The following is a 57,671-nucleotide window of genomic DNA, read 5'->3' as shown; positions in this document are numbered from 1 at the left end:
TCTGCTAATTCGGTGATGTGGTCAAACATCTTTCTTTCTACTTCCGTTTTCTGGATTGTTTCTTTCATGACCTCCTGTGCTGTTCTCAGGGGTACATGATTCAGAATGTCGCAATAATCAGCCCAGGCTTGTTCGGTGATGTCCGGATGATGAATATAGTTAGTATCTGCAAAGTTGACATTATCCCAATAATGGCGTACCAGAAAATCAGCCCTTAATTCCGGAGTATTCAGCATAGCGGGGATAGCGGGTAAGGTGAATGTTTTAATACTGTCTTGTGGGATATCAGTAGCCTGACTAGTTGCATTTCCACTTTTGCAGGAACAGAGACAAAGCATAAGAGCAATTGGAAGATACTTTATATATTTCATTTTCCAGAATTTTTATTGTGCTACAAATTTACATGATTATTCTTTCGGGGCAATAAAAAAGCCCGGGAAAGTCCTTTACTTTATTATATGATAACTAAATATTCCTTTTTAGTTAATTCGAAGGCTTTTTATCAACTATCCTATTTTTGTGTACTAAAAGTACGTATTTAACGCAGTGTTAAAATAGTATTTATTATACCCTTAATTACCTAATTAACATAGTATTAATTACCTATTCTTTAATGGCAAAGAATCCATACCGATGGAGAAACGAAATAAAATTATCAAAAATGTTTTGTTGTTTCATTTATCCGTTTTACCTTTGTCCCCGTCTAAAAAAGAACGTTCAGTAAAGTTATATCTCTGTCCGTTTGCTGTCTGAAACAGTTTTTTTAATTCTTTCGGTTTGAATGAGTAAGATGTCTCGTCCAAGCCGCGTAGCGTACCTGAAGGTTACTAAATCACTCCAATTTTAAAATCATAAATGTCTGAACAACAGGAATATTGGTTTGCTGCCCGAACCCGTAAGGATCAGGAGTTTGCGATCCGTAATTCTTTGGAGAAACTGAATGTCGAGTGCTTTATGCCCACTCAGTTTGTGATTCGTCAGTTGAAGTATCGCAAACGTCGTGTGGAAGTACCTGTTATCAGGAATCTGATATTTGTTCGTGCTACCAAAGATCGTGCCTGGTCTATAACGAAAGATTATAATGTTCAGTTATTCTATATGAAGGATCTCCGGACAAATAGCCTGCTCATTATTCCCGATAAGCAAATGCGTGATTTCATGTTCGTTATGGATCTCTCTCCCGAAAGTGTAATATTGAATGATGAATCTTTTGCTGTTGGAGTTAAGGTCCAGGTTGTCAAAGGAGACCTTTGCGGTGTTGAGGGCGAACTTGTCAGTATTGCCAATCGCACACATGTGATGATCCGGATTAATGGCATTCTCACTGCCAGTATTAAAGTCCCCAAAAGTTATCTGCACATCCTTTCATAAATAATAGTAATTGCTTACTACTGATTTCTAACTACGAAGTAAATGGATAAATTAATGAACCAGGTTCGGGAGTTGCAAAGCATCTCTCACGAATTATTGTATCTGGGTATTGATGGTACCCCCATCTATACAGATCGTTTTTGCCAACTTAACACAGAAGTTTTTCGCTTGTCCGAATCTCTTTTTGACAGAAAAGGAGAGACGGACGAGGAAGAGGCTTCGCTTTGCCTTGCGTTGTTGATGGGGTATAGAGCCACAGCGTACTCAGATAGTAATAAAGAAGCAAAAATACAGGGAATATTAGATCGTGCTTTTATTGTCTTGGATCACTTGGACGATTCTGTATTGAAATGCCGTTTGTTACTCTCTTGTTATGATGAAGTGTTTGATGAAGAATTGATAGAAGAGATTCGGCGTATTGTTGATGGTTGGGGAGGTGGACGGCAGTTGTCTTCGGAGGAAGGAACGGTAGTGGAAGCTTTGAAAGAATTAGAAGATGGTAGGTTATAATATTTCGTATTCATTTAGTATTTCAATAAACTATTTTGTTATATAATAATGGTGGAAAATATATACAATGTTGATTTGTTGTAACGATTTGATTATTAAATAGTTATGTTTTACTAATTTTTCTCTACGAGGAACAGAGAGAAACTCTACGGAGATCGGGTCGATTCTCGTAGAGAAATGAGGCGTTTATCGTAGAGAAAAGAATAAGAGTTTTCTGAATTTGACAGAGTTTATATTGAGAAGTTAATAGAACTACTTTTTTCTGTAAATTTTATTTTCCAATAATCTTAATTTTCAATCGATGGTTTTATGAAAGGAATTGTATTAGCCGGCGGTTCAGGCACCCGTCTATATCCTATCACCAAAGGGGTAAGTAAACAGCTGTTGCCTATCTTCGACAAGCCCATGATTTACTATCCGATATCCGTATTAATGCTTGCCGGTATCCGCGAAATATTAATCATCTCCACGCCTTATGATCTGCCGGGTTTCCAGCGCCTATTAGGAGACGGTTCGGACTTTGGTGTTCGTTTTGAATATGCAGAGCAACCTTCGCCCGATGGGTTGGCACAAGCATTTATCATCGGTGAGGAATTCATCGGTAATGATTCTGTCTGTCTGGTATTGGGAGATAATATTTTCTATGGGCAAAGCTTTACCCGGATGTTGAAAGAGTCTGTTCGTCTGGCCGAAGAAGAACAGAAAGCAACCGTGTTTGGTTACTGGGTCAGTGATCCGGAGCGTTACGGAGTTGCCGAGTTCGATAAGGAGGGGAATGTATTGAGCATTGAAGAAAAACCGGTTCATCCCAAAAGTAACTATGCCGTAGTCGGACTCTATTTTTATCCCAATAAAGTGGTTGAGGTGGCCAAAAATATCAAACCATCTGCCCGTGGAGAGTTAGAAATAACCACCGTGAATCAGGAATTTCTGAATGATGAAGAGCTGAAAGTCCAGTTGTTAGGTCGTGGTTTTGCATGGCTGGATACAGGTACACATGATTCCCTTTCGGAAGCCAGTACCTTTATCGAAGTGATAGAGAAGCGCCAGGGATTGAAGGTTGCCTGTCTGGAAGGTATTGCATTACGTCAAGGCTGGATAACGGCAGATAAAATGCAGGAACTGGCAAAGCCGATGCTGAAGAATCAGTACGGGCAATATTTACTGAAAGTAATAGACGAGTTAAAGCATTGAATATCAACTGTTATAAGAATGTACATTTTTGTATAACAAGAGTGTACACTTTTGCAGTGTAATAATGTACATTCTTGTCACACAAAAATGTACACCTTTATATTTCTCTTTTAAATCGTATACTTTTCCTATCAAATTATGAATATAATAAAGACTTCCATAGAAGGCGTAGTCATTATTGAGCCACGTCTTTTTAAAGATGAGCGTGGTTACTTTTTCGAATCTTTCAATCAGAGAGAGTTTGAAGAAAAGGTCTGTAAAACGACGTTTGTTCAGGATAATGAATCCAAATCCGGTTATGGTGTAATTCGTGGGTTGCATTATCAGAAACCTCCTTTTGCACAGAGCAAACTGGTACGTGTGATAAAAGGTGCAGTACTGGATGTTGCCGTAGATATCCGCAAAGGTTCCCCTACTTTCGGACAGCATGTGGCTGTGGAATTGACGGAGGGAAACCATCGCCAGTTTTTTATACCCCGTGGATTTGCACATGGGTTTAGTGTATTGAGCGAAGAGGTTATTTTCCAATATAAATGTGATGAGTTTTATCATCCGGAAGCGGAAGGAGCAATAGCCTGGAATGATGCGGAGCTGGGGATTGATTGGAAGATACCTTTAGAGAAAGTTTTAGTAAGTGAGAAAGATAGTAAACATCTGAGATTGAAAAACATTAATGATTTATATTGATGAAACAGAGAATCTTATCTGTTGATTTTGTGAAATTTATATCAATATTTTTGGTAGTATGGTGTCATGTAATAGAAGGGATTGATACAGATGGTTTTTGGCAAAATTCTGTTCATCATGTGATTTATTCTTTTCATATGCCTTTGTTTATGTTGTTAAGTGGTTATTTTTCTTATTCATCATTAAATAAAAATTGGAAAGAAATATTTGTTTCTAAATTCTGTCAATTAATATTGCTGACTTTTTTATTTTACATAATACAAGAGTTTATATTGTATTCTTTATCATTTACGTTACATATATCTCATACCTATGAACCACCATTTAACGCTTTTTGGTTTCTTAAATGTTTATTTTTGTGTTACATAATACTTTATTTATCTTTGAAATTTAAGATTTTGTTGGTAAGTGTTATTGTATTGACTCTATTTCCTTATATTCCTTGGTTAGTATCTTTTATGTATCCTTATTTTGTTCTAGGATATTTGACACATAAAATAGAAAGTAAATATCATTTTCTGAAAAAGTATGTATGGATTTCGATACCATTCTTTGCATTTTGTTTATACTTTTGGGATAGTGAGTATACAATCTATAACACTCCAATAAAAATTATTGATTATAGAACAGGGACATTTGATATAAATAATTTATATGTTACTTTTTATCGATTTTTCATTGGTCTTTTAGGTAGTCTTTCTGTCTACTTTGTTATTGTTAAAATCTATTCTTCTATAAAGAACTTACACATCGTTCATTGGATGACGAGTTATGGAATGTATACAATGGGAATATATTTGATTCATGTTATATTAGTAAAAGTACTAAAACTTATATTTAATTTTTCGAGGATGGATGAAATTTATATTGATTTGATAAGCCTAATACTTTCAATTTTCTTTGTTTTTATAGTGGTGAAAATCTTGAATATAGTAAATAAGAATAAAGTTAGTCGATTACTTCTATTGGGTAAAAAATAGTTCTATTATGACAAAAGAAAAACTATTAAAAATAAAAAGAATTTTTCTTGATTTTAGAAAATATTCTTTGTTTAATACAATCTATTTCAATTTTCATTATTTACCTTTTAAGCAAGCTATATTTTTACCTGTTTGGATTACATACCGAAACTATTGTTTATTTAAAGGTAGGTTAGTTATTGAATCGGATAAAATTTATCCTGGTATGATAAAAATGGGAGCCATGCATCTTGCTTATAACCGTCCAAGAGGGATAGCGTTTATTAATAGTGGTGGAATTTTAAAATTTAAGGGGAGCTGTTTTATTGGAAATGATAGTATTATTGATATTGGTGACAATGCAATATTAGAGCTTGGAAATCGGTTTGGTATGACATCTTCAGAATTGAAATGTCGTAAAAGTATAAAAATAGGGAGTAATTGTTCTGTTGGTACATTATCTCGGATAACGGATACTGATAGCCATCTTTTTAAAAACGTTAAAACAGGTAAGGTTTCTAAAGCTAATCAAGAAATTGTAATAGGAAATAATAATTGGTTTGGTTACCGGACTTTAGTTTTAAAAGGTACTCATAGTTGCGATGATGTTATAGTTTCAGGTTGCTCGGTTGTAACGAAAAGAACTGAATTTGTCAACAAATGTATTGTTTCTGGTAATCCTGCAACTATTGTAGGCGTTGGTTATTATAGAGACCCGTTTGATGAGGATCCTAAAGATCACGAGGATTAATTTTTTCTTACTACAGTATGGGGAATAAAGGACGTATACTAAAAAATACTTTCTTTTTATATATAAGATTAGTTGTAGTATTACTGGTCGGAATCTATACTACAAAAATTATTTTATCAGCTTTAGGTTTTGATGATTTTGGTATATATAATGTTGTAGGTGGACTTGTAACGACATTTACAATTTTAACATCTTCTCTTTCTAACGCTTGTAGTCGATTTATTACATATGAGATGGGGAAACAATCTGGAAACAGATTAAATTTAATGTTTTCCACATCTCTAATGATTATGGCTATTTTATCATTAATACTTGTAGTGTTTGTAGAAACTATAGGGTTGTGGTATTTAAATACATATATGAACATTACGCCTGATCGTTTATATGCGGCAAACTGGTGTTTACAATTTAGTCTGTTTACTCTGATCGCTCAATTGTTCGCTGTTCCTTATAATGCTTCTATTATAGCTCACGAAAAGATGGGAATTTTTGCATATATAAGTATAGTTGATGTATTATTAAAACTCATAATCGTTTATTTATTACAAGTATCTACTTTTGATAAGTTGATTTTTTATTCGTTTCTTTTATTTTTAGTATCTTTATTGATGTTGGGCATTTACATGCTGTATTGTACTCGAAATTTTTATGAAACGCATTTTCGGTTGATTTATGATAAAGCCGTAATAAAAGATATGTTTGGCTATGCGAGTTGGAATTTTTTAGGTGATTCTTCAATTCTAGCGAGGACGCAAGGGATTGATTTAGTGATGAATTATTTTTATGGTTCTGTTATAAATGCTTCAAGAGGAATTTCTGTTAAAATATCCACGATGGCTACTGGATTCGTTAGTAACTTTCTTTTGGCAATCAGACCTCAAATATTACAAAATTTAGCTCAAAAAAAATATGACGAATTATATGATTTAATTTTTTATGGTACCAGGTTTTCTTACTATTTAGTATTAATAATATCTATACCTATTATATTGGAAGCTCCTTTGGTTTTAAAGCTATGGTTGAATGAATATCCTCCGTATACTGTTGAGTTTGTGCGTTTAACTTTTGTAGGTACATTGTTGGAAAGTCTTACAGGTACTGTAGTCATAGCTATAGTGGGATGTCGTAATATAAAAAAATATATGATAGCAATTTTTTTTGTTAGTATTTGTACCGCGTTACCTTTCTGCCTTTTATTTTCTTCGTTAGGTTTATCTCCTGTATTTGCTTTTATTTCTTCTTTGTTTCCTGTGCTATTTGGAATAGGGATTAAGGTTATATATGCTAAGAAAATGTTTAATTTTCCTATAGGTTATTTTTTGAGAAAGGTAGTAATAAGATTATTAGTTGTTACATTTCTTAGTCTACTTTTACCACTTCTTTTATATGTTACATTATTTCATAATAGTTATCGACTTGTAGCAGTTCTTTTTTTAGGGATGCCTTATGTTGCTTTTATAATTTATTTGTTGGGGTTAACTGGCAATGAAAAAAAACAATTATACCATCGTTTTTTCCATAAAAGAAAGATATGAAATTAATAAAGCGTTATGGATGTAGTAGTCATATTTAATGGTTTAGGTAATCAGTTATCTCAGTATAGCTTTTATTTGGCTAAACAGAAATACTGTAAAAATTGTACCTGTATTTTTGATTCGCGGGGCGTTAATAACCATAATGGTTTCGAATTGAATCGTCTCTTTGGCATTGAAATCCCCAATACTATAAAAAATAGAATTCTATATTGGCTATTTCAACTCAAAAAGAGAAAAATCGTATCTTCACTTTTATCATTACTGAAAATTAGAATAATAAAAGAAGACAACAAATATCTTTTTAATGAAGATTTGCTCGTTAAGAGTCCTTTGGGTATTAATTTTTATTGGGGAGGATGGCCTAGCGAGAAGCATTTTAAGGCAATAGAAAAAGAGGTGAAGGGAACTTTCTCATTCCCAAATTCTGAAGAAGATGAGGTGTTTAATAAAATGAAAACTGAAATAGAAAAGAATCCAACTTCTGTTTCGTTGCATATAAGAAGAGGAGATTATCTGAAGAAAACAAATAGCATTTATCAATTTGGAGGAGTTGCTACAGATGATTACTTTAAAAAGGCTATTCAATACACAATTAAGCATATAAATAATCCTTCTTTTTATGTATTTTCAGATGACATAAATTGGTGCCGAGAACATTTTATCGGTAATGAATATCACTTTGTTGATTGCAATAATGGTTTAAATTCATGGCGTGATTTATATCTTATGTCTCTTTGTCGTCATCATATTAATTCTAATAGTACTTTCTCATGGTGGGGTGCTTGGCTTTGTGAATATGATGATAAAATCGTAATTACTCCGAAGGAGTATATAAAAGATCTATCCACTCCTGATGTTTATCCGGCAGAATGGATTAAATTATAATTTTATATTTATGAAAAATTGTGTATTTACTATAGTTGCCACCAACTACGTTGGACTGGCGCAAGCTTTGCAGAAATCCATTGAAAAATATAATAAGGATGTTGATTTCTATATTGTTGTTGCAGATGAACCTGCTGATGAAGTGAAATCAAAATTACCATGTAACGTATTTGTAGCTAAAGAAATATTGTCATATTCCGATTCGAAATGGTATGAAATGGCATTTAAGTATAATCTAACAGAGTTTTGTACTGCTATCAAGCCTGCTTCTATACAATATTTCTTTGCTAAAGGTTACAATAAAGTTATATATTTCGATCCTGACATTCTTACTTTTGACAGTTTGGATTTCGTTTGGAACAAGTTGAATGATTACAGTGCTGTTGTTACTCCTCACATATTAACGGCAGAAGTTGAATATTCGGGGAATTTAAAGGAACAGAGATTACTCTATTCTGGAGTATTCAATATGGGTTTTGGAGCTTTTAAACAGACTCGTGATGTTACCAATTTCTTAAAATGGTGGAAAAATCGTCTTGAAGACTATTGTTTTGCCGATTCTAATCTGAATTTGTTTACAGACCAGAAGTGGGTTGATATGCTTCCTTGTTTTTTAGGTACACAGCTATATGTGTCAAGAAATAAAGGGATGAATGTTGCTCCTTGGAATTTTCATGAAAGAAAGGTCATTCAAGGTACAGAAAAACTAAAAATAGAATCAAGACTGCTGGATGAAGAATTAGATAATTTGATTTTTGTGCATTACTCTGGATATAATTATAAATCACTCATATCGGGTGAAGTGATTCAACAGAATATATCGGACATCAAACAGTACGAAGATATCATTGTGCTTTTCAATGAGTATGGATCTGCACTTAAGCAAGCTAACATTGCAGCTTTTATAGACCAAAAATATACCTATAATTATTTTTCTAATCATGCATATACCATTAGTCTGGCTGTTAGAAGATTATTTAGAGGGTTGGTTGAAAATGGTAATGATATAGAAAATCCATTTGATTGTAATTCAGATTTCTTTAACCGTTTAAGTAGTAAAGGATTTGTAAGAAAGAATCAAGAGTTTAAGTCAGTAGTTTATAATGAACAATCGCAAAATACTCAAAAAACGATATCTCGAATTAATACTTTATTCGGTTTGGTATTTAAAATTATTGGTGCAGATCGATATTATAATTTGACAAGGGCATTGCGCAAATATGGAATTTGGGAAAATCATTCGTTTTTAATAACCAAAGGAACTGAAAGTTATAAATTCAGAAGACTTTAATTGTAGCATGTTTATTAAGGAATTTATTCGTAAAGGCAGCCATAAATTGCAGATTGTGTGATTTATATACATTGATAGTCGTTAGTTGAATGTATTACATTACTTTTCTGTTTTTAGCGTTGTGCGCGTATATAGAGATAACAAAGGGGTGGACAAAAAGGTCCATAGGTACTTTATTAATCTTATGTATAGTATGGTTTATATTGCATGATGGTTTAAGGTGGGGGATAGGATCTGACTGGACACCTTATTATAGGTATTTTCAAAATTGTCTGATGTCAGATAATCGAACTGGATTTGAGCTTGGTTATGCTTTGATGAATAAGTTTGTTAGGAGCTTTACAGACAGCTATACTGTATATTTACTATTGCATGCAATTGTTGTATATTCAGTATTCTATTGGTTTACTAAAAAGTATTCACCCTATCCGCTAATGAGTCTTTTGGTATTATACTACTCGATGATAGGTTATTTGGGAATGAATAGGCAATACTTGGCATTAGTTATATGTTTATTGTCTGTTCCTTTTATACTAAGACATAAGTATATGGTAAGTATTGTTATTATTGCTTTTGCGTGCTTATTTCATATCAGTGCCTTAATGTTTGTACCTTTGTTATTCTTTACAAGACGAATTCCATCTCAAATTATATGGTTTTCTTTGTTAATAATTTCTTTGGTATCTATTTCGGGAGTAATCAACAAGTTGCCTTTTGAAATGTTATTTGTGGCAAGTGATGATTTGGATCATAAGATGTCTTTTTATATAGAAAATACTTCTGATTTCACTTCTTCAATTCCCTCAAAACTATTAGGTATCGCTCGTCGTGGCATAATAGTGTTCTCGGTTTTATTACTGCGGAATCGAATACCTTCTGTTGATAAGAGTTTTGATTTTGTTTTTAACGTAAGTCTTTTATCCTTACTCTTATATATATTTTTTAGTGGAACGGTTTTGCAAATATTAGTATCGCGTGGGGTATTATTTTACTCTATTTTTGAAGTGTTGCTCATCCCTTATTTATTTCGAATACTTAATAGTGTAAAAGCAAAACAAATTGCTTTTTGCTTTTTGATTATTTGGGGGTTATATTCTATGAATAAAAGTATGGATGCATATAGTTATCTCGGAGTTGATATATTTAGGCCATATAATGCTGTTTATATTGATTCTGAATATGTTGCATTACATTAATAATTGGAGTTGTATAATGAAACCTATTTTGTTCTTTCACAGAAATATCAAATGTGGCTTTAGTATAAATAAAGTATCACAGACTTTTATTCGAAAAATAGATGATTACCAAGAGTTTTATGCTCCTTTTAATCGTGCTGATGTAATAAGTCTGCTGAGGAATTTATTATTTGTTCTGCGGCATCGTAATAAACATGCAATAAACCATATAACAGGTGATATTCATTATTGCATTATGGCTTTATTAGGTTGCAAATCGGTTCTGACTATTCACGACACGAATATGTATGATTTCTGCAGGAACCCGCTGAAGCGATGGGTGTTTCGTTTGTTTTGGTTTAAGTTACCAATTAGATTTGCTGGGAAAGTGGTATGTATCTCTACTGAAACAAAACGTAGGGTACTGCAATTTTCTAAACGAAAGGATATAGAGGTGATCTACAATGCAGTAGATGATTCATTTCTTCGACAAAAACCTCAGCCTGTTCCATACCATAAGAAGCCCCATATTCTTTTGATTGGAACCAATGTTAATAAGAATGTGGTCCGCACAATTGAAGCATTGAGTGGCATTGAATGTCAGTTAATTATAATCGGCCATCTAAATGACGAAATATCTAATGCGCTCAAAAAGCATCAAATGGATTACATTATAAAAACAAAATTGAGAGATGCGGAGATTATCGAAGAATATCGGGCTTGTGACATCGTAAGCTTTTGCTCAATTTATGAAGGTTTTGGAATGCCTATTATTGAAGGGAACGCTATGGGGCGTCCTGTGATAACTTCTTGTATCGAACCGCTTATCGAAATTGCAGGTGATGCAGCCCTTCTTGTATCTCCTTACGATGTTGAAGATATGCGTCGAGGATTTTTGAACTTAATAAATGATTCCACACTGAGATTGCGTCTCGTTGAAAATGGATTAAAGAACATCATGCGTTTCCAAAGTCAGGAAATCGCTAAACAATACATGAATTTATATAAGTCGCTTTAAGTATAAACGAATTTATGAAAAAAATCATAGTAGTTTCTGCTGTGAATTTAGTAGAAGGTGGTACCTTAACAATTTTCAAAAATGCACTTACAGAGTTGAACGAACATTTTGCGGAAAGATATCGTATTATTGCCTTGGTACATGATAAAAAATTGGCTTATTTCCCCAATATCGAATATCTTGAGTATCCATGGGTGAAGAAGAGATGGATTAATCGTGTATATTTTGAATATTTCTTTTGTCGTTCACTCTCTAAAAAGCTTAACGCATATCTATGGTTAGCCATTCATGATATGACACCGGACGTAACTGCAACATTACGAGTTGTTTACTGTCATAATTCCACTCCTTTCTACCATCCAAAGCTATCTTCGATTAAGTATAGTTATAAAGAGTATCTCTTCTCCCAGTTTTATAAATACCTTTATCGAATAAATATCAAAAAAAATAATGCTGTAATAGTGCAGCAAAATTGGTTGAAAAAGGCTTTTATGGGGTTGTATAATTTGGAAGATAAGAAAATAATTGTGGCTAAGCCTTTTGAAAATCCTTCTCCTGAGGTAGAGATCTCATTGAGACCTGATAACAATAGTATTACTACTTTTTTCTATCCGTCTTTACCACGAACTTTTAAGAATTTTGAGATAATCTGTGAAGCTTCTAAGTTGTTGCTCCAAAAGGGGGTGAATAGTTTTAAAGTGGTGCTGACGATTGATGGAAGTGAAAACCGCTATACACGTGACATTTTAAAAGCTTATGGAAATATCAAGCAAATCAAATTTGCAGGATTAATGTCTAAAGAGAAGGTTTCGGAGATGTATGTCAAGTCATCTTGTTTGATATTCCCTTCGAAACTTGAAACATGGGGATTGCCTATTTCGGAATTCATTCCTTTTAATAAGCCAATGATTGTAGCCGACTTACCTTATGCATACGAAACTGCTATGGGAGCTAAACAAACCGCTTTCTTCAATACAGAATCGGCTGAAGATTTGATGACTCGAATGAGTGAGGTTATTGAAGGGAACTTGAGTCATTTCAAATTAGTTCCTAAAGAGGCTGAATCTGATGATGTCGTGTATACATGGACAAATTTGTTTAATAAACTATTGAAATAGATCTTATATACCATGTTGGAGATAACAAATAATGATCAAGATGTTAACAAATCATTAATTGGAGGCAAAAGAAAGAAATGGGTAGATTTCGGCAAGGGAATTTCAATGTTTTTAGTAGTACTCTACCATAGTGAAGTCTATTACCCTATCACAAATTATAATTTTAGCTATCTGTTTGCATACTTTAGGATGCCGTTTTTCTTTTTTCTTTCAGGCTATTTATTTACATCTAACTACCTGCAATTTTCGCTGAAACGTAAGATGCTTCAAATTTTACGAGGAATCGTTTGGACATATCTGATATTTACTCTTATATTATTTGTTCCTAAATCTATCAGTCATAATATTCCTTTATCTGTTGGATTACAAGAAATTGTATTAGGTTGGGCTTCTTGGTTTGTGGTAGCTTTAGGTGTAGCACAGGTGATGTTCGGATGGGTATTAAGCAAGACTAAGAACCATAAAGCAATTTCTACCTTTAGTTTAGTGTGCCTGATATTGGGCTATTGTATTTCTATTTGGTATCCTGAGCGTTTGCCTTACTATTTCGATTGAGCATTATTAATTGTGCCATTCTTTGGATTGGGATTTTTTTATCGTATCTATGAAAATATAGTTGATCGATACGTGCCAGTGAAATGGTGGGTGTTATTGCTTTTAGTAGTTTGTTATTTTGGTTTCTATATCTATGATTCGATGCATTGGCATACCATGACTTCGGCCTTCGGAGCCAAGGATTATCATAATTTCATGCTATATCTTTGTTATGCTGTTTTAGGTATTATGATGATGGTAAGGCTTGTGAAGCTGGTACCCCCTATACCATGGATTTGTTTTATAGGAGTTAATAGCTTGGTATTTTATTACTTGAATGGTGGAGCTATTACGATTATAGTTGCCATCTGTAATAGATTGAATTTACATCTGCCGATTGCTATTCAACAACAATTTGGATATATAGAAATACTATTTATGGCAGTTATCACCTCATTAATGATAACTGTTGTCGTAAAATTTATTCGCCGTTATTGTCCCGTGATGATTGGAGATAAGAATGCTTTTAATCATTGGGCAAAGATTTTAAGACTAAAAATTAAGTTCTGAGAAACAATCATAACTTGATTATTAAATTGAACATTAATAGCCATAGACATTATATTCCATTAAACTACGATATCGTCAGAAATGGTGGTAAAAGTAGTAAGAAAATGAGTGTAACCTATCAATAACCTTAAGGAATGAACCTTACGAAAGCTGACCACTCAGTGTAACAATATGCTTCATTTCGGTAGTGACGAAGGGGTGAATATAGTAGCAGCTTATCATAGTGCTATAAGTACAGTGAAGTTCCATGGCCGATCGGCTTGGAATATTTGTGTAATTTTTTTAAGATTTTTTTTAATGGGTACAGAGGTTATGTTAATCTCACTCCTCGAAACATCGGTTTGACAGTAATTAACCGCTAATAAATCGTTTAAATTTTAATTATATACGTTTTTAGGCACTGAAAAGTGCCTAAAATAGCGGAATGATCTAAATTGAGTATTAACTAAAACTTAGAATAAAGTGTATGAAATAACAGCTACTATTGTCACATATAGGAATCTTGATTCCATTTTGTTGAAAACTATCAAAAGCTTTTTGAATACAAAAGTTGAGGTGCGGTTATATATTATAGATAATTCTCCAACAGATAGATTAAGGAATATTTGTAATGATCCTCGTGTAGAATATATATTTATGAACTCTAATAATGGCTTTGGAGCAGGGCATAATGTGATTTTACGTAATGCATCCAAAATGGGGAAATATCATTTAGTTTTAAACCCTGATGTGTTTTTTGAAAAGGGAACATTGGAAAAATTGTATGATTATATGGAAAACAATCTGGATGTTGGAAATGTAATGCCTAAAGTTATTTTTCCAAATGGTGAACTTCAATATTTATGTAAACTATTACCTACTCCTCAAGACTGGATTGTTAGAATGTTTATTCCTATAAAAAAGATAAAAGAAAGAATCGATTATAATTTAGAAATGCATTTCGCGGACTATGATAGCGAGATGAATGTACCATATTTATCAGGTTGTTTTATGTTTTTACGTAAAACTGTCATAAAAGAAATCGGTGTGTTCGATGAGGGTATTTTTATGTATGGTGAAGATACTGATTTGAATAGACGAATTTATAAGAAATATAAAACGATGTATTATCCTAAAGCAGTCATAACCCATAATTTTGAGAAGGAGTCTCATAAAAATTTTAGATTATTGTGGATTCATATTAAGGCTGCTATATATTATTTGAATAAGTGGGGATGGTTTTTTGATAAGGAACGTACTTTAATAAATAGAAAAACAAAAACTATTTATTCAGTAAAATAATCACTTCTATGAATCTTCTATTTACAGGAGCTTCCGGCTTCCTGGGCAATAACATTTATCCTCTATTAAAAGATAATTATTCTATTGCTACTATCGGATTGGCTTTACAAGATAATTATTCCGCCAATTTAGCTATAGAAATACCTAATCTAACAGAAAAGTATGATATTGTTCTTCATGCTGCCGGTAAAGCCCATTCAATTCCTAAAACAGAGGAGGAGAAACAGGCTTTTTTTGATATCAATTTACAAGGTACTAAACATTTATGTACTGTCTTAGAAAATAGTGGTGTACCCAAATCTTTCATTTTTGTCAGTACTGTTGCTGTTTATGGCTGTGATTATGGTGAGAATATAACAGAGGAACATCCTCTAAATGGAATGACACCTTATGCCTTAAGTAAAATACAAGCAGAGCAATATTTACAGGAATGGTGTAATAAACATCATGTGACTTTAGGAATTATTCGCCCTTCATTGATTGCAGGACCTAATCCTCCGGGAAATTTAGGTGCTATGATCAATGGGATACGTAATGGTAAATATTTCAGCATAGCTGGTGGCAGAGCCCGGAAAAGTGTTTTGATGGTGCAAGATATTGCGAATCTGATCCCATTATTAGCAGAGCAGGGTGGTATCTATAATGTTTGTGATACCTATCAGCCTACATTCCGGGAATTAGAATCCGTGATATGTAGGCAACTTGGTAAGTCAATGCCGCTTTCCATTCCGTATTGGTTGGCAAAAAGTATGGCTGTTGTCGGTGACTGTTTGGGAAGCAAAGCGCCTATTAACTCTTTAAAACTGAATAAAATAACCAAATCTTTGACTTTTAGTAATGAGAAAGCAGTGCGTGAATTGGGGTGGAAACCAATGAATGTATTGGAGAATTTTAAAATTGAATAACTATGCTTTGGGGAGTTATAGGAGGTTTATTAGGTCTGGTTATTTTAATCTTTAGTGGCCTCCAACTGTGGTTTTATCTGATTAATAAAAACGAATAATGTATTATTTAATAGTCTTAGTTCTGCTCTTCCTGGCAGAACTTTTTTATTTCCGTATTGCTGATAAATGTAATATCATTGACAAACCCAATGAGCGCAGTTCGCATACCCGGATCACTTTGCGGGGTGGGGGAATCATCTTCTATTTTGGAGTATTAGCCTATTTCTTCACGAATCATTTCGAATATCCCTGGTTCATGCTTGCCTTGACATTGATCACCTTAATCAGTTTTATAGATGATATCCGTTCTACTTCTCAGGCATTGCGATTAGTGTTTCATTTCTCTGCTATATCTTTGATGTTCTATCAGTGGGGACTGTTCTCTCTTCCTTGGTGGACAATCCTTGTAGCGCTAATAATATGTACCGGTATTATCAATGCTTATAACTTTATGGATGGTATTAATGGTATCACAGGCGGATACTCTCTGATTATTTTAGTAGCTCTTGCCTATATAAACAGAGAGATTGTTTCTTTTGTGGAACAAGAATTGATTGTTACTGTTCTTTGTTCCGTACTGGTTTTTAATTTCTTTAATTTCCGAAAGCATGCAAAATGCTTTGCCGGTGATGTAGGTTCGGTGAGTATAGCATTTATCGTTTTGTTTCTTATCGGTAAGCTGATAATCAAGACGGAGGATTTCAGTTGGATTATACTATTGGTTGTTTATGGGGTAGATAGTGTACTTACCATTATTCATCGTCTGATGCTTCATGAAAATATAGGATTGCCGCATCGGAAACATCTGTATCAGATTATGGCAAATGAACTGAAGGTACCTCATGTGGTAGTTTCTTCTGTTTATATGATAGTACAGGCATTGGTAATAGCAGGATATTTCTATTTTCAGGAATATAGCTATTGGTATTTGTTAGGGAGCATACTTATCCTAAGTGGAACGTACATCTTGTTTATGAGGAAATATTTCCGTTTACATTTCTTGATATAATATAATTCTTCCAATTACCTCTTATTATCTAAATTATAATTATTATATTTGCAATAATTGTAAATGTAATAATCGTATAATATGCATATAGCTAATCCTTTTGTTGTTGGGGGATACATTTCTCCTCATTACTTCTGTGATAGAGAAGTAGAGACAGAACTATTAATTCGTAATATTACAAATGGTAGGAATGTGGCTCTTATTTCTACTCGCAGAATGGGAAAGACAGGGCTGATACGGCATTGTTTCTATCAAAAGGAGGTAAAAGAGCATTATAATACCTTTTTTATAGACATCTATGCCACTTCAAGTTTACGTGAATTTGTATTTGCTTTGGGGAAAGAGATTTTTGAGAAATTGAAACCTAAAGGAAGGAGGTTTATAGATAATTTCTTTTCTGTTATTTCTTCTCTGCGTGCAGGATTCAAGTTGGACAGTGTGACGGGAGAGCCTGTTTTTGATATAGGTTTGGGGGATATTCATGCAGCAGAGACTACTTTGGAAGAGATTTTCACTTATCTGGAACAAGCGGATAAACCCTGTATTGTAGCTATTGACGAGTTTCAGCAGATAGGTACCTATGCTGAAAGAAATGTGGAAGCGGTATTGAGGACAAAGGTGCAGCATTGTCGGAACTCTTTTTTCATTTTTGCCGGAAGTCAAAGACATATCATGATGAATATATTCAATAGCCCAGCCCGACCTTTTTATCAAAGTGTAAGCATGATGCATCTGGATGCTATTCCTTTGGTGGCATACAAACCTTTCGTAAAGGAGTTGTTTACCGAAAACGGGAAATATATAACAGACGAATTGGTTGAAGAGGTTTATGAGTTTTTTGAAGGGCATACCTGGTATGTACAATTAGCTATGAATGAATTGTATATACTGACTGCTAAAGAAGAAACGTGTGATAAACCAATGCTCAAAACTGCTTTGGACAATATTATAGCCATGCAGGATTTTACTTATCAGGAAATATTCTCCCGTTTGCCGGACAAACAGAAGGAGGTGATTGTTGCCATCGCAAAAGAAAAAAAGGCGGAGGGAGTTACTTCTGCCCGATTTATAAAACAATATCGTCTAAGCTCTTCCAGTTCGGTGCAATCCGGTTTGAAAGGATTGATGGAAAAAGATATGGTGACGCAAGAACAAGGAGTTTATCAGGTTTATGACAAACTATTGGGTGTTTGGCTAAGACGAAATTATTAAAATACTTTTTCGGGAGAAGGATCGATTCAAAGGTGCATATATTAGGAACCACGCAATTCTTTCTTATCTCTCTTTTGCCAATGTAAACACAAATTCCAGTCCTCCGCCCTGATTGTTTTTCGCTGAAATACTTCCTCCGTGAATAATCACTGCATTCTTCACAATAGCAAGTCCTAACCCTGTTCCGCCTAATTTGCGTGAGCGTCCTTTGTCAACCCGGTAGAAGCGTTCGAACAAACGGTTCAGGTGCTCGGGAGAGACACCTACACCGGTATCTGCAAAGCTGAAATAGTAGAAGTTCTCGTCTTCACGGAAACAGTTGATATGGATATGAATATCACTCCCTGCATAAGCAATGGCGTTATCCATCAGATTACGGAAGATAGAGTAGAGTAGGGAGTAATTGCCGCGTACCTGAATGTCTTTTTTCAAAGAGTTGACTACTGTGATGTGTTTCTCTTCTAATTCCAACGATACTTCATTGACGATGTTGGTCACCAATATACTGATATTTACCTTTTCCATATCTATCATATTGGCTGCTTCATCCATGCGGGTCAGTACTGAGATGTCACGTAGCAGTCGGCTGAGGCGGTTACTTTGAGCATAACATCTCTCTAAGAACACGTTCATCTTGTCACGCGGGATATTGTCATTGCTGACAATTGTTTCCAGATATCCCTGAATACTACTGACAGGTGTCTTTAATTCATGAGCAATGTTCTGAGTGAGTTGACGTTTCAAACGTACCTGTTCCTCTTCCAAAGTGACATCATTAATACTTATTTCAAAACTCATATCCTGGAAGATAATGCATTCTACGATAAAGTTTTTACCGTTTTTGTTAATGGTGATGGACATTCGTTTCTCTTCCTTACCGGATGGGCGTTTGGGAGCTTTATTGATGAAGTCTGTGATTTCTTTCAGCTCACTGATAGTAAATACCTCCTCAGCCGTCTCAAGATTAGAGTCCGAAATAAGGTTGCTGTATTGTGTAAACAGGTTATTTACTAATATCTCTTTCTTGTCTTTATTAAATACACCCAGTCCTTCATGGGAAATCTGAAGGTGAGTGATTAGCTTCTCACGCTCAATGTAAAGAGCCTCTTTGGTCTCGTGCAGACGTTTGTATATCTGAATGATGTGTTGGGATATTTCTCCCAGTTCGTTATGGGGGAAGGCCGATTGCATAGCCATTTCAATAGGTTCATTCCGGTCTGCCCGCATGGCAAATTCTCTCAGTTGGCTGATAGAGGTTCCTAACTTATTGGTGAATTTATAGAAGATAATAACCAGCAATAAAGTTACAATAGCAGTAAACCATATATAATGTGAATCCGCTTTCAGGTTGTTTATCAGACTGACATTATAAGGTAAGGCAGATCGTATAATATAATCTTTGTAGAGAGTGGCGGAATAAAAATAAGGTGTACCTGTAGTTTCGGAGGTACGCCGTACATCAAAACCATTGCCTGCCGTTAGAGATTTTACCACTTCCGGACGATTAATATGGTTTTCAAACCGGGAGTTGTTTTTTTCATAGCTGTCATAAAGCACATTTCCATCCAAATCAATAACTGTCACACGAAGATCTTTTAAAGCATGACTACTGATATAGTTATTCAACTCCTTCTGTATGGAGGAAGAAGTAGGGATCTTCTCATGTAGACGGGCATTATAGTCCTGTAACTGTGAATGCAGGAGATCTACCTTATACTCTTTTTCACGTTGATACTGGTAGGCTATAAAGCAGGCTGCAAAGACCAGAAACAAAGAGATGACTGAAAGAAAAAGCTTTCGGCTGAAAGAGAGAAAATGTTTTTGATTGACAGGTAGATTCATGATAAATAATTATTATTTTATTCTGTTTCAAAGCAGTACCCATATCCTAAGCGGGTTACAATCCGCTTGCCATAGATACCTATTTTTTTACGCAGCCGGGTGATATTGACATCAATAGTTCGATCGAGTACATATACCTCATCACTCCATATCCGGGCTAAGATATCCTCGCGGGAGAATACGCGACCTTTGTTTTGTAATAACAGAAAGAGAATTTCAAATTCTTTTTTTGTTAATGCTACTTCTTCATCATCTATACTTACTTTCTTTTTGGTGATGTCGATAGTTAGGGTTTGGTAAGTGATCTGTTCCGGTGCTTTTTCTGTTTCTACAGTAGCAGTACGGCGTAATACAGCTTTGACGCGGGCTATCACTTCACGCAAAGAGAAAGGCTTGGAGATATAATCGTCTGCTCCGAGATTGAATCCGGTAACCGTATCGTTCTCTGTATCTTTGGCTGTGATAAAGATAATAGGCACGTGGGCTGTTTTCTTATCTTTTTTCAGCATATTAGCCATCTTGAATCCTGAAATTTCTCCCATCATCACATCCAATAGTAGCAGGTTATAACTGCTGATGTCCATTTTCAGAGCTTCTTCGGCAGAATTGGCCGTGTCTACTTCGTATCCTTCATTTTCAAGATTGAATTTCAGAATCTCACAGAGATCTTCTTCGTCGTCGACAACTAAAATGCGGTAATCGTTCATAATTTAATAATTATTTAATGTGCCAATATGATAGTATGCCAATTAAAAGAAGGTAACGCAACCGACAGGCATATTATTCATATTACAAATATAATCTTTATTTTATTTCGTTGCAAAGGTGAGGCCTTTTTGTTACGACGGAGTGAAACACGTATTACAATTGCGTTACGACTTTCTGTTTTCCAACAAAAAAGAACTATCTTTGTTATATCTAAACAAACGGAAGACAAAATGATGAAAATAGATTTGAAACAGCGGAAACGGGAGGTGCTGGGTGTTATTGCCATATTGCTTATCATTGTGAGCGGTATGTCTATATACAAATGTACTTCTTTTCATTCCGGCTTTGAAATAATGGATGATTTGGGTGGGAATATTTTCCCTTCTGCCATCTTGTCCGTAGCTACGACGGATGCACAGGTGATTGAACCGTCTGATTCTCTTTATATAGGCAATCCGAAATCGTGTATTGCTATAAGAGTAAAATCTCGCTCGGCTTATAGCCGGGTGCGCATTGAAGTGGCCGAGACTCCTTTCTTTTCACGTTCGGTGTCTGAATTCATTCTTGAGAAACCACGAAAAGAGTACACGATCTATCCTGATATTATCTGGAATTATGAAGCACTGAAAAATAATGTGCAGGCAGAACCGGTCAGTGTGGCTATTACGGTAGAGATGAATGGTGAAGATATGGGACAACGGGTACGAACGTTTTCGGTACGTAGCGTCAATGAGTGCCTGTTGGGGTATGTCACTAACGGAACAAAATTTCATGATACCGGTATCTTTTTTGCAGCTTATGTCAATGAAGAAAATCCGATGATTGATAAACTGTTGCGTGAGGCACTGAATACCCGTATTGTAAATCGCTTTTTAGGGTATCAGAATACAACAGCCGGTGCGGTAGACAAGCAGGTATATGCTCTTTGGAATGTGCTTCAGAAGCGTAATTTTCGTTACAGTTCGGTTTCTAATACCAGCCTTTCGAGCAATGTGGTCTTTTCGCAACGGGTACGCACGTTTGATGATGCATTGGAGTCTTCGCAGATAAACTGTGTGGATGGGAGTGTATTGTTTGCTTCTTTACTTCGTGCCATTAATATTGATCCTATTCTGGTACGTACGCCGGGGCATATGTTTGTGGGCTATTATACAGATAACTCTCATAAAGAGATGAATTTTCTGGAGACTACAATGATTGGTGATGTTGATTTGGATGATTTCTTCCCGGATGAACAACTGGATTCTACCATGGTAGGCAAGTCACAGAATCAAATGTCGTTGCTTACTTTTGAGAAGTCGAAGCAGTATGCGAATAAGAAGTACAAGGAGAATGAAAAAGGAATTCACTCCGGCAGGCTGAATTATATGTTTCTTGAAATATCAAAAGATGTACGAAGAAAGATCCAGCCGATAGGAAAGTAGAAATGGTCCTATCGGCTGGCCTTGAGTTATTGAGCGGAGAGTATTTCGAAACGTGCTGTCATTTGATATCTCAGCTTGATTGTTTTAAAATTCTCCGGATTGCTATCATAACTTTGCAAAGCAACATTACTCATGGCAGACTGGGGTTGGAAATGATAGTAGTTTCTGTCTTCCGGTTCTATGATCCGAAGAACATTGCCGAGTTTCTGTCCCAAAGACTCTACCAGATAAGTGGCTTTCTGCCGTGCAGCTTTTAAGGCTTCTATCTTCCCTTTTGCACGATACTCCTGCATGTCTTTGTTCTTTAGTTCACCGATGTTCATTGACTGAATTCCTCTGGTATCGACATACTTTATAATCCGGTCTATCTGCCCGAAATTCTGTAGTTTTATATCAAATCTTTTGGCTATCAGAAAATCTTTTCCCTGTTCACGCCAATAGTCTCCTACTTCCTGGGTCTGGATATCTGTTTGGGGGATGCCGGCACGCTTTAAAGCATTCATCAGGTAACGTTCGATTTCTGTTATGGGGACTTTCGTCTTGTAATCTTCCGGTTTGCTTTTTGCTTCGAACTCTTCCTGCCAGAATTCTTTTATAGTAATCATAAAATGAATTTCATCGGGAATGATTTCTATTTCGGAACTTCCGGTAACTTCAATATAGCGGGCGTTTACGTCCGGTTCCTGAGCCGATAACGATACGATCCCCCCTAACCATAGGGCAATGAGCACTGCGAATGTTTTCATATTCTTCCTACTTTTAATTTATTGTATTTGTTGCCGAAGATAAGAGTTCTGTGAAGGAAAAACAAATGAGACAACATTTATTGTTTATTGTTTTTTGCATATCCGCTTTGGGAGTGTTATTTTTGTCGGAATATTATCTATTGCACAAAAGAAAAAGTCAGAATAAGTATGATACAAGGTAAGAAATTTATCTCTCCGGGAGCTTGGTTTACTATGATTTATCCTTCAACCTGGAGTGAGTTTGAAGATGGTGAGGGTTCCTTTCTTTTTTATAATCCCGACGTATGGACAGGGAATTTTCGAATTTCGGCTTTCAAAGCGGATGCTGCTGCGCGTGGTAGTATAAATTATGGAAGAGAGGCCGTAAAACAGGAATTAAAAGATAATCCTTCGGCTTCACTGGTGAAAGTTGGCAGGTTGGAATGTGCATATAGTAAAGAAATGTTTCAGGAAGAAGGAGCTTACTATACTACTCATCTGTGGATAACCGGTATAGATAATGTAGCCTTTGAATGTTCTTTCACCGTACCCAAAGGGGGCGAAGTGAAAGAAGCGGAAGAAGTGATTGCCACGCTGGATATCCGTAAAGACGGGCAGAAATATCCGGCGGAAGTAATACCTGTACGTTTGTCTGAGGTTTATGTCATTAATGAAGGATATGAATGGACAGTAAACACCGTAAAGAAACAATTGAAGAAGGATTTTCAAGGATTGGAGGAAGATTTACCTAAACTCCAGCAGGTGATTGATAGTGGTGTGATCGGTAAAAAGAAAGAAGATTGGCTGGCTATTGGCATTACTGTTTGTACTATACTAACCAATGAAATAGAAGGTTTGGAGTGGATGACATTGATTGATGGTAACCGGGAAGTGCCGGTGTTGCAGTATAAAGATGGAAAACTGATTGATCCTATGAAACTTTTGTGGAGCAGGGTAAAAGCAGGGGAAACGTATAAATTAGTGATAAGTGATCTGTTAGCGATGAGTGATTAGTCATTGAAATCCTTGTGGTAGGAGGATGTAAGTATGGTGCCTACATAGATTCTAACTACCTGTTTCATATACTAATTTTTTTAATCTGCATAGATTCTATCTACTAACTACTATCTACTAACTACTAATCATATGACTCCTTATTTACAGATAGATAACCTCACTAAATCTTTCGGAGATTTAGTCTTATTTGAAAATATATCTTTTGGCATTGCCGAAGGACAACGTATTGGCTTGATAGCTAAAAACGGAACAGGAAAGACTACGTTATTGAATATAATCTCCGGGAAGGAGGGATATGATAGCGGGAATATTGTATTTCGTCGTGACCTCCGTGTTGATTACCTGGAACAAGATCCTAAATATCCTGAGGAACTTACCGTACTGGAAGCCTGTTTTCATCATGGTAACAGTGTGGTTGAACTGATTAAAGAATATGAACGCTGCATGGAGACAGAGGGACATCCGGGACTGGAAGATCTGTTGGTTCGTATGGATCATGAAAAGGCATGGGAATATGAACAAAAAGCCAAGCAGATTCTTTCGCAATTGAAAATCCGTAATTTCGATCAGCAGGTGAAGTACCTTTCAGGCGGACAGCTTAAACGGGTAGCTTTGGCAAATGCCTTAATCACTGAGCCTGATCTGCTGATTCTGGATGAACCTACCAATCATCTTGATCTCGATATGACGGAGTGGCTCGAAGGGTATCTGCGCCGTACCAATCTTAGTTTGTTGATGGTAACGCATGACCGTTATTTTCTGGATCGGGTCTGCTCCGAAATTATAGAAATAGACAATCGTCAGGTGTATCAATATAAAGGAAACTACAGTTATTATCTGGAGAAGCGGCAGGAACGTATTGAGGCTACGAATGCAGAGATTGAACGTGCCAATAATCTTTATCGCACGGAACTTGACTGGATGAGACGGATGCCACAGGCTCGTGCACACAAGGCAAAATATCGTCAGGACGCTTTCTATGAAATAGAAAAAGTAGCAAAACAGCGCTTTAATAATGATAATGTAAAGTTGGATGTAAAAGCATCTTATATTGGTAGTAAGATCTTTGAGGCCGATCATTTATACAAGAGTTTCGGTGATTTGAAGATACTGGAGGATTTCTCTTATATCTTTGCCCGGTATGAAAAGATGGGTATTGTTGGTAATAACGGGACGGGTAAGTCTACTTTTATCAAGATACTGATGGGGCAGGTACAACCGGACAGTGGTACGATAGATATAGGTGAGACCGTTCGTTTTGGATATTATTCTCAGGATGGGCTCCAGTTTGACGAACAGATGAAAGTGATTGATGTTGTGCAGGACATTGCCGAAGTCATAGAACTTGGTAACGGTAAGAAGCTGACAGCTTCGCAGTTTCTGCAACATTTTCTCTTTACGCCCGAGACCCAGCACAGCTATGTCTATAAATTGAGTGGCGGAGAACGTCGTCGCCTTTATCTTTGTACAGTGCTGATGCGTAATCCGAACTTCCTCGTATTGGACGAACCTACCAATGACCTCGATATTATCACGTTGAATGTGCTTGAAGAATATCTTCAGAATTTCAAAGGATGTGTCATAGTTGTATCCCATGACCGTTATTTTATGGATAAGGTGGTAGATCATCTTCTGGTGTTTAACGGGCAAGCGGATATTCGGGATTTCCCGGGTAATTACAGTGACTATCGTGACTGGAAAGAGGCCAAAGCGCAGCAGGAGAAAGAGGCTGAAAAACCACAGGAAGAGAAGACAGCCCGTGTTCGCCTGAATGAGAAACGTAAAATGAGTTTCAAGGAAAAACGGGAGTTTGAACAACTGGAGAAAGAGATAACCGGACTGGAAGCTGAAAAAGCAGCGATTGAGGAGCAGTTATGTAGCGGTACACTTTCGGTAGATGAATTAACCGAAAAGTCTAAACGTCTGCCCGAAGTGAATGATTTGATTGATGAGAAAACAATGCGTTGGTTGGAATTAAGCGAAATAGAATCATGAATCTGACGAACTATCACAGTCATTGCCTGTATTGTGACGGGCGCGCTGATATGGATGCATTTATCCGTTTTGCAATTGCTGAAGGATTTACATCGTATGGCATTTCTTCTCATGCACCGCTTCCTTTCCCTACTGCATGGACCATGGAATGGGATCAAATGGAAGATTATCTGGCTGAGTTCCGCCGGGTGAAAGAGAAGTATGCGGGCAAGATCGAATTCTATTCCGGTCTCGAAATTGATTATTTGAATGAGGAGAGTAATCCTTCGATAGCTCGTTTCCGTGAGTTACCTCTTGACTATCGCATCGGTTCTGTGCATCTGCTATATAATGATAAAGGAGAAGTTGTGGATATTGATGTAGCTCCTCCTGTGTTTCGTAAGATAGTGGATGAACACTTTCATGGTGACCTTGACCGGGTGATCCGCCTTTATTATGATCGTCAACTCCGTATGATGGAGTTGGGAGGTTTTGATATTTTAGGGCATGCGGATAAGATGCATTATAATGCGGCTTCTTATCGTCCCGGTTTGTTGGATGAACTGTGGTATGAAAACCTGATGCGTGATTATTTCACAACGATTGCCCGTTATGGCTATATGGTAGAGATAAACTCTAAAGCTTATCATCTATACGGTACATTTTTCCCCAATGAACGTTATTTCCCTTTGTTGAAAGAATTGGGTATCCGGGTGATGGTAAACAGTGATGCCCATTATCCCGAAAAGATTAATGCCGGACGTCCGGAAGCCTTGAAGGCATTGAAGCAGGCCGGATTTAAAACTGTAATGGAAATGCATGAAGGCGAATGGGTGGAATGTAGTATTTTGTAAATAAAATGCCAATATATGTAATGCCCCATTAGGTATATTCTAATGGGGCATTACATATATTATTATGGGAGGTTTCAGTTATTCTGTTCTTTTACATGTATTTGCCTGCAGGAATTCATTTAATAAGACTTCATAGTTGCCCTGTATCAGGATGTGGTGATTGCCCAATGGATTTTTCAGGAAGTACTCGGCAGGAGTATTCATCTTTATTCGTACCTGCGTACGGCACATATTGATGAAGTTCGTATTTTCCGTTAGTGTGCCTGTTGACAGATAATATTCGTCCAGACATTCACCGCCACATTTCACAATGGTAACATCTCCTGTTGGCAGTAATCCCTGAATACCGATTCCGCTTTCTGTTTCAAAGTGATTACGAATGATATATTTTTCTGTTTGTTTTAAACCTATGGTACAATGGGCCAGAATCAATTCATTGGTACGGGTATTAATCATCGAAGGATTTGCCATGAACCCAACTTTCCCGGTCAATGCTTTTGCTGCGAGAAGAGTAAATATAGATTGCAAATCACCTTCACATCCGGCAAGGATACCTTCATCATTCAACATTGCTAATGCCAGGCAACCGGTAGTCCCTGTCCGTTCTATCATCTTAAAACAACTCAAAGTGACGGCACTTAGTTTCTCTTCTTTACATACCCTTTTGATAGCACGGTAGAGGCGCATCGCTTTGAGCATATCTTCCGGAGTTCCTTCCCGGCAGGCCAATGCCTGCGAGGCAACAGCGGCACAAGAGGCTCCGACTTCATTGTCGGTGATACGGTCGTAGACTTTGTACACTCGTTCCAATGGTATATCAATGTACTCTACTCCCCATCGGCGCTTGGCCAGCAGGTAATCTACATTGCTCGCTACAAGCCAGGAAGAAGGAGTACCAATCACACCGATACGAACACCAAACAATGAACGTTGTGCCTGAAAGTTATTATATAAGATATGTACGCGTTTGATAATAGAGGTAAGTTCGCCATGCAGAATTTCGCTTTTCATTCCCCGGTTGCGAAGCCAGGAAGATACCTCAAGTGCAGCGGCAAGTGAGTTTTGCATGCCATCTGCAAGGATTACAGCAGGGCGGGGAAGAGATTCGAAGTGCTGTATAACTAATCTTTCTACTCCTCCGGTGGCAATGAATATTATTTTAAAATCGTCATTGCTGAGTTTGTCAATATCTTCATAATTAACAAACCGTACGGTGAAGTATTTCTCTAATTCGCTTAGAATTGCTTCGTGCGAGCTGCGTATCGAAGACTGTTTGTGTAGTAATGATGCGAATGTGATGAGGTTTATGGTCATTATGGTATTGTTTTAGGTTTCATATATGACAAATGTATAGCTTTCTTTTCATAATACCATAACGTTTTTAACCTTGATAAGGTTTTTAAAGTTTTTATGTCTCTGTCTCCGATTTATTGTGTACATTTGCTGCCTCAATTGACAGTTGACAATTGATAATTGACAATTCATAACTTATTAAACCATATATAAAGATTTATGCCAACAATATCTATTCGCGGAAACGAGATGCCTGCATCTCCTATCAGAAAGCTGGCTCCTCTGGCTGATGCAGCCAAGCAAAGAGGGGTTCATGTGTTTCACCTGAATATCGGACAGCCAGACCTGCCCACTCCTCAGGTCGCGATTGATGCGATACGCAATATTGATCGTAAAGTGTTGGAATACAGTCCAAGTGCCGGATATCGTAGTTATCGCGAGAAGCTGGTGGGATACTATCAGAAGTTTAATATCAATCTTACTGCAGACGATATAATCATAACTTCCGGAGGTTCGGAGGCTGTACTTTTTTCGTTTCTCTCTTGCTTGAATCCGGGGGATGAAATCATTGTTCCCGAACCGGCTTATGCAAACTATATGGCATTTGCCATTTCTGCCGGAGCAAAGATTCGTACGATCGCTACTACTATCGAAGAAGGCTTCTCATTGCCTAAAGTAGAAAAGTTTGAAGAGCTGATCAATGAACGTACGAAGGCCATTCTTATTTGTAATCCGAACAATCCGACAGGGTATTTGTATAGTCGCCGGGAGATGAACCAGATTCGTGATCTGGTGAAGAAGTATGACTTGTTTCTTTTCTCGGATGAGGTATATCGTGAGTTTATCTATACCGGTTCTCCTTATATTTCTGCTTGTCATCTTGAAGGAATAGAGAATAATGTAGTATTGATTGATTCAGTGTCAAAACGTTATTCGGAATGTGGTATTCGTATTGGTGCTTTGATTACGAAGAACAAAGAAATACGTGATGCTGTTATGAAATTCTGCCAGGCTCGTCTGAGTCCTCCATTGATTGGCCAGATTGCTGCTGAGGCTTCATTGGAAGCCAATGAGGATTATCTGCGTGATACGTATGACGAATATGTAGAACGCCGTAAATGTCTGATTGACGGATTAAATCGTATTCCGGGGGTATATTCTCCCATTCCGATGGGAGCATTTTATACGGTAGCTAAGTTGCCGGTAGATGACTCGGATAAATTCTGTGCATGGTGCCTTTCTGATTTTGAGTATGAAGGTCAGACGGTATTTATGGCTCCTGCTTCCGGTTTTTATACTACTCCCGGTGCGGGAATAAATCAGGTACGTATAGCCTATGTGCTCAAAAAAGAAGATTTGAATCGTGCCCTCTTTGTGTTACAAAAGGCTTTGGAGGCATATCCGGGAAAGGTGATTTAGTGATAAGCGGATTTAGTGATAAGTGATCAGTACCATGCGGATTATAATATAATCACTTATCACTACTCATTAACTTACTAATCACTTATCACTAACTTACTAATCACTTTTTTCTATGTCTTTATCCCTTTTCATCGCCCGTCGCCTTTATCGTGATACCGATGGCGGAAAGCAAGTATCACGTCCGGCTGTTCTCATCGCTATGGTGGGGATTGCTATTGGTTTGGCGGTGATGATCATTACGGTGGCAGTGGTCATTGGTTTTAAGGGAGAGGTTCGTAATAAGGTCACTGGTTTCGGATCGCATATTCAGATCAGTAATTTTGATGCTGTCCGTTCCTTTGAAACACATCCTGTTGTGGTGAGTGATAGTATGATGGCTGCGCTTTCTGCTTATCCGGATGTGAAGCATGTGCAACGTTATTCTACAAAGCCGGGAATGATAAAGACGGATGATGCTTTTCAGGGAATGGTTCTGAAAGGAGTGGGACCTGAATTTGATGCTTCTTTTTTTCGTAGTAATCTGGTTGAGGGGGAGATTCCTGCATTTAGTGATTCGGTTGCAACCAACCAGGTTGTCATATCTAAAACACTTTCTGATAAGTTGAAGTTGAAACTGGGTGATAAGATATATACTTATTATATACAGGATAATGTTCGTGTTCGGCCGTTGACTATCAAAGGGATTTATCAGACCAACTTTTCAGAGTATGATAATTTGTTTCTATTGACGGATTTGTATACAGTGAATCGTCTGAACAATTGGAAACCGGAACAGGTAAGTGGTGCAGAGTTGCAGGTCAATGATTATGACAGGTTGGAAAGCATTACTTATGAAGTGGCAGAGAGTACGGATAACCGCGCTGATAAATATGGGGGCGTTTACTTTGTACAGAATATAGAGCAGCTTAATCCTCAGATATTTGAATGGCTAGGATTACTTGATCTCAATGTGTGGGTAATTCTTATTTTAATGGTAGGTGTAGCCGGGTTTACGATGATTTCCGGTTTACTGATTATTATAATTGAACGTACCAACATGATTGGTATCCTAAAGGCTTTAGGAGCCAATAATTTCACCATTCGTAAGGTTTTTCTTTGGTTCTCTGTCTTTCTGATTGGTAAAGGAATGATTTGGGGAAATGCTATTGGATTGTTGTTTTGTGTGTTACAATCCCAGTTTCATATCTTTAAGCTCGATCCGGAAAGTTACTATGTAGATTCTGTTCCCGTCTCTTTTAATATCGGATTATTTCTGTTGATTAATATGGGTACGTTGTTTGCCTCTGTATTGATGCTGTTAGGTCCTTCTTATCTGATAACAAAGATTAATCCTGCGAGTTCAATGCGGTATGAATAATGATGAATACGGTTCACCACAGAGTAACACAGAATACTATTATCCAGATAAAACGCAGATTAAAGTGCTGATATTCTCTCTCTTTTGTGGTTTTGCGAAAATCTGCGTTAATTCTGCGTTTTAATAGCTTTGCACCCATCGCCTGTCGCACCTTCCCGTGCGGGAAGCACAAGCACTAATATATCAGTTCCACTTTTACCGGGAAGTGATCGGAGGGTGTGCGTGCCTCGTAGCTTTCAATGGAAATCTCTTCCGGACAATCCTTTGCATTGGCTTTTTCTATTCCTGTAGCTTTTGCGCTTCTATAAGTATCTGTCAGTACCCCGTATTTTTTTACTTTGAATAGCGGAGATATAAAAACATGATCTATCCGGCTTTCCGTGAAGTTATTCGGGTCGAAGCTGTTGAATGTTCCATTGGTAGCGTAACGGAAGTCTGCTGTTTCATAAGAGTCAACAAGTACTCCCTTTTCGGTTAATGCTTTGTAAGAACTGTGTGTCTGATCTACATTAAAATCTCCTGTGAGGATAGCAGGGAGATTAGCTCCCAGTTCTTTCATCTTCTCTTGTACGAGGAAGGCGCTTTCTACACGGGCTTTTTTACCAATGTGATCCATATGGAGGTTAAAGAACAGAAATTCGAATCCGGAGTCTTTGCATTTAAAATGTCCCCAACTACAGATACGAGGTAATACGGCATCCCAACCTATACTTGCTGTATCGGGTGTTTCCGACAGCCAGAAATCTCCTTTCTTGAGAAGATCAAATTTATCTGTACGGTAGAAAATAGCAGAATGTTCTCCTGCCTCTTTGCCATCGTTACGGCCTACACCAATGTAGGTATAACCGGGTAATGCCGTTTTCAGATCTTCCAATTGGCGAATGTATCCTTCTTGTGTTCCAAAGATATCGAAGTCGTGGTACTGTATGAGTTTGGCAATAACCGGATAGCGCGTCCCCCAACCGTTTCCGGCAATAGAGTCGCCTTCATTAACATAACGAAGGTTATAAGATGCTGCTGTAAATGCTCCGTGTTCAATCGGTTTTTGACTTTGGCAACTGAGTAAACCTATGAGCAGGACGGCTAAAATTAAAAGATTCTTTTTCATAATAATGTATTTAAAGTAGGTTTGTTGTGTTATCTTCTCATGAAGTCTCCTTTTCCCCGATAGAAACGATAGAGTTTGAATTTGAGAGTCTGAAGGGGTTGTAACAGGTCAAATACGGGAAGAGAAAAATAATAGTGTCGGTTGTCTCCTTGTTCTGTCGCTGTTTTATTGATCACAATAGCTTGTGTAATATAACGTATTAACCATATAAATAGAGCAATACCGGCTACTAACCAATGAAAGTTTAGTATTCCGAATACAATACCGGCTATACAAACCGCATAAAACAACAGGCGTGAAAAGGTTTCAAAACCAAGAAAATAGCGTTGGCCACCTTTAAAATAACGTGCAGTAGCCATATAGCTCACTTTCTCCTCTTTCCAGTCTTTATATCTTTCTACGGGTTGCATCCGTATTACAGCATTGCTATTTGTTTCTACCCGTGTATTGTCAGGAGTCGCAATCTGGTTAATGAACAAATCGTCTTCGCCCCGTTGCAGATTCAGGTGGGTAGAGTATCCTTTTTCTTTGAAAAACATCTCTTTCCGGTATGCCAGATTACGTCCCAGTCCCATATATGGCTTTCCGGCAAGGGCAAATCCCAGATAACGCAATGATGTAAATAGAGCATCGAATGATATGCGTTTATGCAACCATCCCTTGCCACGCTCGTATCCGCTGTATCCCAATACAATCTGCGTATGAGGGGTAAAGTTACGTGCCATCAGCCGTAACCATTGGTTACTTGCGGGTTGGCAGTTGGCTTCGGTGAATACCAGCCAATCATATTTACTCGCTTTGATACCTAATGTTAATGCTAACTTTTTACGACTGATATACCGGGCACTTTCCGGAGTGAAACTATGATATAGGTGTTGGTATTTCTCTTCAAAGGTAGAGAGTACTTCTTCGCTTTCATCCGTAGAACCGTCATTGATGACAATCACTTCAAATTGTGGGTAGTCTTGTTCAAGAATGGCAGGTAGAAACTGGCGCAAATTAGCCGATTCATTGCGTGCACAGATAATGACCGATAGAGGAGGAAGCTCTTTGGTAAAGTGCAGTTCGTTTTTTTTATCTGCGATATTCCGTGTATGTATCCGGTTATAGATGCCCAGATAATAGAATAACTGAATCACGAGAAGAACTCCGGCTGCTGATAGTAGAATCAGTTCGAAAGTATTGAATGTAAATGCTTCCATTGATTTTTATGTCGTTTTGGTCTTGCAAAAGTACGCAATTTTTCGGGAGATTCCCAGCTTTACCATTCGGTTATTTTCGTCCATCCAGATATTCTCGCTTGAACATATCAACAAAGAGGAAAAATAAGGATAAAAGTAAAGGACCGAAGATGACTCCCATGAACCCAAATAGAGAGAGGCCAATGACTACTCCGAAAATAGTAATGAGCGGATGAATGTCTGCCATTCGTTTTTGCAGGATAAAACGTATCAGATTGTCAAGTTGCGAAACAATAATGCTTCCGTAGGCTGCCAGTCCGATGGCATTGAACCAATCACCCGTAACTGCCATATATACAGCTACAGGAAACCATACCAGAGCCGTGCCTACCATTGGGATAACTGTGGCAAAACAGGTTAAGAAACCAAGTAACAGAGCATCGGGAGCTCCGAAAATGAAATAACCAATCATAGCCACTCCTCCTTGTATGATTGCAAGAAGTGGAATTCCAATGGCATTGGAGCGTACAATCATATTGATTTCATGTATCACATGTTTTGTATTTGTGGCATTAAATGGAAGAATATCGTTGATATAGGCTTCCATTTTGCTACCACCTATCAACATGAAATATAGTACGAATACCAGTACGAACAGATTGATGGCAAAACTACTGATGCCTCCCATTACAGCTTGCCCGATGCGGGGAAGAGCCGAAACAATAAATGACACAGTATCACTGCCCAATACATCATAACCTGTTTTGGCCTTGATAATACCTGCCATCTCCTCAATGGGAGCAATGATAGATTGTGGGTCCAGGTTGAAATTCTGCAATTTACTGACTACGAGCCACACGGTAAGTGAAATAGGGACCAGAAAACATAAAATAGCTTCGGCAGTGATCAGCAGAGCCGAAATGCTTCGTTTTATCTTTCTTATTTCAGTGAGGTGCATCATCTGTTTTCTAACAAGAATATAGATAGTCAATGCCCCCAAAAGCCCCCCTAAGAAAGGAGTGATTTGTTTGAACAGGATGATTCCTAATCCAATAATAATGGCGATAAGTGAAAATTTCCAGTATTGCTCTTTTGTACTCATAGTTTTATATTTTATCATAAATATAAACGCAAAATGAGCCATAAAGGTTTGAGATCATGGAAGTTCTATGATGAATATTGTTTTTCCCGGCTGGCTTATACCTATGGAAAGGTGTCCCTGATGTTGTCGGATGATTTGCTTGCAGAGGCTGAGGCCAATTCCGGTCCCTTCAGATTTGGTGGTAAAAAAGGGGATGAACACTTTTTCCTGTAATTCTTCGGGGATACCAATGCCGTTATCTGCTATTTCTATAAGTATATGTTCTGTTTGTGACACACGAAGACTAATGACCCCATCCGTCCGTCCTTCCAAAGCTTGCATAGCATTTTTCAATAGATTGAGAAAGACCTGTGATAATTGGTTTTCATCTCCGTTTATTTCGATAGAAAGCGGGTGGCACTGTACTGAGAACGTAATTTGATTTTCTCTGAAATCTGTTTCCAGTAAGATTTCGAGCTTTCGTACTAACTCGTTTAATAGAAAAGGTTTCTTTTCGGGTTGGGGCATATAAGAAAGGTGGCGGAATGACTCGGTGAATTCCATAAGCCGTTCACTTTGTCCCTGAATGATGCTGAGTCCTTGTTTTGCCTTCTCATTCATATCCGAATACAAAGAAAGAGTTTGTGATAAAGAGATTACAGGAGCAATTGTATTCATTATTTCGTGAGTGAGTACGTGAGTGAGTTTACTCCATGATTCACTTTCTTTGTCACTTAATTCATCTTGTATATCTTTGATGGATAGTAAAGTGAAGACTTCTCCTTGTAGTGTCATTTGATTACGCGAAATACTAAGATGATTGTAAATTTCTCTATTGGTCAATAATCTTTCTACTTGTTGGCTATTGGATAATTGATTACATTTCAATAAATGAAGTGCAGCGCTGTTTGCAATCACTATTTTGCCCGAACGATCCCATGCCAATACTCCACTGGGAACTTCCTGCAACAGAGAATGATAAAAATGTTCCTGTTTTTGATATTCTACTTTTGTTTGTAGCAGTAAACTGTTGATTCGGTTTAACGAACGGTTTAGTAGTTTTTGTTCCTGACTGACATTCTCTTCGGGAAATAAGAGTATGTTTTCCTTATCTTGTACAGCATCAAAGAAGAGTCTTATCTTTCGGTTAAGCGTATTCAATCTATGGGTTAATGCGCCTATCAGGAAGAAAGAACAAAGAATGAGCAAGCCTCCTATAATGATTCCTGTTTTTGACAAAATCATCCACATACCTGCCCCCGAAATGGCGAGAATAAGTAGAATATATGCGAGTATGACAACATAGATATGCTTGCTGAATATCATGACATTTAAATTTTAAACCGTTTTAGTTTGTTATATAAAGTCTGCCTGCTTACTCCCAATTGTTCGGCAGCTGCTGTGAGGTTACCGTTATTCTGTAAGATAGCCGTTTCAATAGCCTGGCGTTCCACTTCTTCCAGGTTGGGGACAATGGGTATAGATTGAGGCTTCCAGGCTTGCTTTATAAAGATATCTTTAGGACGTATGACATTGCCATCGCAAAGAATAACTGCTTTTTCGATGGTATGTTGCAACTCCCGTATGTTTCCGGGCCAATGATAGGCACATAGCTTCTCAATGGTTTGCTCGTGCATTTGTATATTGGGGCGTTGATATTTTGTGGCGAATTTGCGTAGAAAAGTATCAATAAACAGGAGTATATCGTCTCCGCGTTCACGTAACGGAGGTATTTCAAGATGTATTGTATTGATACGATAAAATAAATCTTCCCGGAATGTTCCCTCTTTGACCATTTCCGGAATATCTTTATTGGTGGCTGAGATAAGGCGAATGTCAATTGGGATGATCTTGTTACTTCCTACACGCATCAGATTACGATTTTGTAAAACGGTCAATAGTTTGGCTTGAAGAGAGAGAGGGAGATTACCTATTTCATCCATAAAGAGCGAACTTCCGTTGGCTGCTTCAAATTTACCCGGGCGACCTTCGTAGGCGTCGGTAAAGGCTCCTCGTTCGTGCCCAAAAAGTTCACTCTCAAAAAGGGATTCACTGATGGCTCCCATATCCACACTGAGCATGGTTTCTGAATGACGTGGAGAAAGCTGGTGTATTTCGCGTGCCAACATTTCTTTTCCGGTTCCGTTCTCACCGGTTATTAGAATATCAGCATCTGTCAGAGCTACTTTTCTTACTATTTTAATCAGCTGTATCATAGCAGGTGAGCGCCCAATCAACATATTCTGATTGTTCTTTTTCTCCTTCCCGGTAGTTCCTATGGGTTGTTTCCGGTGGTTGAACGCTTCTTTTATTTTCTGTATCAGGGTTTGGTTATCCCAGGGTTTTAAAAGAAAATCAGTAGCTCCGTTTTTTAAAGCTTTCACAGCTAATTCCACATCACCATAGGCAGTGAGCATTACTACAGGCAACGATGGAGCTATTTCGTGAATGTGTTTCAGCCAGTACAACCCTTCATTGCCATTATTGATGCCTGCTGAGAAATTCATATCAAGAATAACGACATCTATTTTGGAGGAAGAGAGCAAGGTAGTGATTTGATTGGGATTGGTAGCTGTTTTGATTTGTCTGAATTCATTCTCGAGCAGAAGTTCGAGTGAAGTCAGTACACCTTTATTATCATCTACGATGAGAATGGTTCCTGTTTCCATGAGCTGTTTTTATCGGTCTCTGAGTTTTGGGTAAAGGTATTTGTTTTTGATTCTCTTTGCAAATGACTGTCCAATATTTAGACGTTTTTGGAGGAAAAATTTGTAAAAGAAGGCAATTGCTATGTTTTTAAAGCTGATAAAAGTTGCAGTGTCCAGTTTTTGGACGTTGTAATGTTGAAATATTGGACAGTTAATTTATGGTGTTATAGATATGTTTCTTATTATCAAAAGATTAAGAATTTTGGCATATCGTTTGCTTTTAGTAATATATAGCAGACCCACTGTAAGGTAATGCAGAGTGCTGTTTATATGATTCCTCACAATAAAACTCGGTGGAACTCTGTGGTGAATATAGATTTAAAGATACTATATATTATGGGAAAAAGATTATTTCTGATTTGTTTTCTGTTTTCGACAATATCATTGCAAGCTCAGGTAGAACTGACACTTGATGATTGTATTCGTTTGGGGTGGAAACAAAATCCGGAAATAAAGAATAGTGCTTTACGAATAAAAGGAGCACGTGCCGATTATGTAGCTTCTATTGGTGCTTTTTTACCACGTGCGGTGGTAGATGTTACTACCGGAAGACGTTACGGCCGTTCTATTGATCCGGGTACAAATGGCTATACCACTGAATCTTTTGATGAAGGGAGCATCGGTTTGGATATGACTCTCTCTTTGTTTGAAGGTTTCTCACGTATCAACCGGGTACGTTTCGAGAAGATGAATTACGAACGTACTGAATGGGAACTGAAGAATAGACAGAATGAACTGGCTTATCTGATAACGGATACTTATTATAAACTATTACTGGAGAGGAAATTACAATATTTAGCCTATGAACAAAGTATTTTGGGCGAACGCTATCTCAGGCAAACAGAAACATTTGTTGAATTGGGATTAAAGTCTAAATCTGATTTACAAGAGGTAAAAGCCCGGTGTGAAGGGGATATCTATCGGTATGAAACGCGTAAGAATAGTGCGCGATTAATTCTGCTTCATCTGAAACAATTGATAAATGTTTCTGCTTGTGACACATTGATTATAAAGGATACGGTGAATGCAGAAATACTTCCTGTATTATCGGTTTCTTCTCCACAATATATTTATGATCGGTCAGTTGAGGTGTTACCTTCCATAAAAGTGATAGATTTGCAGCAACGTGCTGCCCGTAAAGAGTATGCTATGGCAGGCGGGCAATTCTCACCTTCCCTTTATGCCCGTTTTACAATAGGATCAGACTATTATAACGGTTTCTCTTCGCACCAGTTGAAAAATAATATCGGCAAATATATTGGCATCGGCATATCCTTTCCTCTTTTGAGCGGCTTAGAGCGGCTTACACGTCTGAGAAAACAGAAATTGAGTATTTATCAGTTACAAAACAATGCGGAGCTCGAAAAGCAACAGCTTTATACCGAAGTGGAGCAGACAGTATTGTCTATTCATGCCGGACATAATGAGCATCGGCAAGCATTGTCACAGCTTCGTGCTGAAGAGCAAGTGTTGAAAGAATCTGAACGAAAATGGGAGGAAGGACTTATTTCTGTGTTTCAGCTGATGGAATCGCGTAACCGTTTTATTTCTGCCAAAGCAGAATTGATGCGGGTACGATTACAAATGGAGATGTTATCGAGATTGGAACAGTATTATCGAAATGGAACTTTTATAGCAGAATAGACAAAATGGATACACTTATTGAACGAAAACCGGGAATGAAACGCAAGTATCTTTCGCTTATTGCCGGAGGGCTTGTACTGCTTGTTTTGATACTTTTTTTTATTTTCAGAGATACAGCTCCTTCTATGACTGTAGAGAAAGACCGCTTGACCATTGCTACAGTGAAAAAGGCAGAGTTCAACGATTATATTCGTGTTATTGGTCAGGTGATGCCTAACCGGATTATTTATATGGATGCCATTGAGGGTGGGCGTGTAGAGGAGCGTCTGAAAGAGGAAGGAGCCATGGTGAAAGCAGGTGATGTAATTCTACGGCTTAGCAATCCGCTACTCAATATTGGTATTATGCAGAGTGAAGCCGACCTTGCTTATCAGGAAAATGAATTGCGTAATACACGTATCAGTATGGAGCAGGAGCGATTGCGTCTGAAACAGGAACGTATTGGGGTAAATAAAGAATTGACTACCAGGCAGAGGCGTTACGAGCAGTATGAACGCCTGATGAAGGAACAACTTATAGCTCGTGAGGATTTTCTTCAGGCCCGCGAAGAGTATATGGCAGCAAAAGAACAACTTGCTGTGATTGATGAGCGTATCCGTCAGGACAATATTTTCAGGGAAAGTCAGATCACCAGTCTGGATGAGAACATCAGGAATATGAAACGTAGCCTTTCTTTGGTACGTGAGCGTATAGAGAACTTGAAAGTGAAGGCACCTATTGATGGACAAGTGGGCAATCTCGATGCGCAAATTGGTCAGTCTATTGCTGCGGGAGAGCATATCGGACAGATTATCACTTCCGACCTGAAAGTACAGGCGCAAATTGATGAACATTATGTGGAGCGTGTTATACCGGGATTACCTGCCGACTTTACACGTGACGGAGGCAATTATAAACTGGAAGTAATTAAACCTTATCCAGAGGTGAAAGACGGGCAATTTCGTACAGATTTATATTTTACTTCTGGCCGGCCTGAGAATATTCGCGCCGGACAGACTTATCATATCAATTTACAGTTAGGAGACCCTTCTCAGGCTATTCTTGTACCTCGTGGAGGATTTTTTCAGATTACAGGTGGTCGATGGATGTATGTTGTTGATGAAAGTGGTAAATTTGCCACGAGACGTTCTGTGAGAATCGGACGACAGAATCCGCAGTATTACGAGGTAACAGAAGGATTGTCTCCAGGTGAAAAAGTGATTATATCCGGTTATGAATTATTTGGAGACAATGAAAAATTGGTACTGAAATAGTAGTTAAGTAGTTAAGTAGTAAGTAGTCAAGTAGTAAGTAGTTAAGTAGGATACTATGACTACTTGATTAATAAGATGAAACAACTTAGTAACCATACTATCTACTACTTACTACTTAACTACTTGACTACTTACTACTCTATTTATTTTTTTATTATGATTAAGACAGAAAAATTATCTATGCTTTTCACCACAGAAGAAGTGCAGACAAAAGCATTAAATGAAGTTACTTTGCAAGTGGAACGCGGAGAATTTGTAGCTATCATGGGGCCATCGGGCTGTGGAAAATCTACCTTGCTGAATATCCTTGGTACACTTGATTCACCTACTTCCGGTTCTTATCTTTTTGAAGGAAAACAGGTCGATAAAATGACAGAAAGCCAGCTTACTACACTTCGTAAAGGTAATCTGGGATTTATCTTCCAGAGTTTTAACCTGATTGATGAGTTGACGGTTTATGAGAATATAGAGCTTCCATTGGTTTACATGGGGATGAAATTGGCTCAAAGGAGAGAAAAGGTGAAACAGGTATTAGAACAGGTAAACCTTTTACATCGTGCCAATCATTTTCCACAACAACTTTCGGGTGGACAACAACAACGGGTAGCTATTGCTCGTGCTGTTGTGACAGATTGTAAACTACTATTAGCTGATGAACCGACAGGAAATCTTGATTCGGTAAATGGGGTGGAAGTTATGGATTTGCTGGATAAGCTCAATCAGGCAGGGACGACGATTATTATTGTTACTCATTCAGAGCGTGATGCTACATATGCTCACCGGGTTATCCATTTGCTTGACGGAAAAATAGTAGCTGAGAATATCAACCGTCCGATGACAGAAAAGTCTGAATCTAAATATCAGGTATTATGATTGGAAATTATTGGAATAGCGCCTTGCGTAATCTGATGAAGCGGAAAGTATTCAGTTTTATCAACATTTTCGGTCTGGCTGTGGGTATGGCTTCAGCTTTACTTATTCTTACGTATGTGACTTTTGAGTTTAGTTTTGATAAAATGCACTCCAACTATGACCGTATTTTCCGCGTAGAGAGCACATTTCATGAGGGCGATGTACAGACGGACTATTGGGCAAGCAGTTCCTTTGGCTATGCTTCAGCTATGAAAGAAAATTTAGCAGGAATTGAAGATTATACCCGGATTGGTTCATTACTTCAACCCGAGCAGATTGTGAAGTATGGCGAGCTTACCCTTCGTGAAAATCAGATAGCTTATGCAGATCCGGGGTTCTTTCGTCTTTTTAATTTTGAACTACTGAAAGGAGATAGAGTAACTTGCCTTGCGATGCCACGGCAGGTAGTAATTACCGAACGGATTGCGCAGAAGTATTTTAAAGATGAAGATCCTATCGGGAAGATACTTATCTTTACCGGAAGTGGGGGTGGGTTACCTTGTGAAGTAACGGGAGTAATGGCAGAGATGCCTTCTAATTCTCATATCCGTTATAATTTTCTGATTTCGTATAAATCTTTGCCTCAATATATGCAGGAATACTGGTACAAGCATGAAGTATATACATACGTATTGCTTGACAATCCTCAGCGGAAGGGAGAAATAGAGAAAGAGTTTCCCGTCATGGCTGAGAAGTACAAGACAGAAGAAGCCTTGAAGAATAAAATCTGGGGGGTATCTCTGGTATCATTGGCAGATATTCATTTGCAACCACAAGTTGGTTATGAAGCGGAAACGAAAGGGAATCGTTCAGCTATGATTGCTTTGATCTTTGCTGCTGTTGCTATTTTGGCTATTGCCTGGATCAACTATATCAATCTGGCAGTAGCCCGTTCTATGGAGCGTGCCAAAGAAGTGGGGGTACGCAGAGTGGTTGGAGCGTTTCGTAAACAACTTGTGTCACAGTTCCTGTTTGAAGCACTGTTGATGAATCTTATTGCTTTTGTATTGGCTGTGGGACTGATAGAGGTTGTACTTCCGTACTTTAACCAACTGGTGGGGCGTACGGTGACATTCTCTGTATGGTTGGCAGGATACTGGTGGATATTATTAGTTACTGTATTTATTGCAGGCATCTTTCTTTCTGGTTATTATCCGGCACTGGCTCTGCTCAATCGTAAACCGATTACTTTGTTGAAGGGGAAATTTCTCCATAGTAAGTCCGGAGAGCGTACCCGTAAAGTATTGGTAGTGATACAGTATACCGCTTCTATGATTTTGCTTTGTGGAACGCTGATTGTCTTTGCACAGCTCAGTTTTATGCGTAATCAGTCATTAGGAGTGAAGACAGGGCAGACGTTAGTGGTAAAGTTTCCCGGTCATACCGAAGGCATGAATACTAAACTGGAAGCGATGAAAAAGGCGATATCACGATTGCCATTGGTTCATAAAGTTACATTTTCGGGGGCTGTTCCGGGTGAAGAAGTGGCTACTTTTCTTTCCAATCGGCGGACGAATGATGCGTTGAAACAAAACCGTTTGTATGAAATGCTGGCATGTGATCCTGATTATGTAGATGCTTACGGGTTAACAGTAGTAGCTGGGCGTGGTTTTTCAGAAGAGTATGGCGATGATGTTGACAAGTTGGTTATCAACGAGACAGCTGTACGTAACCTTGGTTTTACTTCCAATGATGAGGCTATCGGTCAGCAGGTGACTGTAGAGTGTACAGATGCCCCTATGCAGATTATCGGGGTGGTAAAGGACTATCATCAACAGGCATTAAGTAAAAATTATACGCCTATCATGTTGATCCACAAAGATAAGATCGATTGGTTACCTCAGCGTTATATTTCTGTTGTGATGAAATCAGGTGATCCCAGAGAACTGGTATCTCAGGTAGAGGAGATATGGCATCGTTATTTTGAAGATTCCAGTTATGACTATTTCTTTCTTGATCAGTTTTTTGATCATCAGTACCGGCAGGATGAAGCCTTTGGGGTAATGATTGGCTCGTTTACCGGATTGGCTATTTTTATATCTTGTCTTGGCTTGTGGGTGTTAGTTATGTTTTCCTGTACTACACGTACTAAAGAAATGGGTATCCGTAAAGTTTTGGGCGCTTCTCGTTTTAACCTTTTCTTTCAGTTAGGTAAGGGCTTTTTCCTGTTGATATTGATAGCGGTCCTGATTGCTCTTCCGGTGGCATGGTTTAGTATGGATACCTGGCTGAGTCATTATGCTTTTCGTACAGAGCTGAAAGGTTGGTTCTTTATATTGCCGGTAGTACTGATGTTACTGATTTCTTTTGTCACGGTAGCTTGTCAGACGATGAATATCATTCTGAGTAAACCGGCGCGGTCTTTACGATATGAATAGATACTAACCATCTGTCATTTGCAGATATGGGGAAGACATTAACCCATATCTGCTTTTACCCAATCCTCTATCATTGTGGGAAGCGGACCATAAGGTTGTATACTTTCTGTCCGTAAAGGTTTCATTGTGCCAAAATCTACTTTGTAGTTTTTACCTTCAGGTGTTACATAATAGACATAATCTTTTTCTCTTTCATTAAAGGGTATATAAAACATACTTTCTTCTTCCTCTTTTGAAACAGGATACCAGCCGGTGACAAACGGTCTGCTTTCTATATTCGATGGATAAGTCATATAGTTGAAAAGATAGCAATAGATATCGAAATCAATATCGTAAGGAAAGCTTAATACATGTGCTTTGTTAGTGAATTTTTGTATCTTGATAATAGCTCTGTCCTTTTCTTTATTGTACATGGAGCAGAAATCTTTTACTAATATTTCAATTTCGCTGCTATTTACTTTTTCTACTAATATCACTTTGTTATTGGATACTCTATTCTGTGTGTGCATACAGTTTCTTCGTGCTCTTTCTGTTTGTCTTTTTTGTTTCCTTAGCCTCATTTTGTATAAGTCCCAGTACAGAAAGAGGATAAATACAGCTATTGATGCAAGATAGGCTATGGCTGCATGAGAATATTGTGTTTCTGCAAACATAAGCATGCAGAGTGCCATTCCTAATGAGCCAACAGGTAATCCGATATTGTCATTCTTTTCTGAGTTACGGTACAGTTCTTTGAAGTGAGGACGATAAATCCATAAGAAGCTTATGAGTGCACTGATCCCAAACAAGATGAGAGTTCCATATTGTTTCGATAAACTTGAAGGAATCTCCATCTCACTCATCCTGAACAGAGTTACCAGAATGATCCAACTGCCTGTCATAAACGTATTGACACGTATGAATGGCAGTACATATTGTTTTAATGTACTTTGTTTTTCCATGTATACTGCTTGGTTTGTCTTGTGGGTAAAGTTAAATATTTTTGTTTTTATATCCAATTGATAAAAGAAAAACATTTATATCTGTTGATCTTTATATTTCTTGATCGGTATTGGATGATTGATAATCAGCGTATTGATTAACTCGAATCTACTACATTGCAATCAGAGCTGAAGTTTCTCAAGAATCAGATTAATTCGCATTTCCTGTTTAATATGCTCAATAATGACAATGTACTGATACGGAAAAATCTTGCTGAGGCTTTAAAAGTTTTGTTTAAGTTATAGGATTCTTTTGATAACAACGATATCTTTATGAAGTCTCACGAGATAGCTATTGGTAATAGTTATCATGATGCTTTTTTTGAAGAGTTTGTATTACGAAAGAGAATCAGATAAGTTTGTTTGTATATTATTTCTTTGAAAAAGTGAGACATTTAGACGATATTGGATAATAAATAACTAAATTAGAACATATAAGGCAGCCAAAATGTCGTATTTTTGTCAGACATAAAAAGAGTAATATACTATGAAGAATAAGCTTTTGATAAGTTCTTTACTGTTGTCTTCGATAGGAGGTAGTAGTACAGTTGCCGGTACTGTTTCGGATAAGGAACACCCCAATATTATTTTGATATTATGTGATGATATGGGATTCTCCGATCTCGCCTGTTATGGGGGAGAAGTACATACCCCTAATATTGATTTTCTGGCAGAGAACGGAGTGCGTTTCAGTCAGTTTAAAAATACGGGAAGAAGTTGTCCGAGCCGGGCTGCTTTGCTTACCGGTCATTATCAGCATGAAGCCGGTATGGGGTGGATGACTGCTGTAGATGAACATCGCCTTGGTTACCGGGGACAGATAGCAGCGGATATCCCTACGATTGCGGAGGTATTCCGGGACAATGGTTATGCCACTTATATGAGTGGTAAATGGCATGTGACAGTGGATGGAGCTTTCGATCAACCTAATGGAAGTTATCCGGTACAACGGGGATTTGAAAAGTATTATGGTTGTCTGAGTGGCGGTGGTAGTTACTATACTCCTAAACCGGTTTATTCCGGTTTGACAAGAATTAATCAGTTCCCCGATGATTATTATTATACGACAGCTATATCAGACTCTGCTGTAAGTTTTGTAAGAAAGCACCCTGACGATGTACCTATGTTTATGTATGTGGCGCATTATGCACCGCATCTACCGTTACATGCTCCAAAGAAGCGGGTTGAAGCTTGTAGGGAACGTTATAAAGTGGGATACGATGTGTTACGGCAGCAGCGTTTTGAGCGTCAGAAAGAGTTAGGGTTAGTTGATAAATCAATGGAACTTCCGGTCTATCAAAGGGAATTCAAAGGTAAACGTCCGGCATGGACCGAGCTATCTCTCCGGCAGCAAGAACAATGGATTACTGATATGGCTACTTATGCTGCTATGATTGAGATAATGGATGACGGTATAGGCAGGCTTATCGAAGCGGTAAAGGAGAAAGGCATATACGAGAATACAGTATTTCTGTTTATGAGTGATAACGGAGCAACCAGTGAAGGTGGTTATTTAGGGCAGTTGATGGCAGATTTAAGTAATACGCCTTATCGTAGTTATAAGCAATGGTGCTTTCAGGGTGGAACGAGTTCACCTTTGATTGTAAAATACGGCAATGATATTAAAAACGGAGTGAAAGAGAAAGGTATTATTTGCCGTACCCCCAGTCATATTATAGATCTATTCCCTACTTGTTTGGATATGGCGTCTGTGAAGTATCCTTCCTCTTTTAATGGTAGGAAAGTGAAACTGGCCGGAACAAGTCTTTTACCCGCCATGAAAAATAAAAAACTACGTCCGCGTGATTTGTTTTTTGAGCATCAAACATCATGTGCTGTTATTTCGGAAGGATGGAAGTTGGTACGAAGTAATGGCAAAGCACCCTGGGAGTTAATAAATCTGTCGTCAGACCCTTTTGAAGAAAAGGATTTGTCAGCACAATACCCGGAGAAAGTAAGAACTTTGGAAAAGAAGTGGAACCGGTGGGCAGAACAACAACACGTTTTTCCTTTTGAATATCGTCCTTGGGGAGAACGTATTAAATACTACAAAACATTGAATCCTGATCAAAGCGGGAGATAGAATACTCTCCCTCGTACATGTAAAATCAAATGGATTAGATGGACAAGGGGGAAGGTACTTGAAGCCTTTGCCTCTTAGTCTTATTGCTCTGTTTGGCTACTTTTACTTTTCTGATGAATTCTTACAAAAAAAGTTGTGGTAGTAATAACTTATATAAGTCATTGCTACCACATGTAGTACGCTACGCAGAATATAACCTCTATTCTCTTATTTCTTTTCTAATAGAAACTCGTCTACTATTTTAATCAACTGGTCTTTAGGCATTGCTCCCTGTAAAATTTTTGGTTCTCCTTTTACTGGGATCATTAATAAGGTGGGTATACTTTGGATACCGAATGTTCCGGCAAGTTCAGACTCTTTATCCACATCTATTTTATATACGTCTATTTTCCCGGCATAGTCTTTACTTATATTATCTAAAATGGGGGCCATTGCTTTACACGGACCACACCAGGTGGCGTAAAAATCAATGATTGCAGGACGGTTGCCTTCAAATTTCCATTCATTGGGATTGGCTTCGTAATTATATACTTTCTTTAAAAAGTCTGCTTCAGTTAATGCTATTACTTCCATATCGCTTTGTTCTTTTTGAGAATAAACACTTTTATTGTCTTTATTACCTGCACAGGCTGTTGCTATAAAAGTCAGTGTGAGGATAAAAATTGCAGTTAAGGTTTTAATTGATTTCATATACTTTCTTTTTTTATAGTTTTTACTGTTGCAAAGATAGTGATGTCAGGCATATATATAAATGACAATTTAGCTGGAATGTTTGACATTTTTTCCCTTTTAACGTTCTTCATGATAACTTTTCTAAAGAACTATCCTGTTGTTTTACTCCGCCAGACTCTTGTTGGATATTTTATCAGAATGAGTAATGGTTTTAAAGTATGCATAAATGTTTTTTCTATGTGGGATTATAAACGCTTATAGACTATTTATGTATATTAAAGAACTAATGAGTCGCTTTGTACCACGCAGTCTGATATTTTTCAGTGGCATAGGAGTTAGTACTTGGATCTGAGATTGTTGCACCGGAGAATGTATTGATTTTAATCTTTCCCTTGTTCATGGTGTAATAATAATCGGTATGCCTTTTATAGGGGATAGTGCGTTCCAGTTGTTCTTCAAATCGTGCCAATAGGCCGGCGTCTGTACAGAGTTTCGCTACATAGTCCCCACAGTCGAAAAAGAGGGTGGGGGTGTATCCGTCCATTGTCTGTATAGTATATAATGAAGAGGAAGGAAGAGTATATTGGTTATTTATCTCTTTCATTGTAGCAGCTAAATTTTCCAACTCGGAACATACCGTTACTCCGATTGTCCCGCAAGGCATTTCTTCGTAGTTCTTATAGAACTCGTAGAATGCATCACATATGCTTTCATAATCGACTTTACCCAACAGATGCGGACCAATCTCAGCATAAGGCATACCGTAAGCCATGATCTCACAAGGGGAAGCAATCAGATAGTCGGTAACTTCTTTCAGATCATAGGCAACTTCTACAGAAGCCATGTAACAGTCATCAAAGAGAATATACTCCATTTTTATTCCGGCATTTGCAATTCCCTCTGCAAGAGTGGTGGTGTTAGTTTGATATTCAGGACTTAATCCACCGAAATAGCGTGTCAGAAGTACGCCTTCATATTCCCAGTGCTTCTTCTGGCCTATACTTCGCACCTGTGCGGTTGGTACGGGAATCCATCCCATTCCGTGACAACCGATTGTCATGGCATAGCGGTTGGCAGGAGCGAGGGTTTTAACATCATTCAAAATGGAAGTAATGCCCGTAGCCGTAGTGAAAGCGGGGTTATGATAAATTTTCAGGGGTTTGCGTATGCATTTGCCATTATCATATGCCAACTCAAAGAGTACTGCTTCAGTGGGCGAAGTACAGAAGAATACTACAACCCTTTCGTTCTTGAGTATGTTTCGTTCTACTACACTCTCAAAATCTGATATATTGGTTTCGAAGTAAGATTTAAGATTGCTGGACCATGGAAGATACATGAGTACGGTCTGATCTGTTTTTACAGGCCAATCCTCTTGTTCGCATGATGTAAATGCCAAGGGAATGATTAACAGTATAAGGAGCAAAAAACGTTTCATTACTTTCAGTGGGCAGGTCATTATCTTCTTTCTTTTTATAACAATACATTTGCCTTTCAGATACAAACGTAAGAAATATTTCTCTAATAAAGAAAATATAGGGAGAGAATGTGGGTTACTATTCTATTTATTCATTTATATTTGCTGTTCCTATACAAGTTTCCCACAAATCAGGAGGTATAAAGATATGAAAACAGATAAAGAGAAAATGCTGGCAGGTGAACCCTATCTGGCTTTTTGTAACGAGTTGGTAGAAGATCGTGCCCGGGCAAAAGACGTTTTGTTTGAATACAACAATTTGCGTCCGTCGGACATGGAAAGACGTACTGAAATACTGAAGCAATTCTTGGGTGCTACCGGAAAGCAATTGCTGGTCGAACAACCCTTCCGTTGCGATTATGGCTATAATATTCGTGTCGGTGAGAATTTTTATGCCAATATGGGATGTACGATATTAGATGAGGCTTTGGTGACTTTTGGAGATAATGTACTGTTGGCTCCTAATGTGAGTATTTATACGGCAGGACATGCTGTAAATGTGACACGGCGCATAGCCGGTTGGGAGTATGCCTGTCCGGTAGCAATAGGGCATAATGTGTGGATTGGTGGTAATGTAGTGATACTTCCGGGAGTTTCGATTGGCGATAATAGCATAATAGGTGCCGGAAGTGTGGTGACAAAGAATATTCCTGCCAATGCCGTTGCTGTGGGAAATCCCTGTAAAGTGATTCGGGAACTTACCGAAGACGAACTGAAATAAAATACTTTAGATAAAACGGAATATGAAGAAACATTTTTTACTTGCAGCTGGTCTGTTTATGACATTTGCTGTACAATATCAAACAATTATGGCACAAAGTCTTGAAAAGATGAATTGGTTTAATGAACCTGATAAATGGGAGATACGGGATGCACGTACTTTCTCAATGATAGTCCCTCCGAAAACGGATTATTGGAGAATATCCCATTATGGTTTTACGGTAGATGATGCACCTTTTTACTATGCTCTTTACGGTGGGGAGTTTGAAGCGAAAGTTAAAATAACGGGAAACTATGTGACTACTTTTGACCAAATGGGACTGATGATTCGTGTGGATCATGAGAACTGGATAAAAGCAGGTGTGGAGTATGTGAATGGTAAACAGAATGTGAGTGCTGTGGTGACACATAAAACAAGTGACTGGAGTGTGGTAGAGTTGGATAAAGCTCCTCGTTCTATCTGGATAAAAGCTGTCAGAAAGCTGGATGCCGTAGAAATATTCTTCTCATTGGATGATAAGAAGTATACGATGATGCGTACCTGTTGGTTACAAGATAACTGTCCGGTAATGGTAGGATTAATGGGAGCATGTCCTGATGGTACGGGATTTGAAGCTATCTTTGAAGATTTTCAGGTGAAACAATTGCCTGATACACGTCGGTTGGAATGGGCAAAGAAGCAAAAGTAAAACTTCAATTATGTTTCACCATAGAGAGTAGTACGAAGGAGTAATTGTATCAAAACTGTTTTATGCTTTCATGGGTACACAGGATGGAATGGATGATCCGTTGTCATCCGTTTCATCCTGTGTGCCATAGAAGATACTTTATTTCCGGAGCTTTATTTCCGGCACAAGTATAAATCGAGTGTCCGGGAAGTATTTTTCCATATATTTTCTGATAAAGCTTTGCGTATCCTCTTGTATTGTTTTATCTTCTACTGTGGGATACAGATTATACATCACAGTATCAAGACGGATCCCCCGGTTACGTATGGCTTCAAAGCTGAGTAATGTGTGGTTGATGCTTCCCAACTTGCCGGAGGTAACAAAAATGAGCGGGTAACCCTTTTGGGCTACATAGTCGATCGTCAGCAACTCTTCGGTCAACGGCACCATCAGTCCGCCGGCACCTTCGAGCAGAACAATGTCATAACGGTGGCTGAGTTCGGCGGTGGCTTGTTCCATCTTGTTGAAGTTTATGGGGCGCTTGTCCAATTGCGAGGCAAGATGCGGTGAAGCCGGATAGGAGAAAATCTCCGGCATAGTGAGTCCTTTACGATCTTCTTCGGTATGAGGAATTCCCATGATACGGCGGTGCAGGTCAATATCTTCGGAATAACCTACATTGCCGGTCTGAATAAATTTCTGGGTAATAGTACGCTTTCCGTTCTTATTGAGTTCGCGGGCCAGGAAACCGGTGGCATAACTCTTTCCGGCATCAGTGTCAATGCCGGATACAAAAAATACATTCTGTTTCATTGTTTCTTCTTTTTTGCGATGATATAAATAGGGTGATAAGTAAGTGTCACGGAGCGGTTGTTACCGGATTGGCGGGGATAGTCCTCGCAGAAACGGTTTAGTTCGCGCCGTGTCCAATGGTGTTTACCGGTACCCGTAACTCCTGTTTCTTTCAGATGATAGAGTACTTGCAGCGGATTGGTGAAGGTACGGGGAAGTACCTCTTCTTCTGCATAAATGATATCGTACATAGGGGCGAGCGAAGCCTTCAGGTCGCGGAGCGAACGGTAGGTAAGTCCGTGACCGGTGGTACTACGTATCTCTTCCATGTTCTTTTGCCCGAAAGTGGTGAAAGCGAAATACCCGTTTCTACTCAGATAGTTCGTACAACGGTGAAAAAAGTGTTCCGGGTTTTCAAACCATTGGAGGGTAGAACAGGAGGTGATAAGTTCCGTATCTTCGGGAAATGCGAGTGTTTCGGCATCTCCGGCAAGGAAGCCTACGCCCCGATTGAGCAGGTCCTCACAGCAGGTCTGCATGTCGTGGCAGATATCATTCAGGAGAAGCTGTTTCGGCTGCAGGGTATGATAGAGCAGCCGGGAGTAATTGCCTGTGCCGCAACCAAATTCTACCACTTTCCCCAACGGGGTCGGAGGGAGATATTGCTGTAAGAGATGGATCATTTTTTCGGCTATCTGTTGCTGTATATTTGCTTCCCGCGTATAAGTACCGATTGCTTTAGAGAAACGTTCGGCTATCAGATTCTTGTCCATATTCATTTCAGGTATTGCGTAAAGAGTGATTCGTCATAATGAGCTTCGTTACCATGGAGGATGGAAGCGGAAGTCTCTTCCCAGGCAGTATGTTGATTGGCGGGAGGGAAGATACGGTCGTTTTCACCGATGATGGCTTTTTTCCAGGAGAAACTGGCAGGAGGAAGTTCCCGATATTGCCGGGCAATGGCGGCGAGTTCCTCTTTCAGGTCTTCTGCTGACCGTTGGGGAGTAATGTGGCGGAAGCTGTCAAAAGCACTTCCATTGGCGCACATCCGGCGCTGGAATTTCCGAAGGGATGCTTCGTTCAAACCCTCTAATGTTCCTTCGAAAATGGCGGGAGGAATACCTCGTTTCTCGTCGATAGGGAAGGGGGTGCCGTTGATCGCGACACTGCCGTTGACAGGAAGTGCAATGCGTGAGAGTACTTGTGAGGCCGCCCAGACTCCCATAGACCATGCCACAACGTCGAAATGAGAGTAACGGGCTGCCGGGGAAGTGTCGAAATCGAGTGTATGATAATCGTAGCAAATCATAAAATCGCTTTCACGGGGTGTATATTGTATGAAAGGGCGTTCATCCATTCCCCAGCCTGCGAAGAACAGGAGAAGGCGATCTTGTTTATGATTCGTTGACGTATGGATATATTGGTTCATAGGTAGATGTGATACTTAAAATAATGTTGTGTAATATTACTATTGTCGCATTGTTCGGAATACTAAAGTCTGTCTTTGTAATGTATTGATTATTAAAGGGTTTACGGAACGCTTTTCTCCCCGGAGCCGAACAGCCTGCTCCCCGGTGCCGAAGAACCTCTTCCCCGGAGCCGGGCTACCTCCTCCCCGGAGCCGGGCAAGGCGTACGGCTTGGGGAGAAAACTGTATGTAAAATAATGCGATTCTGTTTGAGGTGGATTCCATATCGTTTAAACTTATATATTCAGACAAAACGGGAGTAACAGTTGGCATCTTAGCATCTTCTTTTTGAGGAAAATTTAAACAGGCTTTTCGTCTTTTGATATTTCATTTATTAATTTCTCCATTTCACTTTCCCTGATCTCTGCCGTCAGCGAGAATCGGATACGTGAGGTACCTTCCGGTACCGTAGGTGGGCGTACGGGCAAAGCATAGAATCCTTTGCGTTGTAGTTCTTCCGCCTTCCGGATGGCCACACAGCTTTCTCCTGTTATCAACGGCACGATGTGGCTGGTTGAAGGGCAGTCATATCCTTTGTTTTTCAGGGCTTCCCTGAGTTGGTTACTAAGGAACCGCAGAGTTTCACGTCTTTGCCGGAAGCCTGCCAGACGTTCCAGCATGAAGGAGGTCCACTGTACTGTCACTGGAGGCAATGCCGTGGTGAAGATGAAAGTACGCATCTTGTTAATAAGGTATTCCCGTATTACTTTCCGGCAGACGATATAGGCTCCTGCCGAAGCTAACGCCTTACCGAATGTACCTACCAGAAAGTCGATATCGTTGATGCAATCCTGCTCTTCTGCACATCCCAGTCCTCTCTGTCCGCGTACTCCGAAGGCATGAGCCTCATCTACATACAACAGTACATTGGGATATTGTTTTTTCAAACGAACCAGTTCCCGGAGATCGGCTTCGTCACCATCCATACTAAAGATACTTTCGGTGACGACGATAATGCGTTCGTATTCCGAATGATTCACTTGCAACAGACGTTCCAACTGGTTGTATTCATTGTGACGGTACCGGATACATTTTGCTGCCGATAGGCGTATGCCGTCTATCAGGCTGGCATGTACCAGTTTGTCTGCTAGGATGAGCGTGTGTGTATTGCTCACTGCCGGCAGAATACCTGTATTGGCATGATATCCGCTGTTGAATGTCAATGCCGCTTCGGTACCAAAGTCATCGGCAAGTTGCTGCTCCAACCGATCATAAATACTGAAGTTCCCCGTCAGCAGACGTGAAGAGGAGGAGGTAGGCAAAAAAGTCTCCGTGGTCAGGGTTTCCCGGAACTCCTGGCGCAGTTTTCTATCGTTTGCCAATCCTAAATAGTCGTTTGAAGAGAGATTCAGCATCCGCTGTCCGTCTACAATAACATTTCTGCCTTCGTGTGTAATGGCAGGAAGCTTTCGTAGATTGCTTTTCTCTTTCAGTTCCTGCAACTCTTGTTGCATCTGTTCGATGGTGGTCATAATTCTTTAATTTATTAATTAGTAGTTAAGTAGTCAAGTAGTTAAGTAGTAAGTAGAATACATTAGACGAGTCATTTCTACTTGACTACTTAACTACTTGACTACTTACTACTTAACTACTAATCTGCTCATTATTTTGATAACTCCACTCGTAAGTTTACTTAATTGTTCCGGCGTGATGATAAACGGGGGCATGAGGTATACTAATTTTCCGAAAGGACGTACCCAGATACCCTCTTCAACAAAACTCCGTTGCATGTACGCCATGTCTACCGGCTGATGTGTTTCAATAACCCCGATAGCACCCAATACCCGTACATCTGCTACGGTCGGAAGTGAACGTGCCGGAGCCAGTTCTCGCTTCAGTTGCTCTTCGATACGGTATACATTTTCCTGCCAACCGGACTCTAATAACAGGCGTACCGAAGCACAAGCTACGGCACAAGCCAGCGGATTCCCCATAAACGTAGGGCCGTGCATAAAAGCTCCCGGTGCATGATTGGAAATCATATCTGCCACTTCATTGGTTGCCAATACGGCAGACAGTGTCATATATCCTCCGGTCAGTGCCTTGCCGATGCACATGATATCCGGTTCTACTCCGGCATGTTCCCAGGCAAAGAGCTTTCCTGTACGTCCGAAGCCGGTAGCTATTTCATCAAAGATAAGTAACAGATTGTGCTCACGGCAAAGTTTAGCTGCCTCCTGTAAATACCGGGGATGGTAAAACCACATACCGCCTGCCCCCTGTACAATCGGTTCGAGGATAAGTGCGGCGAGCTCGTCGGAACGTGTTTCTATCAGTTCTTTCAGAGGGAGAATATCTTCCGGATTCCACTCGCCATCAAAACGTGAGGTGGGTTGAGGTACAAAATAACGTACCGGCAGTGCTGATCCGAACAGCGAGTGCATCCCTGTTACGGGGTCACAAACAGACATTGCATTCCATGTATCACCATGATATCCGCTGCGTATGGTAACGAAATTATTCTTTTCTGCCTTCCCGGCGGCATACCAGTATTGCACGGCCATTTTCAGTGCTACTTCTACTGCCACCGATCCGGAGTCTGCATAGAATATCTTCTGCATCGAAGGAGGAACCAGAGGGAGCAACAGCTTTCCCAATTCAATGGCCGGATCGTGTGTCAGTCCGCCAAACATTACGTGCGACATTTTCTCCAACTGCCCCCGTACCGCTTCATTCAATACCGGATGATTGTATCCATGTACCGCACACCACCACGACGACATTCCTTCTACAAGCACCCGCCCGTCACTTAGCGTAATCGTAGCCCCCTCTGCCCGTTCTACTTTATATACCGGCAATGGATTCGTGGTCGAAGTATAGGGATGCCACAAATGTTCCCGATCGAACTCGTCCCCTATTTCTTTCCTTCTCCCTTCTCCCATCTCCCTTCTCCCATCTTTTATCTCGTATCCTGCTGCACAAATCATCTGCTTGTCTTCCGAAACTTTTGAGCCGAGTGTAGTTAGTAGATCTCCCACGATAGCCGAGTTGATGCCGATATGTAAAGCCCGTTTCATAGTTTCCGGAGAGAGTTGTGAACGTCCTCCGGCAAAGCGCAGATAGGCTGTCGGGTTGATAAAACGGAAAAGTGCAATAGCGGTCAATACCTCTTCTTCTGTCAGCGGTGTTGCGTGTTCCAGTGGGGTACCAGGGATCGGGCTGAGCAGGTTGATCGGGATGGACTGTACCCCAAGTTCCCGGAGGGTGAAAGCAAATTCAATACGCTGTTCCAGTGTCTCTCCCATACCGATAATGCCGCCGCAGCAGATATCCATACCTACCCGGCGTGCAGCATTGAGTGTAGCCAGTTTCTGCTCTTGCGTATGCGTAGAGCAAAGTTTCGGAAAATAGGAAGGCGCTGTTTCCAGGTTACAGTGATAACGGGTGATACCTGCGTCGTAGAGTACCTGTAATTCATCTTCTTCGAGGAGCCCTAAGGAGGCGCATAGCTGAATGGAAGTATGCCTGCGCATGTAGCGGGTGGAATCACGGAGTTGAATAAGTTGTTTCGGGGAGGGTTTTCGTCCGCTGGTGACGAGTGAGAACCGGGCTATGCCCTGTGCTTCGTTGTATTGTGCCTGTCGGAGGCATTCATCTTTACTGACGAGGTCGTAGACCTCAGCTTTTGTCTGGTAATGGGAGGATTGTGCACACCATTTACAGTTTTCCGGGCAACGTCCGGACTTGGCATTAATGATGGAACACATGTCGAATTCGCGCTGTGCACGGGCGACGGTAATCTCATGGGCAGCCGCATATAGCGCTTCCCTGTCGGCTGTATTAGCCAGCCAGGCCGCTTGTTCGGGCGTGATATCAACGCCTTGCAGCACCTGGTCTTTAAGTTCTTCAAGTGTCATAAATGTATGATAAGGGATAGTTTGAGCAGCTTTCTGCTTGGCGAGCGAACGTTCCGTCACATTGAGATGCAACTGTCCGATGGTTACCTGGTGTCCCAGGCTGGCAAAGGCAGCATATCCCTTCCGGCTCCAACAGCGGAAACGGATGGCAGGTCTATGGATCAGACGGTTCGTTTTCATTCTTTTCTCAGGTTTTGAACAGGGCAAATGTACAAAGAAATTTTGAGTATGTGAACATAAAGACCTATCTTTGCGTACTACTAATGTCATACTTAGAATAATAGCCTTATGATTGATTTAAGCCGTAAACTCCCCATCGGGATACAGACTTTCGAGAAGTTGCGTAAAGAGGGATATCTCTATGTGGATAAGACTGCGCTTGTCTGGCAGATGGTAAGTACCAGTACTCCTTATTTTCTGAGTCGTCCCCGTCGCTTCGGGAAAAGTTTGCTGCTGTCTACTTTTGAGGCTTATTTTGAGGGAAAGAAAGAACTTTTCGAGGGGTTGGCTATCGAAGATTTGGAGAAAGAGTGGGTCACCTACCCTGTCCTGCACCTCGACTTGAACGCCGAGAAGTATGATACTCCCGAAAGACTGAACAGCATTCTCAGTAACCACTTAACTCAATGGGAACTGAAATACGGAAAAGGAGTTGACGAAACTACCCTGTCGAGCCGTTTCATGGGAGTTATTAGACGTGCTTCCGAATTAACCGGGCGCAATGTCGTTGTCCTGATAGACGAATACGACAAGCCCTTGCTTCAGGCCATGCAGAATGAGGCTTTGCTGGATGAGTATCGCACGACCCTGAAAGCTTTTTATGGCGTACTGAAAAGCTCCGATCGTTACCTACGTTTCGCTTTCCTTACCGGAGTGACCAAATTTGCCCAGGTAAGTGTATTCAGTGATTTGAACCAATTGCAGGATATCAGCCTGTGGTATGACTATGCTACTGTTTGTGGTATTACCCGGGATGAGTTAATTTCGACTTTCCATCCTGAGCTGGAAGTGCTGGGCAGAGTTAACGATACCACTTATGAAGAAACGGTGGATGAGATGACCCGGATGTATGATGGTTATCATTTTCATCCTGCGGGAGAGGGCGTTTTCAATCCGTTTAGTGTACTCAATGCGCTGAAAGCAAAAGAATTTAATGATTATTGGTTCCAGACCGGGACACCGACTTTTCTCGTTGAACTGCTTAAAAAGAGTGACTACGATCTTCGCATTTTGATTGATGGCGTGGAAGCATCTTCTACCGCTTTTACCGAATATCGGGTAGAGGCACGTAATCCCATCCCGTTAATCTACCAGAGTGGATATCTCACGATAAAAGAGTATGATAAGCGTTTCAAGATGTATCGTTTGGCTTTTCCGAATGATGAAGTGAAGTACGGTTTTATGAATTTCATATTGCCTTTCTATACACCAATACCGGACGGAGAACGACGTTTCTACATTGGCAAGTTCATCAAGGAACTACAGGCAGGTGATGTAGCAGCTTTCCTCACTCGTCTTCAATCGTTTTTTGCCGATTTCCCTTATGAGTTGAACGAAAACAAAGAACGCCATTATCAGGTTGTGTTTTATCTTGTGTTCAAGTTGATGGGGCAGTTCACCGAGGCAGAAGTACGTAGTGCCCGTGGAAGGGCGGATGCTGTGGTAAAGACTCCCGATCAGATTTATGTCTTTGAGTTTAAGCTGAATGGCACGGCAGAACAAGCCTTACAGCAGATTGATGACAGGGGCTATCTGATACCCTATCTGGTGGATGGACGCGAAATAGTGAAGGTGGGAGTAGAGTTCAGTGCCGATACACGAAATATCAGTCGTTGGCTGGTGGAGTAGCTGTTGCCAGATTATCATTTAGTGCTTTTTCCTGTATTGCTTCTTCAGATAAAAATTGAATCCTGCATATACCTGCAGTGTACCAAAGCCATTGTTCAGTGAGAAATTATTCCGGTAGTAATCATAGGTTCTGCCCACAAAGGAGGTCCCGGCAAAATATTTGCTGTTGTTGTAAACTACC

The 57,671-nt window shown here is 39.1% G+C and carries 51 protein-coding genes and 2 pseudogenes (2 of these 53 cut by a window edge); 34 read left to right on the top strand and 19 right to left on the bottom strand.

Going from position 1 to position 57,671, the window contains the following annotated elements:
* Positions 1-371, bottom strand: the 5' portion of a protein-coding gene (locus K8P02_RS11135; protein WP_025867223.1) for a DUF5106 domain-containing protein. It extends 559 nt beyond the left edge of the window; only the first 371 of its 930 coding nucleotides appear in the window; its start codon is at positions 369-371; its stop codon lies off the left edge, out of view.
* 484 nt (positions 372-855) lie between these two features.
* On the opposite strand from K8P02_RS11135, the gene K8P02_RS11130 reads away from it, so the two are divergent.
* From K8P02_RS11130 to K8P02_RS11040, 18 genes are all read left to right on the top strand, one after another.
* Positions 856-1,371: a UpxY family transcription antiterminator gene (locus K8P02_RS11130; RefSeq protein ID WP_007486614.1), complete on the top strand. Its 516-nt coding sequence runs from the start codon at positions 856-858 to the stop codon at positions 1,369-1,371.
* A gap of 54 nt (positions 1,372-1,425) precedes the next feature.
* Positions 1,426-1,881 carry a UpxZ family transcription anti-terminator antagonist gene (locus K8P02_RS11125; protein ID WP_002561422.1) on the top strand — a complete coding sequence of 152 codons (456 nt, stop codon included), beginning with the start codon at positions 1,426-1,428 and terminating at the stop codon, positions 1,879-1,881.
* Positions 1,882-2,190: 309 nt separating this feature from the next.
* Positions 2,191-3,075 carry a glucose-1-phosphate thymidylyltransferase RfbA gene (gene rfbA / locus K8P02_RS11120; RefSeq protein ID WP_002561545.1) on the top strand — a complete coding sequence of 295 codons (885 nt, stop codon included), beginning with the start codon at positions 2,191-2,193 and terminating at the stop codon, positions 3,073-3,075.
* Positions 3,076-3,213: 138 nt separating this feature from the next.
* Positions 3,214-3,762: a dTDP-4-dehydrorhamnose 3,5-epimerase gene (gene rfbC, locus K8P02_RS11115; protein WP_007486617.1), complete on the top strand. Its 549-nt coding sequence runs from the start codon at positions 3,214-3,216 to the stop codon at positions 3,760-3,762.
* A complete protein-coding gene (locus K8P02_RS11110) occupies positions 3,762-4,742 on the top strand; it encodes an acyltransferase family protein (protein ID WP_025868247.1) in 981 nt (326 codons plus the stop codon). The genes rfbC and K8P02_RS11110 overlap by 1 nt, the downstream gene beginning before the upstream one ends.
* Positions 4,743-4,749: 7 nt before the next feature.
* Positions 4,750-5,472, top strand: a complete 723-nt coding sequence (locus K8P02_RS11105) for an acyltransferase (protein ID WP_007486619.1) — start codon at positions 4,750-4,752, stop codon at positions 5,470-5,472.
* Positions 5,473-5,489: 17 nt separating this feature from the next.
* Positions 5,490-7,007 carry a lipopolysaccharide biosynthesis protein gene (locus tag K8P02_RS11100; protein WP_025868248.1) on the top strand — a complete coding sequence of 506 codons (1,518 nt, stop codon included), beginning with the start codon at positions 5,490-5,492 and terminating at the stop codon, positions 7,005-7,007.
* A gap of 15 nt (positions 7,008-7,022) precedes the next feature.
* On the top strand, positions 7,023-7,892 hold the full coding sequence (locus K8P02_RS11095; protein WP_025868249.1) for an alpha-1,2-fucosyltransferase: 870 nt from the start codon (positions 7,023-7,025) through the stop codon (positions 7,890-7,892).
* A gap of 10 nt (positions 7,893-7,902) precedes the next feature.
* Complete coding sequence (locus tag K8P02_RS11090) at positions 7,903-9,183, top strand: glycosyltransferase (protein WP_025868250.1); 1,281 nt, start codon at positions 7,903-7,905, stop codon at positions 9,181-9,183.
* Positions 9,184-9,272: 89 nt separating this feature from the next.
* Positions 9,273-10,379 (top strand): EpsG family protein, encoded by a 1,107-nt coding sequence (locus K8P02_RS11085; RefSeq protein ID WP_081768170.1) that lies wholly within the window; start codon positions 9,273-9,275, stop codon positions 10,377-10,379.
* Positions 10,380-10,395: 16 nt separating this feature from the next.
* Positions 10,396-11,376, top strand: coding sequence for a glycosyltransferase family 4 protein (locus tag K8P02_RS11080; protein ID WP_223382354.1), 981 nt, complete (start codon positions 10,396-10,398; stop codon positions 11,374-11,376).
* A gap of 14 nt (positions 11,377-11,390) precedes the next feature.
* The gene (locus K8P02_RS11075; protein WP_223382352.1) at positions 11,391-12,494 is read left to right on the top strand and encodes a glycosyltransferase; all 1,104 of its coding nucleotides are present in this window, start codon (positions 11,391-11,393) and stop codon (positions 12,492-12,494) included.
* A gap of 12 nt (positions 12,495-12,506) precedes the next feature.
* Positions 12,507-13,049: an acyltransferase family protein gene (locus K8P02_RS11070; RefSeq protein WP_025868252.1), complete on the top strand. Its 543-nt coding sequence runs from the start codon at positions 12,507-12,509 to the stop codon at positions 13,047-13,049.
* A 12-nt stretch (positions 13,050-13,061) separates the two neighbouring features.
* Positions 13,062-13,598, top strand: a complete 537-nt coding sequence (locus tag K8P02_RS11065; protein ID WP_223382350.1) for a hypothetical protein — start codon at positions 13,062-13,064, stop codon at positions 13,596-13,598.
* A 537-nt stretch (positions 13,599-14,135) separates the two neighbouring features.
* Positions 14,136-14,879 carry a glycosyltransferase family 2 protein gene (locus K8P02_RS11055; RefSeq protein WP_262903114.1) on the top strand — a complete coding sequence of 248 codons (744 nt, stop codon included), beginning with the start codon at positions 14,136-14,138 and terminating at the stop codon, positions 14,877-14,879.
* Positions 14,880-14,887: 8 nt separating this feature from the next.
* On the top strand, positions 14,888-15,784 hold the full coding sequence (locus K8P02_RS11050; protein ID WP_223382348.1) for an NAD-dependent epimerase/dehydratase family protein: 897 nt from the start codon (positions 14,888-14,890) through the stop codon (positions 15,782-15,784).
* A 97-nt stretch (positions 15,785-15,881) separates the two neighbouring features.
* Entirely contained in the window at positions 15,882-16,832 is a 951-nt protein-coding gene (locus K8P02_RS11045; RefSeq protein ID WP_195661182.1) for an MraY family glycosyltransferase, read from the top strand.
* Positions 16,833-16,913: 81 nt separating this feature from the next.
* Complete coding sequence (locus tag K8P02_RS11040; RefSeq protein ID WP_002561437.1) at positions 16,914-18,044, top strand: AAA family ATPase; 1,131 nt, start codon at positions 16,914-16,916, stop codon at positions 18,042-18,044.
* 63 nt (positions 18,045-18,107) lie between these two features.
* Here K8P02_RS11040 and K8P02_RS11035 read toward each other — a convergent pair whose 3' ends face one another.
* A complete protein-coding gene (locus K8P02_RS11035; protein ID WP_025867642.1) occupies positions 18,108-19,886 on the bottom strand; it encodes a sensor histidine kinase in 1,779 nt (592 codons plus the stop codon).
* 17 nt (positions 19,887-19,903) lie between these two features.
* Entirely contained in the window at positions 19,904-20,593 is a 690-nt protein-coding gene (locus K8P02_RS11030) for a response regulator transcription factor (RefSeq protein ID WP_002561439.1), read from the bottom strand.
* 231 nt (positions 20,594-20,824) lie between these two features.
* Between K8P02_RS11030 and K8P02_RS11025 the strand changes: the two genes are divergently transcribed.
* Entirely contained in the window at positions 20,825-22,018 is a 1,194-nt protein-coding gene (locus K8P02_RS11025; protein WP_025867641.1) for a hypothetical protein, read from the top strand.
* Between the two features lie 26 nt (positions 22,019-22,044).
* Here K8P02_RS11025 and K8P02_RS11020 read toward each other — a convergent pair whose 3' ends face one another.
* Positions 22,045-22,764 carry an SIMPL domain-containing protein gene (locus K8P02_RS11020; protein ID WP_025867640.1) on the bottom strand — a complete coding sequence of 240 codons (720 nt, stop codon included), beginning with the start codon at positions 22,762-22,764 and terminating at the stop codon, positions 22,045-22,047.
* Between the two features lie 168 nt (positions 22,765-22,932).
* On the opposite strand from K8P02_RS11020, the gene K8P02_RS11015 reads away from it, so the two are divergent.
* From K8P02_RS11015 to K8P02_RS11005, 3 genes are all read left to right on the top strand, one after another.
* Entirely contained in the window at positions 22,933-23,757 is an 825-nt protein-coding gene (locus K8P02_RS11015; RefSeq protein WP_002561442.1) for a DUF3805 domain-containing protein, read from the top strand.
* 132 nt (positions 23,758-23,889) lie between these two features.
* Positions 23,890-25,755 (top strand): ABC-F family ATP-binding cassette domain-containing protein, encoded by a 1,866-nt coding sequence (locus K8P02_RS11010; protein ID WP_025867638.1) that lies wholly within the window; start codon positions 23,890-23,892, stop codon positions 25,753-25,755.
* Complete coding sequence (locus K8P02_RS11005; RefSeq protein WP_002561444.1) at positions 25,752-26,588, top strand: histidinol-phosphatase; 837 nt, start codon at positions 25,752-25,754, stop codon at positions 26,586-26,588. Before K8P02_RS11010 ends, K8P02_RS11005 begins: the two co-directional genes overlap by 4 nt.
* A 78-nt stretch (positions 26,589-26,666) precedes the next feature.
* Here the strand turns inward: K8P02_RS11005 and K8P02_RS11000 are convergent, their stop codons facing one another.
* Complete coding sequence (locus K8P02_RS11000; RefSeq protein ID WP_002561445.1) at positions 26,667-27,902, bottom strand: hypothetical protein; 1,236 nt, start codon at positions 27,900-27,902, stop codon at positions 26,667-26,669.
* Between the two features lie 198 nt (positions 27,903-28,100).
* Between K8P02_RS11000 and K8P02_RS10995 the strand changes: the two genes are divergently transcribed.
* Both K8P02_RS10995 and K8P02_RS10990 read left to right on the top strand, forming a co-directional pair.
* Positions 28,101-29,300 (top strand): pyridoxal phosphate-dependent aminotransferase, encoded by a 1,200-nt coding sequence (locus tag K8P02_RS10995; protein WP_002561446.1) that lies wholly within the window; start codon positions 28,101-28,103, stop codon positions 29,298-29,300.
* Between the two features lie 115 nt (positions 29,301-29,415).
* Entirely contained in the window at positions 29,416-30,660 is a 1,245-nt protein-coding gene (locus tag K8P02_RS10990) for an ABC transporter permease (RefSeq protein ID WP_007486643.1), read from the top strand.
* A 175-nt stretch (positions 30,661-30,835) separates the two neighbouring features.
* Here K8P02_RS10990 and K8P02_RS10985 read toward each other — a convergent pair whose 3' ends face one another.
* The 5 genes from K8P02_RS10985 to K8P02_RS10965 form a co-directional block, all read right to left on the bottom strand.
* Positions 30,836-31,768 carry an endonuclease/exonuclease/phosphatase family protein gene (locus K8P02_RS10985; RefSeq protein ID WP_025867637.1) on the bottom strand — a complete coding sequence of 311 codons (933 nt, stop codon included), beginning with the start codon at positions 31,766-31,768 and terminating at the stop codon, positions 30,836-30,838.
* 29 nt (positions 31,769-31,797) lie between these two features.
* Positions 31,798-32,970, bottom strand: a complete 1,173-nt coding sequence (locus K8P02_RS10980; RefSeq protein ID WP_122200667.1) for a glycosyltransferase — start codon at positions 32,968-32,970, stop codon at positions 31,798-31,800.
* A gap of 70 nt (positions 32,971-33,040) precedes the next feature.
* Positions 33,041-34,051 (bottom strand): AI-2E family transporter, encoded by a 1,011-nt coding sequence (locus tag K8P02_RS10975; RefSeq protein ID WP_025867636.1) that lies wholly within the window; start codon positions 34,049-34,051, stop codon positions 33,041-33,043.
* A 54-nt stretch (positions 34,052-34,105) separates the two neighbouring features.
* Complete coding sequence (locus K8P02_RS10970; RefSeq protein WP_025867635.1) at positions 34,106-35,356, bottom strand: sensor histidine kinase; 1,251 nt, start codon at positions 35,354-35,356, stop codon at positions 34,106-34,108.
* Positions 35,357-35,361: 5 nt separating this feature from the next.
* The gene (locus K8P02_RS10965) at positions 35,362-36,699 is read right to left on the bottom strand and encodes a sigma-54-dependent transcriptional regulator (protein WP_122200666.1); all 1,338 of its coding nucleotides are present in this window, start codon (positions 36,697-36,699) and stop codon (positions 35,362-35,364) included.
* 375 nt (positions 36,700-37,074) lie between these two features.
* Here K8P02_RS10965 and K8P02_RS10960 point away from each other — a divergent pair, with 375 nt between their 5' ends.
* From K8P02_RS10960 to K8P02_RS10945, 4 genes are all read left to right on the top strand, one after another.
* The gene (locus K8P02_RS10960; protein WP_025867634.1) at positions 37,075-38,382 is read left to right on the top strand and encodes a TolC family protein; all 1,308 of its coding nucleotides are present in this window, start codon (positions 37,075-37,077) and stop codon (positions 38,380-38,382) included.
* Between the two features lie 5 nt (positions 38,383-38,387).
* Entirely contained in the window at positions 38,388-39,635 is a 1,248-nt protein-coding gene (locus K8P02_RS10955; RefSeq protein WP_002561458.1) for an efflux RND transporter periplasmic adaptor subunit, read from the top strand.
* 156 nt (positions 39,636-39,791) lie between these two features.
* Complete coding sequence (locus tag K8P02_RS10950; RefSeq protein ID WP_025867633.1) at positions 39,792-40,508, top strand: ABC transporter ATP-binding protein; 717 nt, start codon at positions 39,792-39,794, stop codon at positions 40,506-40,508.
* A complete protein-coding gene (locus K8P02_RS10945) occupies positions 40,505-42,925 on the top strand; it encodes an ABC transporter permease (RefSeq protein ID WP_002561460.1) in 2,421 nt (806 codons plus the stop codon). The genes K8P02_RS10950 and K8P02_RS10945 overlap by 4 nt, the downstream gene beginning before the upstream one ends.
* A gap of 38 nt (positions 42,926-42,963) precedes the next feature.
* Here the strand turns inward: K8P02_RS10945 and K8P02_RS10940 are convergent, their stop codons facing one another.
* Positions 42,964-43,866, bottom strand: a complete 903-nt coding sequence (locus K8P02_RS10940; RefSeq protein ID WP_223382341.1) for a hypothetical protein — start codon at positions 43,864-43,866, stop codon at positions 42,964-42,966.
* Between the two features lie 120 nt (positions 43,867-43,986).
* On the opposite strand from K8P02_RS10940, the pseudogene K8P02_RS10935 reads away from it, so the two are divergent.
* The 3 genes and pseudogenes from K8P02_RS10935 to K8P02_RS10925 form a co-directional block, all read left to right on the top strand.
* Positions 43,987-44,148: pseudogene (locus tag K8P02_RS10935) on the top strand (histidine kinase); the annotation flags it as partial.
* A 3-nt stretch (positions 44,149-44,151) separates the two neighbouring features.
* Positions 44,152-44,262, top strand: a pseudogene (locus K8P02_RS10930) (DNA-binding response regulator); the annotation flags it as partial.
* 130 nt (positions 44,263-44,392) lie between these two features.
* Positions 44,393-45,988: an arylsulfatase gene (locus K8P02_RS10925; protein WP_007486659.1), complete on the top strand. Its 1,596-nt coding sequence runs from the start codon at positions 44,393-44,395 to the stop codon at positions 45,986-45,988.
* A gap of 207 nt (positions 45,989-46,195) precedes the next feature.
* Here K8P02_RS10925 and trxA read toward each other — a convergent pair whose 3' ends face one another.
* A complete protein-coding gene (gene trxA, locus K8P02_RS10920; protein ID WP_025867631.1) occupies positions 46,196-46,678 on the bottom strand; it encodes a thioredoxin in 483 nt (160 codons plus the stop codon).
* 265 nt (positions 46,679-46,943) lie between these two features.
* The gene (locus tag K8P02_RS10915; RefSeq protein WP_002561464.1) at positions 46,944-48,119 is read right to left on the bottom strand and encodes a clostripain-related cysteine peptidase; all 1,176 of its coding nucleotides are present in this window, start codon (positions 48,117-48,119) and stop codon (positions 46,944-46,946) included.
* Positions 48,120-48,285: 166 nt separating this feature from the next.
* On the opposite strand from K8P02_RS10915, the gene K8P02_RS10910 reads away from it, so the two are divergent.
* A complete protein-coding gene (locus K8P02_RS10910) occupies positions 48,286-48,858 on the top strand; it encodes a sugar O-acetyltransferase (protein ID WP_002561465.1) in 573 nt (190 codons plus the stop codon).
* Between the two features lie 58 nt (positions 48,859-48,916).
* Complete coding sequence (locus tag K8P02_RS10905) at positions 48,917-49,546, top strand: DUF1349 domain-containing protein (protein WP_369880842.1); 630 nt, start codon at positions 48,917-48,919, stop codon at positions 49,544-49,546.
* 138 nt (positions 49,547-49,684) lie between these two features.
* On the opposite strand, the gene bioD is transcribed toward K8P02_RS10905, so the two are convergent.
* The 5 genes from bioD to bioA all read right to left on the bottom strand — a co-directional run bounded on the left by bioD (position 49,685) and on the right by bioA (position 55,822).
* Positions 49,685-50,338, bottom strand: coding sequence for a dethiobiotin synthase (gene bioD, locus K8P02_RS10900; protein WP_025867630.1), 654 nt, complete (start codon positions 50,336-50,338; stop codon positions 49,685-49,687).
* Positions 50,335-51,090, bottom strand: a complete 756-nt coding sequence (gene bioC, locus K8P02_RS10895; RefSeq protein ID WP_196811948.1) for a malonyl-ACP O-methyltransferase BioC — start codon at positions 51,088-51,090, stop codon at positions 50,335-50,337. The genes bioD and bioC overlap by 4 nt, the downstream gene beginning before the upstream one ends.
* 2 nt (positions 51,091-51,092) lie before the next feature.
* Positions 51,093-51,746: a pimeloyl-ACP methyl esterase BioG family protein gene (locus tag K8P02_RS10890; protein ID WP_025867629.1), complete on the bottom strand. Its 654-nt coding sequence runs from the start codon at positions 51,744-51,746 to the stop codon at positions 51,093-51,095.
* A gap of 338 nt (positions 51,747-52,084) precedes the next feature.
* A complete protein-coding gene (locus K8P02_RS10885) occupies positions 52,085-53,257 on the bottom strand; it encodes an 8-amino-7-oxononanoate synthase (RefSeq protein WP_223382339.1) in 1,173 nt (390 codons plus the stop codon).
* A 108-nt stretch (positions 53,258-53,365) separates the two neighbouring features.
* Positions 53,366-55,822 (bottom strand): adenosylmethionine--8-amino-7-oxononanoate transaminase, encoded by a 2,457-nt coding sequence (bioA, locus tag K8P02_RS10880; protein ID WP_223382338.1) that lies wholly within the window; start codon positions 55,820-55,822, stop codon positions 53,366-53,368.
* A 108-nt stretch (positions 55,823-55,930) separates the two neighbouring features.
* Here bioA and K8P02_RS10875 point away from each other — a divergent pair, with 108 nt between their 5' ends.
* Positions 55,931-57,490, top strand: a complete 1,560-nt coding sequence (locus K8P02_RS10875; protein ID WP_025867628.1) for an ATP-binding protein — start codon at positions 55,931-55,933, stop codon at positions 57,488-57,490.
* 18 nt (positions 57,491-57,508) lie between these two features.
* On the opposite strand, the gene K8P02_RS10870 is transcribed toward K8P02_RS10875, so the two are convergent.
* Positions 57,509-57,671, bottom strand: the 3' portion of a protein-coding gene (locus K8P02_RS10870; RefSeq protein ID WP_007486674.1) for a DUF4421 domain-containing protein. 929 nt of this gene lie beyond the right edge of the window; only the last 163 of its 1,092 coding nucleotides appear in the window; the start codon falls outside the window, past its right edge; the stop codon is at positions 57,509-57,511.

The sequence above is a fragment of the Bacteroides nordii genome, from assembly GCF_019930665.1.
Lineage (GTDB): Bacteria > Bacteroidota > Bacteroidia > Bacteroidales > Bacteroidaceae > Bacteroides > Bacteroides nordii.
The sequence above is the reverse complement of the archived record's forward strand: the minus strand, read 5'-3'. Positions and strand labels throughout refer to the sequence as shown.

Coding starts and splice junctions, on each gene's coding strand:
- K8P02_RS11130 (WP_007486614.1), top strand. CDS start 856: ATGTCTGAACAACAGGAATATTGGTTTGCTGCCCGAACCCGTAAGGAT.
- K8P02_RS11125 (WP_002561422.1), top strand. CDS start 1,426: ATGAACCAGGTTCGGGAGTTGCAAAGCATCTCTCACGAATTATTGTAT.
- rfbA (WP_002561545.1), top strand. CDS start 2,191: ATGAAAGGAATTGTATTAGCCGGCGGTTCAGGCACCCGTCTATATCCT.
- rfbC (WP_007486617.1), top strand. CDS start 3,214: ATGAATATAATAAAGACTTCCATAGAAGGCGTAGTCATTATTGAGCCA.
- K8P02_RS11110 (WP_025868247.1), top strand. CDS start 3,762: ATGAAACAGAGAATCTTATCTGTTGATTTTGTGAAATTTATATCAATA.
- K8P02_RS11105 (WP_007486619.1), top strand. CDS start 4,750: ATGACAAAAGAAAAACTATTAAAAATAAAAAGAATTTTTCTTGATTTT.
- K8P02_RS11100 (WP_025868248.1), top strand. CDS start 5,490: ATGGGGAATAAAGGACGTATACTAAAAAATACTTTCTTTTTATATATA.
- K8P02_RS11095 (WP_025868249.1), top strand. CDS start 7,023: ATGGATGTAGTAGTCATATTTAATGGTTTAGGTAATCAGTTATCTCAG.
- K8P02_RS11090 (WP_025868250.1), top strand. CDS start 7,903: ATGAAAAATTGTGTATTTACTATAGTTGCCACCAACTACGTTGGACTG.
- K8P02_RS11085 (WP_081768170.1), top strand. CDS start 9,273: ATGTATTACATTACTTTTCTGTTTTTAGCGTTGTGCGCGTATATAGAG.
- K8P02_RS11080 (WP_223382354.1), top strand. CDS start 10,396: ATGAAACCTATTTTGTTCTTTCACAGAAATATCAAATGTGGCTTTAGT.
- K8P02_RS11075 (WP_223382352.1), top strand. CDS start 11,391: ATGAAAAAAATCATAGTAGTTTCTGCTGTGAATTTAGTAGAAGGTGGT.
- K8P02_RS11070 (WP_025868252.1), top strand. CDS start 12,507: ATGTTGGAGATAACAAATAATGATCAAGATGTTAACAAATCATTAATT.
- K8P02_RS11050 (WP_223382348.1), top strand. CDS start 14,888: ATGAATCTTCTATTTACAGGAGCTTCCGGCTTCCTGGGCAATAACATT.
- K8P02_RS11045 (WP_195661182.1), top strand. CDS start 15,882: ATGTATTATTTAATAGTCTTAGTTCTGCTCTTCCTGGCAGAACTTTTT.
- K8P02_RS11040 (WP_002561437.1), top strand. CDS start 16,914: ATGCATATAGCTAATCCTTTTGTTGTTGGGGGATACATTTCTCCTCAT.
- K8P02_RS11035 (WP_025867642.1), bottom strand. CDS start 19,886: ATGAATCTACCTGTCAATCAAAAACATTTTCTCTCTTTCAGCCGAAAG.
- K8P02_RS11030 (WP_002561439.1), bottom strand. CDS start 20,593: ATGAACGATTACCGCATTTTAGTTGTCGACGACGAAGAAGATCTCTGT.
- K8P02_RS11025 (WP_025867641.1), top strand. CDS start 20,825: ATGATGAAAATAGATTTGAAACAGCGGAAACGGGAGGTGCTGGGTGTT.
- K8P02_RS11020 (WP_025867640.1), bottom strand. CDS start 22,764: ATGAAAACATTCGCAGTGCTCATTGCCCTATGGTTAGGGGGGATCGTA.
- K8P02_RS11015 (WP_002561442.1), top strand. CDS start 22,933: ATGATACAAGGTAAGAAATTTATCTCTCCGGGAGCTTGGTTTACTATG.
- K8P02_RS11010 (WP_025867638.1), top strand. CDS start 23,890: ATGACTCCTTATTTACAGATAGATAACCTCACTAAATCTTTCGGAGAT.
- K8P02_RS11005 (WP_002561444.1), top strand. CDS start 25,752: ATGAATCTGACGAACTATCACAGTCATTGCCTGTATTGTGACGGGCGC.
- K8P02_RS11000 (WP_002561445.1), bottom strand. CDS start 27,902: ATGACCATAAACCTCATCACATTCGCATCATTACTACACAAACAGTCT.
- K8P02_RS10995 (WP_002561446.1), top strand. CDS start 28,101: ATGCCAACAATATCTATTCGCGGAAACGAGATGCCTGCATCTCCTATC.
- K8P02_RS10990 (WP_007486643.1), top strand. CDS start 29,416: ATGTCTTTATCCCTTTTCATCGCCCGTCGCCTTTATCGTGATACCGAT.
- K8P02_RS10985 (WP_025867637.1), bottom strand. CDS start 31,768: ATGAAAAAGAATCTTTTAATTTTAGCCGTCCTGCTCATAGGTTTACTC.
- K8P02_RS10980 (WP_122200667.1), bottom strand. CDS start 32,970: ATGGAAGCATTTACATTCAATACTTTCGAACTGATTCTACTATCAGCA.
- K8P02_RS10975 (WP_025867636.1), bottom strand. CDS start 34,051: ATGAGTACAAAAGAGCAATACTGGAAATTTTCACTTATCGCCATTATT.
- K8P02_RS10970 (WP_025867635.1), bottom strand. CDS start 35,356: ATGATATTCAGCAAGCATATCTATGTTGTCATACTCGCATATATTCTA.
- K8P02_RS10965 (WP_122200666.1), bottom strand. CDS start 36,699: ATGGAAACAGGAACCATTCTCATCGTAGATGATAATAAAGGTGTACTG.
- K8P02_RS10960 (WP_025867634.1), top strand. CDS start 37,075: ATGGGAAAAAGATTATTTCTGATTTGTTTTCTGTTTTCGACAATATCA.
- K8P02_RS10955 (WP_002561458.1), top strand. CDS start 38,388: ATGGATACACTTATTGAACGAAAACCGGGAATGAAACGCAAGTATCTT.
- K8P02_RS10950 (WP_025867633.1), top strand. CDS start 39,792: ATGATTAAGACAGAAAAATTATCTATGCTTTTCACCACAGAAGAAGTG.
- K8P02_RS10945 (WP_002561460.1), top strand. CDS start 40,505: ATGATTGGAAATTATTGGAATAGCGCCTTGCGTAATCTGATGAAGCGG.
- K8P02_RS10940 (WP_223382341.1), bottom strand. CDS start 43,866: ATGGAAAAACAAAGTACATTAAAACAATATGTACTGCCATTCATACGT.
- K8P02_RS10925 (WP_007486659.1), top strand. CDS start 44,393: ATGAAGAATAAGCTTTTGATAAGTTCTTTACTGTTGTCTTCGATAGGA.
- trxA (WP_025867631.1), bottom strand. CDS start 46,678: ATGAAATCAATTAAAACCTTAACTGCAATTTTTATCCTCACACTGACT.
- K8P02_RS10915 (WP_002561464.1), bottom strand. CDS start 48,119: ATGACCTGCCCACTGAAAGTAATGAAACGTTTTTTGCTCCTTATACTG.
- K8P02_RS10910 (WP_002561465.1), top strand. CDS start 48,286: ATGAAAACAGATAAAGAGAAAATGCTGGCAGGTGAACCCTATCTGGCT.
- K8P02_RS10905 (WP_369880842.1), top strand. CDS start 48,917: ATGACATTTGCTGTACAATATCAAACAATTATGGCACAAAGTCTTGAA.
- bioD (WP_025867630.1), bottom strand. CDS start 50,338: ATGAAACAGAATGTATTTTTTGTATCCGGCATTGACACTGATGCCGGA.
- bioC (WP_196811948.1), bottom strand. CDS start 51,090: ATGGACAAGAATCTGATAGCCGAACGTTTCTCTAAAGCAATCGGTACT.
- K8P02_RS10890 (WP_025867629.1), bottom strand. CDS start 51,746: ATGAACCAATATATCCATACGTCAACGAATCATAAACAAGATCGCCTT.
- K8P02_RS10885 (WP_223382339.1), bottom strand. CDS start 53,257: ATGACCACCATCGAACAGATGCAACAAGAGTTGCAGGAACTGAAAGAG.
- bioA (WP_223382338.1), bottom strand. CDS start 55,822: ATGAAAACGAACCGTCTGATCCATAGACCTGCCATCCGTTTCCGCTGT.
- K8P02_RS10875 (WP_025867628.1), top strand. CDS start 55,931: ATGATTGATTTAAGCCGTAAACTCCCCATCGGGATACAGACTTTCGAG.